General features: G+C 60.7%; 54 protein-coding genes and 1 tRNA gene (2 of these 55 cut by a window edge). 6 read left to right on the top strand and 49 right to left on the bottom strand.

Features of this window, described 5'->3' with window-relative positions; translation table 11 throughout:
• The 3 genes in view from AAAX72_RS03145 to pyrR are tightly spaced (at most 4 nt apart) and all read right to left on the bottom strand, a layout consistent with a single transcriptional unit that may run on beyond the window.
• Window positions 1-493, bottom strand: the 5' portion of a protein-coding gene (locus AAAX72_RS03145; RefSeq protein ID WP_349128985.1) for a dihydroorotase. It extends 797 nt beyond the left edge of the window; 493 of the gene's 1,290 nt are visible here — the first part of the coding sequence; the start codon lies at window positions 491-493; its stop codon lies beyond the left edge, outside the window.
• On the bottom strand, window positions 477-1,421 hold the full coding sequence (locus AAAX72_RS03140; RefSeq protein ID WP_055285144.1) for an aspartate carbamoyltransferase catalytic subunit: 945 nt from the start codon (window positions 1,419-1,421) through the stop codon (window positions 477-479). The genes AAAX72_RS03145 and AAAX72_RS03140 overlap by 17 nt, the downstream gene beginning before the upstream one ends.
• A gap of 4 nt (window positions 1,422-1,425) precedes the next feature.
• Window positions 1,426-2,010 carry a bifunctional pyr operon transcriptional regulator/uracil phosphoribosyltransferase PyrR gene (gene pyrR / locus AAAX72_RS03135; RefSeq protein ID WP_117770320.1) on the bottom strand — a complete coding sequence of 195 codons (585 nt, stop codon included), beginning with the start codon at window positions 2,008-2,010 and terminating at the stop codon, window positions 1,426-1,428.
• Between the two features lie 451 nt (window positions 2,011-2,461).
• Here pyrR and rpmB point away from each other — a divergent pair, with 451 nt between their 5' ends.
• From rpmB to AAAX72_RS03120, 3 genes are all read left to right on the top strand, one after another.
• Window positions 2,462-2,650, top strand: a complete 189-nt coding sequence (rpmB, locus tag AAAX72_RS03130; RefSeq protein WP_022094725.1) for a 50S ribosomal protein L28 — start codon at window positions 2,462-2,464, stop codon at window positions 2,648-2,650.
• A 315-nt stretch (window positions 2,651-2,965) separates the two neighbouring features.
• Window positions 2,966-5,614: a bifunctional acetaldehyde-CoA/alcohol dehydrogenase gene (gene adhE, locus AAAX72_RS03125; RefSeq protein ID WP_152068224.1), complete on the top strand. Its 2,649-nt coding sequence runs from the start codon at window positions 2,966-2,968 to the stop codon at window positions 5,612-5,614.
• An 88-nt stretch (window positions 5,615-5,702) separates the two neighbouring features.
• Window positions 5,703-6,467 (top strand): aminoglycoside phosphotransferase family protein, encoded by a 765-nt coding sequence (locus tag AAAX72_RS03120; protein ID WP_006236119.1) that lies wholly within the window; start codon window positions 5,703-5,705, stop codon window positions 6,465-6,467.
• 179 nt (window positions 6,468-6,646) lie between these two features.
• On the opposite strand, the gene AAAX72_RS03115 is transcribed toward AAAX72_RS03120, so the two are convergent.
• The 26 genes from AAAX72_RS03115 to rpsP all read right to left on the bottom strand — a co-directional run bounded on the left by AAAX72_RS03115 (window position 6,647) and on the right by rpsP (window position 33,272).
• A complete protein-coding gene (locus AAAX72_RS03115; RefSeq protein ID WP_349129039.1) occupies window positions 6,647-8,356 on the bottom strand; it encodes a proline--tRNA ligase in 1,710 nt (569 codons plus the stop codon).
• Window positions 8,357-8,368: 12 nt separating this feature from the next.
• A complete protein-coding gene (ispG, locus tag AAAX72_RS03110) occupies window positions 8,369-9,451 on the bottom strand; it encodes a flavodoxin-dependent (E)-4-hydroxy-3-methylbut-2-enyl-diphosphate synthase (protein WP_349128984.1) in 1,083 nt (360 codons plus the stop codon).
• 13 nt (window positions 9,452-9,464) lie between these two features.
• Window positions 9,465-10,826 carry a M50 family metallopeptidase gene (locus AAAX72_RS03105; protein WP_349128982.1) on the bottom strand — a complete coding sequence of 454 codons (1,362 nt, stop codon included), beginning with the start codon at window positions 10,824-10,826 and terminating at the stop codon, window positions 9,465-9,467.
• Between the two features lie 24 nt (window positions 10,827-10,850).
• Window positions 10,851-12,038: a 1-deoxy-D-xylulose-5-phosphate reductoisomerase gene (dxr, locus tag AAAX72_RS03100; protein WP_271738790.1), complete on the bottom strand. Its 1,188-nt coding sequence runs from the start codon at window positions 12,036-12,038 to the stop codon at window positions 10,851-10,853.
• Complete coding sequence (locus AAAX72_RS03095; RefSeq protein WP_271738789.1) at window positions 12,038-12,937, bottom strand: phosphatidate cytidylyltransferase; 900 nt, start codon at window positions 12,935-12,937, stop codon at window positions 12,038-12,040. Before AAAX72_RS03095 ends, dxr begins: the two co-directional genes overlap by 1 nt.
• 2 nt (window positions 12,938-12,939) lie before the next feature.
• Complete coding sequence (locus tag AAAX72_RS03090; protein ID WP_055309876.1) at window positions 12,940-13,734, bottom strand: isoprenyl transferase; 795 nt, start codon at window positions 13,732-13,734, stop codon at window positions 12,940-12,942.
• A gap of 1 nt (window position 13,735) precedes the next feature.
• Window positions 13,736-14,272, bottom strand: coding sequence for a ribosome recycling factor (frr, locus tag AAAX72_RS03085; RefSeq protein WP_006236112.1), 537 nt, complete (start codon window positions 14,270-14,272; stop codon window positions 13,736-13,738).
• A gap of 2 nt (window positions 14,273-14,274) precedes the next feature.
• On the bottom strand, window positions 14,275-14,997 hold the full coding sequence (pyrH, locus tag AAAX72_RS03080) for a UMP kinase (RefSeq protein WP_040359955.1): 723 nt from the start codon (window positions 14,995-14,997) through the stop codon (window positions 14,275-14,277).
• Between the two features lie 117 nt (window positions 14,998-15,114).
• On the bottom strand, window positions 15,115-15,984 hold the full coding sequence (tsf, locus tag AAAX72_RS03075) for a translation elongation factor Ts (protein WP_022094736.1): 870 nt from the start codon (window positions 15,982-15,984) through the stop codon (window positions 15,115-15,117).
• 45 nt (window positions 15,985-16,029) lie between these two features.
• Window positions 16,030-16,758, bottom strand: coding sequence for a 30S ribosomal protein S2 (gene rpsB, locus AAAX72_RS03070; RefSeq protein WP_006236109.1), 729 nt, complete (start codon window positions 16,756-16,758; stop codon window positions 16,030-16,032).
• 219 nt (window positions 16,759-16,977) lie between these two features.
• Window positions 16,978-17,886: a tyrosine recombinase XerC gene (locus AAAX72_RS03065; protein WP_349129038.1), complete on the bottom strand. Its 909-nt coding sequence runs from the start codon at window positions 17,884-17,886 to the stop codon at window positions 16,978-16,980.
• Window positions 17,887-17,894: 8 nt separating this feature from the next.
• Window positions 17,895-19,232 carry a methylenetetrahydrofolate--tRNA-(uracil(54)-C(5))-methyltransferase (FADH(2)-oxidizing) TrmFO gene (gene trmFO, locus AAAX72_RS03060; RefSeq protein ID WP_349128981.1) on the bottom strand — a complete coding sequence of 446 codons (1,338 nt, stop codon included), beginning with the start codon at window positions 19,230-19,232 and terminating at the stop codon, window positions 17,895-17,897.
• Between the two features lie 14 nt (window positions 19,233-19,246).
• On the bottom strand, window positions 19,247-20,179 hold the full coding sequence (locus AAAX72_RS03055; RefSeq protein ID WP_148331238.1) for a DNA-processing protein DprA: 933 nt from the start codon (window positions 20,177-20,179) through the stop codon (window positions 19,247-19,249).
• On the bottom strand, window positions 20,179-21,702 hold the full coding sequence (locus AAAX72_RS03050) for a YifB family Mg chelatase-like AAA ATPase (protein WP_035138568.1): 1,524 nt from the start codon (window positions 21,700-21,702) through the stop codon (window positions 20,179-20,181). Before AAAX72_RS03050 ends, AAAX72_RS03055 begins: the two co-directional genes overlap by 1 nt.
• Window positions 21,702-22,187, bottom strand: a complete 486-nt coding sequence (locus AAAX72_RS03045; RefSeq protein WP_152068233.1) for a YraN family protein — start codon at window positions 22,185-22,187, stop codon at window positions 21,702-21,704. The genes AAAX72_RS03050 and AAAX72_RS03045 overlap by 1 nt, the downstream gene beginning before the upstream one ends.
• Before the next feature lie 189 nt (window positions 22,188-22,376).
• Complete coding sequence (locus AAAX72_RS03040) at window positions 22,377-23,165, bottom strand: ribonuclease HII (protein ID WP_152068234.1); 789 nt, start codon at window positions 23,163-23,165, stop codon at window positions 22,377-22,379.
• 93 nt (window positions 23,166-23,258) lie between these two features.
• On the bottom strand, window positions 23,259-23,600 hold the full coding sequence (gene rplS / locus AAAX72_RS03035; RefSeq protein ID WP_006236098.1) for a 50S ribosomal protein L19: 342 nt from the start codon (window positions 23,598-23,600) through the stop codon (window positions 23,259-23,261).
• Between the two features lie 209 nt (window positions 23,601-23,809).
• Entirely contained in the window at window positions 23,810-26,560 is a 2,751-nt protein-coding gene (gene ppdK, locus AAAX72_RS03030; protein WP_349128979.1) for a pyruvate, phosphate dikinase, read from the bottom strand.
• Between the two features lie 249 nt (window positions 26,561-26,809).
• Window positions 26,810-27,676, bottom strand: a complete 867-nt coding sequence (locus AAAX72_RS03025) for a pyruvate, water dikinase regulatory protein (RefSeq protein ID WP_349128978.1) — start codon at window positions 27,674-27,676, stop codon at window positions 26,810-26,812.
• Between the two features lie 34 nt (window positions 27,677-27,710).
• On the bottom strand, window positions 27,711-29,807 hold the full coding sequence (gene glyS, locus AAAX72_RS03020; protein WP_349128976.1) for a glycine--tRNA ligase subunit beta: 2,097 nt from the start codon (window positions 29,805-29,807) through the stop codon (window positions 27,711-27,713).
• A 3-nt stretch (window positions 29,808-29,810) separates the two neighbouring features.
• Window positions 29,811-30,722, bottom strand: a complete 912-nt coding sequence (locus AAAX72_RS03015) for a glycine--tRNA ligase subunit alpha (protein ID WP_006236091.1) — start codon at window positions 30,720-30,722, stop codon at window positions 29,811-29,813.
• A gap of 59 nt (window positions 30,723-30,781) precedes the next feature.
• Window positions 30,782-31,345: a signal peptidase I gene (lepB, locus tag AAAX72_RS03010; protein ID WP_055285127.1), complete on the bottom strand. Its 564-nt coding sequence runs from the start codon at window positions 31,343-31,345 to the stop codon at window positions 30,782-30,784.
• 2 nt (window positions 31,346-31,347) lie between these two features.
• Window positions 31,348-32,106, bottom strand: a complete 759-nt coding sequence (trmD, locus tag AAAX72_RS03005) for a tRNA (guanosine(37)-N1)-methyltransferase TrmD (RefSeq protein ID WP_195568684.1) — start codon at window positions 32,104-32,106, stop codon at window positions 31,348-31,350.
• Window positions 32,107-32,116: 10 nt separating this feature from the next.
• Entirely contained in the window at window positions 32,117-32,608 is a 492-nt protein-coding gene (gene rimM, locus AAAX72_RS03000) for a ribosome maturation factor RimM (protein ID WP_349129036.1), read from the bottom strand.
• A gap of 34 nt (window positions 32,609-32,642) precedes the next feature.
• On the bottom strand, window positions 32,643-32,888 hold the full coding sequence (locus tag AAAX72_RS02995; RefSeq protein WP_171021534.1) for a KH domain-containing protein: 246 nt from the start codon (window positions 32,886-32,888) through the stop codon (window positions 32,643-32,645).
• A 42-nt stretch (window positions 32,889-32,930) separates the two neighbouring features.
• A complete protein-coding gene (gene rpsP, locus AAAX72_RS02990; RefSeq protein WP_022094749.1) occupies window positions 32,931-33,272 on the bottom strand; it encodes a 30S ribosomal protein S16 in 342 nt (113 codons plus the stop codon).
• Window positions 33,273-33,512: 240 nt separating this feature from the next.
• Here rpsP and dinB point away from each other — a divergent pair, with 240 nt between their 5' ends.
• A complete protein-coding gene (dinB, locus tag AAAX72_RS02985; protein WP_349128974.1) occupies window positions 33,513-34,727 on the top strand; it encodes a DNA polymerase IV in 1,215 nt (404 codons plus the stop codon).
• Between the two features lie 213 nt (window positions 34,728-34,940).
• On the opposite strand, the gene AAAX72_RS02980 is transcribed toward dinB, so the two are convergent.
• The 20 genes from AAAX72_RS02980 to AAAX72_RS02885 all read right to left on the bottom strand — a co-directional run bounded on the left by AAAX72_RS02980 (window position 34,941) and on the right by AAAX72_RS02885 (window position 55,797).
• Window positions 34,941-35,690, bottom strand: coding sequence for a transposase (locus AAAX72_RS02980; protein WP_349128972.1), 750 nt, complete (start codon window positions 35,688-35,690; stop codon window positions 34,941-34,943).
• Between the two features lie 226 nt (window positions 35,691-35,916).
• A complete protein-coding gene (rsfS, locus tag AAAX72_RS02975) occupies window positions 35,917-36,372 on the bottom strand; it encodes a ribosome silencing factor (protein ID WP_250787751.1) in 456 nt (151 codons plus the stop codon).
• Window positions 36,373-36,399: 27 nt separating this feature from the next.
• Entirely contained in the window at window positions 36,400-36,933 is a 534-nt protein-coding gene (gene yqeK / locus AAAX72_RS02970) for a bis(5'-nucleosyl)-tetraphosphatase (symmetrical) YqeK (RefSeq protein ID WP_192924102.1), read from the bottom strand.
• A gap of 87 nt (window positions 36,934-37,020) precedes the next feature.
• Window positions 37,021-37,698, bottom strand: coding sequence for a nicotinate-nucleotide adenylyltransferase (gene nadD / locus AAAX72_RS02965; RefSeq protein WP_055285119.1), 678 nt, complete (start codon window positions 37,696-37,698; stop codon window positions 37,021-37,023).
• 3 nt (window positions 37,699-37,701) lie between these two features.
• A complete protein-coding gene (gene obgE, locus AAAX72_RS02960) occupies window positions 37,702-39,168 on the bottom strand; it encodes a GTPase ObgE (RefSeq protein ID WP_349088252.1) in 1,467 nt (488 codons plus the stop codon).
• Window positions 39,169-39,253: 85 nt separating this feature from the next.
• Window positions 39,254-39,511, bottom strand: a complete 258-nt coding sequence (gene rpmA / locus AAAX72_RS02955; protein ID WP_006236075.1) for a 50S ribosomal protein L27 — start codon at window positions 39,509-39,511, stop codon at window positions 39,254-39,256.
• Between the two features lie 33 nt (window positions 39,512-39,544).
• Entirely contained in the window at window positions 39,545-39,919 is a 375-nt protein-coding gene (gene rplU, locus AAAX72_RS02950; RefSeq protein ID WP_035138585.1) for a 50S ribosomal protein L21, read from the bottom strand.
• A 67-nt stretch (window positions 39,920-39,986) separates the two neighbouring features.
• Window positions 39,987-40,799 (bottom strand): TIGR03936 family radical SAM-associated protein, encoded by an 813-nt coding sequence (locus AAAX72_RS02945; RefSeq protein WP_349128971.1) that lies wholly within the window; start codon window positions 40,797-40,799, stop codon window positions 39,987-39,989.
• A complete protein-coding gene (locus tag AAAX72_RS02940; RefSeq protein ID WP_349128970.1) occupies window positions 40,796-42,673 on the bottom strand; it encodes a TIGR03960 family B12-binding radical SAM protein in 1,878 nt (625 codons plus the stop codon). The genes AAAX72_RS02945 and AAAX72_RS02940 overlap by 4 nt, the downstream gene beginning before the upstream one ends.
• Window positions 42,674-42,683: 10 nt before the next feature.
• Window positions 42,684-43,613: a hypothetical protein gene (locus AAAX72_RS02935; protein ID WP_349128968.1), complete on the bottom strand. Its 930-nt coding sequence runs from the start codon at window positions 43,611-43,613 to the stop codon at window positions 42,684-42,686.
• Window positions 43,614-43,631: 18 nt separating this feature from the next.
• The gene (locus AAAX72_RS02930; RefSeq protein ID WP_022094759.1) at window positions 43,632-44,858 is read right to left on the bottom strand and encodes an FtsW/RodA/SpoVE family cell cycle protein; all 1,227 of its coding nucleotides are present in this window, start codon (window positions 44,856-44,858) and stop codon (window positions 43,632-43,634) included.
• Between the two features lie 9 nt (window positions 44,859-44,867).
• Entirely contained in the window at window positions 44,868-46,937 is a 2,070-nt protein-coding gene (gene mrdA, locus AAAX72_RS02925; protein ID WP_349128966.1) for a penicillin-binding protein 2, read from the bottom strand.
• A 13-nt stretch (window positions 46,938-46,950) separates the two neighbouring features.
• Window positions 46,951-47,517 carry a hypothetical protein gene (locus AAAX72_RS02920; RefSeq protein ID WP_117745941.1) on the bottom strand — a complete coding sequence of 189 codons (567 nt, stop codon included), beginning with the start codon at window positions 47,515-47,517 and terminating at the stop codon, window positions 46,951-46,953.
• Between the two features lie 12 nt (window positions 47,518-47,529).
• The gene (gene mreC / locus AAAX72_RS02915) at window positions 47,530-48,471 is read right to left on the bottom strand and encodes a rod shape-determining protein MreC (protein WP_349129034.1); all 942 of its coding nucleotides are present in this window, start codon (window positions 48,469-48,471) and stop codon (window positions 47,530-47,532) included.
• Window positions 48,472-48,549: 78 nt separating this feature from the next.
• Complete coding sequence (locus tag AAAX72_RS02910; RefSeq protein WP_006236061.1) at window positions 48,550-49,581, bottom strand: rod shape-determining protein; 1,032 nt, start codon at window positions 49,579-49,581, stop codon at window positions 48,550-48,552.
• Between the two features lie 127 nt (window positions 49,582-49,708).
• Window positions 49,709-51,013, bottom strand: a complete 1,305-nt coding sequence (locus AAAX72_RS02905; protein ID WP_349128964.1) for a tetratricopeptide repeat protein — start codon at window positions 51,011-51,013, stop codon at window positions 49,709-49,711.
• An 11-nt stretch (window positions 51,014-51,024) separates the two neighbouring features.
• Window positions 51,025-51,567 carry a peptidylprolyl isomerase gene (locus tag AAAX72_RS02900; protein ID WP_006236059.1) on the bottom strand — a complete coding sequence of 181 codons (543 nt, stop codon included), beginning with the start codon at window positions 51,565-51,567 and terminating at the stop codon, window positions 51,025-51,027.
• A 107-nt stretch (window positions 51,568-51,674) separates the two neighbouring features.
• Entirely contained in the window at window positions 51,675-52,817 is a 1,143-nt protein-coding gene (locus AAAX72_RS02895) for a zinc ribbon domain-containing protein (RefSeq protein WP_349128963.1), read from the bottom strand.
• Between the two features lie 103 nt (window positions 52,818-52,920).
• Window positions 52,921-55,644, bottom strand: coding sequence for an HAD-IC family P-type ATPase (locus AAAX72_RS02890; RefSeq protein ID WP_349128961.1), 2,724 nt, complete (start codon window positions 55,642-55,644; stop codon window positions 52,921-52,923).
• 76 nt (window positions 55,645-55,720) lie between these two features.
• Window positions 55,721-55,797: transfer RNA gene (locus AAAX72_RS02885), tRNA-Arg, on the bottom strand.
• Between the two features lie 202 nt (window positions 55,798-55,999).
• Here AAAX72_RS02885 and aroF point away from each other — a divergent pair.
• Both aroF and AAAX72_RS02875 read left to right on the top strand, forming a co-directional pair.
• Window positions 56,000-57,022, top strand: a complete 1,023-nt coding sequence (gene aroF, locus AAAX72_RS02880; RefSeq protein ID WP_022094767.1) for a 3-deoxy-7-phosphoheptulonate synthase — start codon at window positions 56,000-56,002, stop codon at window positions 57,020-57,022.
• 3 nt (window positions 57,023-57,025) lie between these two features.
• Window positions 57,026-57,671, top strand: partial view of a prephenate dehydrogenase/arogenate dehydrogenase family protein gene (locus tag AAAX72_RS02875; protein WP_349128960.1) — the 5' portion only. Its footprint extends 269 nt past the window's final position; only the first 646 of its 915 coding nucleotides appear in the window; the start codon lies at window positions 57,026-57,028; its stop codon lies off the right edge, out of view.

Below are 57,671 nucleotides of genomic sequence, written 5' to 3'. Positions count from 1 at the left end.
AACGACGGAGCATACCCGCGCCCTGCACGCCGCGACCGTCGTCGGTGAAGGCGACGGCGCCGTGGGCGACCATATCGCCCATCTCGGACATGGCCTCGCCCTTAAGACCGCGGGTCATGGCGCCCGACGGATAGACGCGGCAGTGACCAACCTCGGCAGCGCGGGACTTGACGAACTCCACGACGGTGCCGTTATCGGTGACGGGATCGGTGTTGGGCATGGCGCACACGCCGGTAAAGCCGCCCTTGGCAGCTGCGCGGGTGCCGCTCTCGATGTCCTCTTTGACCTCGTAGCCGGGCTCGCGAAGGTGAACGTGCATATCCACCAGGCCGGGGACGAGGTACTTGCCGGAAAGGTCGCGGACCTCGGCTCCCTCGGCAGCGAGATTCTCGCCGACCTCGGCGATCTTATCGCCGTCAATCAGGACGTCAACGACACCGTCAAGCTCGACGGACGGGTCGACGACGTGGGCATTCTTAAGAAGCAAGGCCATTATCGGCACCTCCAAGCAGCAGATACAGGATAGCCATACGCACGCAGATACCGGCGTAGACCTGCTCCAGGATGACGGAGCGTTGCGGGTGGTCGGCCATATAGGAGTCGAACTCGACGCCACGGTTGATGGGGCCCGGGTGGCAGATAATCGCGTCGGGCTTCATGAGCTTCTCGCGGTCCTTGGTCAGGCCGAAGAGTTTGTGATACTCGCGAATGGTCGGGAACGGGGCACCCTCGAGGCGCTCCTGCTGCACGCGCAGCATGTAGACGACGTCCAGCTCGGGCAGGACGGAATCGAGGTCGCTCGTCACGTGGTCGCAGCCCAGGACCTCGGGCGCCGGCGGCAGCAGCGTGCCGGGGGCGACGGCGTAGGTCTCGCAGCCCATGATCTTAAGGGCGGGAATCAGCGAGCCGCAGACACGGGAGTGTGAGATATCGCCGACGACGGCGACCTTCAGACCGTGGAAGTCACCCTTGTGCTCCCAGATGGTGTACAGGTCGAGAAGAGCCTGCGTGGGATGGTTGTGCTTGCCGTCGCCGGCGCAGATGACGCTCGCGGGCGAGTTCTGCGTGACGATGTAGGGAGCACCGGCGTGCTTATCGCGCACGACGATGCAGTCGATCTTGTAGGCGTTGAGGGTCTCGACGGTGTCGACGAGGCTCTCGCCCTTGACCGTGGAGGTCGAAGAGCCGCCAAAGTTGAGGCTGTCGGCCGAAAGACGCTTCTCGGCGAGCTCGAAGGAGCTACGGGTGCGCGTCGAGGGCTCGTTGAACATGTTGACGATGGTCTTACCCTTGAGCGTGGGGACCTTCTTGATCGCACGCTCGTTGACCTCGGAGAACGCCTTGGCGGTCTCGAGGATGAGCTTGATGTCCTCTTCGGAGTACTCGGTAATGTCGATCAGGTGCTTATGGTTGAACGCCACGGTACTACTCACCTCCCAGCGGCGCAGAACCCACGTGGGAGCCCGGCGCGACGTCGTTGATCTCGACGGCGGTGTGGCCGTCGACTTCCTTCATATATAGATGCACGTTCTCCTCATGCGACGAGGGAACGTTCTTGCCGACAAAGTCCGGCGAGATGGGGAGCTCGCGGTGGCCGCGGTCAACGAGGACTGCCAACTCAATGCGACTCGGACGGCCCAGGTCCATGACGGCGTCGAGAGCGGCGCGGATGGTACGGCCCGTATACAGGATGTCGTCCACCAGCACGACGCGCTTGCCGTCGACGCTAAAGGGAATGTTGGTGGCGTGGATCGCGGGAGCGAAATTGGTCGCATAGTCATCGCGGTAGAAGCTGATGTCGAGGCTGCCGAGCGGAACTTCGACGCCCTCGATCTCCTTGATCTCCTCGGCGAGCTTCTTTGCCAGAAGGTCGCCGCGCGTGACGATGCCGACCAGAGCGAGGTCTTCACAGCCCTCGTTGCGCTCGAGAATCTCGTGCGCGATGCGGGTCATCGCTCGATTGACGGCGGTCTCGTCCATGATGACCGCCTTGGGGGAAGTCGTGCCCATCGATCTCCTTCCTCACATGTCTTGACTGCTGACACAGTCAAAAAAATAGATGCCCGACCGCTTAAAGCGGACCAGACACCCACAGGAAGGGCTGCTCTTTGGCAGCTATGTAATTCCATGTGGGTATCTCGTACCCCTTTAATGGTCAAGGGATAGTGTAGCCAACCTCGAGCTTAATTGCGAGCATAAATACAGAGCAATCCGTAAACGGAGCCCAAAGCCCAATAAACCTATATATATTTGTGGGACGAGCTTGAAAACGCACGCACGAGCTGGCATAATCCCCTCTGCTGCACGCAAATCGGATCTACGTCCAGGGCCGTGGCGTGGGCACTATCGCCAAAAGAGGAATATCTCTGTGTAGATTGCGCACAGGGAGCGACTTCTGTGCTATAGTTCAGGCTTGTTTGTTAACGCGACATGTTCGTTTGTCGCCCAAGGAGGGTCAGTTATGTCCAAAGTTTGCGAAGTTTGCGGTAAGCACCCCGTTGCCGGTCGCTCCATCAGCCACTCTCACCGCGTCACCAACCGTAAGTTCCGCCCCAACATCCAGCGCGTCTACGTCGTCGTCGATGGTCACCGTCGCAAGATGAACGTTTGCTCCACCTGCCTCAAGTCCGGCAAGGTTGCGCGCTCCTAAATAAGGTCTTACCAACAAGTACCTCGGACTCTCCGGGCCAAAGACCTCGCGTTCACATAGAACTTAGCAAAGGCGCCCTCCCCTACGGAGGGCGCCTTTTTGTACTCATTGGGGACAGACTTACATGAGTGAAAGCACTCATGTAAGTCTGTCCCCAATGAGCGGGGCGATGCGCAGGGCAGATAGATTTAGTTGAAACGGTTCATTTGATTGAAGCGTTTTAGTTTGTCTTTTACGGGAATCTGCCCGTTCACCGAATTATTTCTTGCTATCATGCATCTTGTAGGGTAAATCTCCGATCGCAAGGAGACACAAATGGTGAAAAAGTCACCGGAAAACACTACTCCCGCCATCGTGGACAACGTGGAGGCGCTTGAGGCCAAACTCAAATCTATGCGTGAGGCCCAGGCTAAATTCGCTGAGTACACTCAGGAGCAGGTAGACAAGATCTTCTACGAGGCTGCTATGGCCGCCAACAAGGCTCGTATTCCTTTGGCCAAGCTCGCCATCGAGGAGACCGGCCGTGGCGTTCTCGAGGACAAGGTCATCAAGAACCACTACGCCGCTGAGTACATCTACAACGCTTACAAGAACACCAAGACCTGCGGTGTCATCGAGCGCGACGACGCTTACGGCATCACCAAGGTCGCCGAGCCGATCGGTATCGTTGGCGCTGTCATCCCGACCACCAACCCGACCTCCACGGCCATCTTCAAGACGCTCATCTGCCTGAAGACCCGTAACGCCATCATCATCTCCCCGCACCCGGCAGCCGCCAAGTGCACCATCGCCGCCGCCAAGCTCGTTCTCGACGCAGCTGTCAAGGCCGGTGCTCCTGAGGGCATCATCGGCTGGGTCGACAAGCCGTCCATCGAGCTGACCAACATGGTCATGCGCGACGTCGACATCATTCTCGCAACCGGTGGCCCGGGCATGGTCAAGGCTGCTTACTCCTCCGGTAAGCCCGCACTCGGCGTCGGCGCCGGCAACACCCCGGTCATCATCGACGATACCGCGGACATCAAGCTCGCCGTCAACTCCATCATCCACTCCAAGACCTTCGACAACGGCATGATCTGCGCTTCCGAGCAGTCCGTGACCGTCATCGACACCATCTATGACCAGGTCAAGGCCGAGTTCCAGAAGCGCGGCTGCTACTTCGTCAAGCAGGGTGCCGAGATGGAGGCCCTGCGTGCCGCCATGTTCAAGAACGGCGCTCTCGATCACCGCATCCCCGGCATGGCTGCCGCCAAGATCGCCGAGCTCGCCGGCATCGAGGTTCCCGCCAAGACCAAGATCCTGATCGCCGAGGTCACCTCCACCGATCCCGAGAAGGAAGAGTTCTCCCACGAGAAGCTCTCCCCGGTCCTCGCTATGTATCACGCCAGTGACTTCCAGGAGGCCGTTGACAAGGCAGAGCACCTCGTCCTCGCAGGTGGCCCGGGCCACACCGCCTCTCTCTACGTGCACCCGGCACAGAGCGAGAAGATCGCTAAGTTCCAGCACGTCATGAAGGCCTGCCGCATCGTCATCAACACCCCGTCCTCGCACGGCGGCATCGGTGACCTCTACAACTTCGGCATGAAGCCGTCTCTAACCCTGGGCTGCGGCTCCTGGGGTGGCAACTCCGTCTCCGAGAACGTTGGGGTGAAGCACTTGATCAACGTCAAGACCGTGGCAGAGCGCCGCGAGAACATGCTGTGGTTCCGCGCACCCGAGAAGGTCTACTTCAAGAAGGGCTGCACGCCCGTCGCACTCGACGAGCTCGGCACCGTAATGGGCAAGAAGCGCGCCTTCATCGTTACCGACCAGTTCCTCTTCAAGAATGGCAACACGCGTGCCATCGAGGCCAAGCTCGATGAGATGGGCATCGCTCACGACTGCTTCTACGACGTTGAGCCCGATCCCTCCCTGCAGTGCGCACGTCGCGGCGCCAAGCAGATGACGCTCTTCGAGCCGGATGTCATCATCGCCGTTGGCGGCGGTTCCGCAATGGACGCCGGCAAGATTATGTGGATGATGTACGAGCACCCCGAGGCGAACTTCGAGGACATGGCCATGGACTTCATGGACATCCGCAAGCGTATCTTCACCTTCCCCGAGATGGGCAAGAAGGCTTACTTCGTCGCCGTCCCGACCTCTTCGGGCACTGGCTCCGAGTGCACGCCGTTCGCCATCATCACCGACAAGGAGACCGGCATCAAGTGGCCGCTCGCCGACTACGCGCTGCTCCCCAACATGGCAATCGTCGACGCTGACAACTGCATGACCGCCCCGAAGGGCCTCACCGCAGCTTCCGGTATTGACGTCATGACCCACGCCATCGAGTCCTACGTCTCCATCATGGCTTCCGATTACACCAAGGGCCTCTCCGAGCGCGCCGCAAAGCTCGTCTTCGAGAACCTCCCGAGCTCCTTCACCAACGGTGCCAAGGATCCGCACGCTCGCGAGGAGATGCACAACGCATCCTGCATGGCCGGTATGGCATTCGGTAACGCCTTCCTGGGCCTCAACCACTCCATGGCCCACAAGCTCGGCGCTTTCCACCATCTGCCCCACGGCCTCGCAAACGCAGTCATCCTGACCCGCGTCATGCGTTACAACGCCGCCGAGGCTCCTGTCAAGATGGGAACCTTCTCTCAGTATCCTTACCCCAACGCGCTGCACAACTACGCCGAGATGGCTCGTTACTGCGGCATCGACGGCAAGGACGACCGTGAGGTCTTCGAGAACTTCATCACCAAGCTCACCGAGCTCTGCGACTTCATCGGTGTCAAGCACACCATCGCTGAGTACGGCGTTGACGAGAAGTACTTCCTCGACACCCTCGACGAGATGACCGAGCAGGCATTCAACGACCAGTGCACCGGCGCTAACCCCCGTTACCCGCTGATGAGCGAGATCAAGGAGCTCTACCTTGACGCCTACTACGGCCGCGAGCCTCAGGACTACGCCGTCTGCTAGTTTTAGCACGGTTTTTAACGGCGGGGGTGCACGGGTGTTTCACACACCCCCGCCGTCGCTTCTATCGCATCGTTGAAAGGATGCAACCATGCTGCTACCCGATTCCAAGACCGAGCTCGTCCGCCGTGGCAACAAGGTCGTTTACGACCTGGGCGACAAGATCGTCAAGGTCTTTAACGAGACCAAGCCCGTCTCCGACGTGTTCAACGAGGCTTTGAATCTTGCCCGCATCAATGAGTGCGGCATCCGCAGCCCCAAGGCTCTCGAGGTTTCCCAGCTCGAGAACGCCAACGGCTGGGCGCTCGTGACCGAGAAGGTTCCGGGCACTACCCTTGCCGAGAAGATGACTGCCGAGCCCCAGCGCTTTGGTGAGTACCTCGAGATGTTCGTCGACCTCCAGATCGAGATCCACGGCTACACCTCCCCGCTGCTTAACCGTCAGCGCGACAAGTTCGCCCGCATGATCGACAGCCTTGATCAGCTCAATGCCACCACGCGCTACAACCTTCAGGAGCGTCTGGACGGCATGACCAAGGAGTTCAAGGTCTGCCACGGCGACTTCAACCCCTCCAACGTCATCGTCGGCGACGACGGCCAGCTCTATGTGTGCGACTGGGCACACGCTACCCAGGGCTCCCCTGCTGCCGACGTTGCCACCACCTACCTGCTCTTTGCCCTCAACAGCAAGGACCAGGCCGAGGCCTACCTGGAGCTCTACTGCGACCGCGCCGACATGCCCATGCAGGTCGTGCGTCAGTGGACGAGCATCGTCGCCGCTTCCGAGCTCGCTCGTAAGCGCAACGTGAACGATGAGTTCCTGAAGAACTGGATCGACGTCGTCGATTATCAGTAATATCTGAGCGATTTATTTCGCATCGGAGGCACAAAGAAAACCCCGCAGCTCATATGGGCTGTGGGGTTTTTCTTTTAGCGATTGAGCACGACGGCAAGATAAAAGGGCGGCCTCGCATCTCCCCAATCTGGAGAAATGCGAGGCCGTCCCGCATATCGAACTACAAGCGAAATCGTAGATTAACGGCGTGCTGCCTTCACCAGCTCGGCAACCTTGGCGACGACCTCGTCAATCGCCACGTCCTCACGCTCGCCGGTAGCACGGTCCTTGAGCTCCACCGTGCCATTCTTGAGGCCGCGCTTGCCCAGAACGACCTGATACGGGAAGCCCATAAGGTCGTTGTCGGCAAACTTAAAGCCGGGACGCTCGTCACGGTCATCGACGACAACCTCGATACCCTCGGCGCACAGACCCTCGACGATTTGGTCGCAGACGGTAGCGCACTCCTCCTTCTTGGGGTCGAGCGGAATCACCGCGACCTCGTACGGGGCAACGGAGACCGGCCATACGATACCGTGCTCGTCGTTGTGCTGCTCCACGACCGCAGCAAGCGAGCGGGACACACCAACGCCGTAGCAGCCCATGATGAGCGGCTTCTCCTTGCCATCCTCGTCCATAAAGGTGGCGCCCATGGCCTCGGAATACTTAGTGCCCAGCTGGAAGACCTGAGAGACCTCGATACCGCGGGCAGCGGAGAGCGGCTTACCGCAGTGCGGGCAGGGATCGCCGGCAACGACGGTCACCAGGTCGGCCCACTCGTCGACGGTAAAGTCGCGCTCGGGGCAGGCGCCGGTAAAGTGATAATCGACCTCGTTGGCACCGCAGGCCCACTGCTTGGACTCACGCAGGCTCTCATCGCAGACCAGGCGAATACCCTCGGCTAGGTTAACCGGTCCGATAAAGCCCTTATGCAGACCGTAGGTCTGGAGCTCCTCATCGGTCATCATGCGATAGCCCTTGCCAAAGACGTGCTCAGCCTTGCAGTCGTTGAGCTCGTGATCGCCCGGAACGATAGCCACAACCGGCTTACCCTCGGCGTCAATGAGAGCCAGGGACTTGCGCGTGCCGTTCTCGGGGAACCCAAAGAACTTGGCAACAGCCTCGATGGTGCCCATGCCCGGAGTCTTGACCTTGGTGAGTGTGCCGTCGCCGGGGCCCTCGGTCACAACGACCTTGGTGCTTGCAGCCTCGTCATCGGCAGCAAAGCCGCAATCGTCGCAGTAGACCAGCGAAGCCTCGCCGGCGTCGGCCAGCGCCATGTACTCGACGGAGGTATCGCCGCCGATCTCACCGGAGTCGGCGACAACGGGCAGGGCCTTGATGTAGCAGCGCTCGCAGATGTTGGCGTAGGCCTGCTTCATCTTGTCGTACTCCTCCTGCAGGCTCTCCTGCGTGGCAGAGAAGCTGTAGGCGTCCTTCATGATGAACTCGCGACCGCGCATCAGGCCAAAGCGGGGACGGAACTCGTCGCGAAATTTATCCTGGATGTGATAGAGATTCACCGGCAGCTGCTTGTAGGAACGCAGCTCGTTGCGCACCAGGGCAGTCACGGTCTCCTCGTGCGTGGGACCGAGCACGAACTCGCGTCCGTGGCGGTCATCAAAGCGCACGAGCTCCTTGCCATAGGCATCGATACGGCCGGACTCACGCCACAGCTCGGCATCGACCATGATGGGCATCATGAGCTCCTGGGCGCCGGCAGCGTCCATCTCGTCGCGCACGATGTTCTCGATCTTGCGAATCGAGCGCCAAGCAAGCGGCAGATAGGAATAGAGACCGGCGGCCTCCTTGCGAATCATGCCGGCACGAAGCAGCAGGCGATGGCTCGCAAGCTCGGCGTCGGCCGGATCCTCTTTGAGCGTCGGAGCATACAGCTTAGACATATACATTGCTCGAGTCATTTATTTCTCCTCAATAAGCTTGTCGACCTCGGCCATAAGCGCGTCGACAATTTGGTCCTCAGCTACTTTACCAATGATTTGGCCGTGCGAAAAGAGCAGGCCCTGACCTCGTCCGCAGGCAACGCCCAAGTCGGCGTCAGAAGCCTCGCCTGGGCCATTGACCGCACAGCCCATCACGGCAATCGAAAGCGGTGCGGAGTAGTTCTTAAGCCGCTCAGTGACCTCCTCGGCGATAGGAATGAGGTTGACCTGGCAGCGAGCGCACGTGGGGCACGATACGATCTCGGGGCCACGGCGGCGAAGACCCAGCGACTGCAGGATACCCCAGGCGACCGGCGGCTCCTCGACCGGATCGGCCGTGAGCGAGACGCGCATGGTGTCGCCAATGCCCTCGGAAAGCAAAATTCCCAGGCCCACAGAGCTCTTAATGGTGCCCTGGAGCTTGGTTCCGGCCTCAGTCACGCCCAAATGAAGCGGAACATGGGGGATTTCGCGCGACAGGGCACGATAGGTGTCAAGCGTCGTGGACACGCTATGAGCCTTGGCGGAAAGCACAATGTTCGTAAAACCACGGTCCTCAAAGTGCTTGACGAAGCGCTCGCTCGACATCACGAGCTTTTCGGGCTGCGTGAGGTCATCGCGCTCGGCGATATCCTGCTCAAGCGAACCGGCATTGACGCCGATACGAATCGCACAGCCCGCAGCACCCGCAGCATCAATCACCGCGTCGACCTTAGCCCAATCGCCGATATTGCCGGGATTGATGCGAAGCTTGGCGGCACCAGCCTCGACGGCGCCGATGGCGAGCTTATGCTTAAAGTGAATATCGGCGACGATCGGCACCGGAGACTCGGCACAGATGGTGCGGAAACCCTCAATCGCGGCCTCGGTGGGCACGCTCACACGCACGATATCGCAGCCAGCCTGCGCCAACGCGCACACTTGCGCAAGCGTTGCCTGGGCGTCAGCGGTATCGGTGCAGGTCATGGATTGGACCACCACCGGCGCGCCGCCACCGATCTGAACACCGCCCACATGCACGGGGCGCGTCAACTCGCGAGGCAAAGGATGGGATAAAGACAATCCAAACACTCCCCTACAGGATAAATCGAAGGACGTCGGAACGAAGCATATAGACAAACAGCAGCGCAAAGAGCGCGATGCCCACATAGCTCACAATCGTCTGGACCTTGAGCGGAAGCTCGCGGCCAGCAATCTTTTGAATGATCTCAATGACCAGCTTGCCGCCATCGAGTGGTGGGATGGGCAGCAGGTTCATAAAGCCAAGCGAGAACGAAATGAGGGCGGCAAACGAAAGGAACGTGGCAGGGCCGGCAGCAGCAGCCTGTGAGGACATAACGCTAATACCCACGATCGAAGAAGACTGATCGAGAATCTCCATCGTATGCTGCGGCTGGAGCAGGCGCATCACGCCCTCCGCTGTCTGCACGACATAGGAGAACGACAGGCGAGCCGACGTGATGGGGTCTAAACGGACCACCTGTGTAGAGGCATACACACCTAGGCGCTCGTCCTCTTTGAGCGCAACCGCGGTCGAATGCTGCTTGCCGTCACGCTCGTACTCGATGGCGATATCGTCCTTACCGGCAGCCTTGCCGATGGCATCGTAAACGTCCATCCAAGAAGAGCACGATACTCCGTCAACCGAAAGGATCACGTCGCCGCCCTCGATACCCGCCTTGGCGGCAATAGACCCCTCGTCAACCTGACCGATCACGTTGGTATCCATCGGCACGGTGACACCCGCAATGGAATAGATACTCATAAGCAGCAAAAAGCCCGTCAGGATATTGACGAGAATGCCCGCGAGCAGCATAAAGGCGCGCTTGAGAAAACCCTGGCCCAAATAGGTATGCGAACGCTCTTGCGCAAGGAACTCGGCTTCGCCGCACGGCAGCTCCCACACATCGCCCTCGATAGTCGCATGCTCTCGATCGAAACGGCGGCCGTCAAAGGTGGTGTAACCCGCCGCATCTCGCGGCAGCGTCTGATACTTGGTGGGATAGTAGCTCGGCGAGGGCTTCTCCCCTTCCTCATACCAGGGTGCGATGGAACCCCAGCCCAGCAACAGGGCGCATGCCTCGAGCACATCCTCCTCGGAAAGCTCAAGCTCGACAGCAAGGTCGGCCACGGTCACGCGACCATGACGATAGATAGCCGCGAGCACGCGGTCGGCACACGAGACGTCGGTCGGATCCATACCGCAAATGGCAGCGTAGCCACCCAGCAGCAGCGGGGTCACGCCAAACTTGGTTCCAATGCGACGCGACGTGTAATGGATGTCAAAGCGGCACGGCAGGCCCAAAAAGAACTCGGTCACACGGACGCCGCAGGCACGCGCCGCCAAAAAGTGGCCGCCCTCGTGCAAAAACACGAGGACGGAAAGCATCAGCAGGCCCCAAAAGACCGATGAGAGAACGCTCAGAACAGTATCCATAAAACGAAAAAGCAATCCTTATGGTTAGGAACGAGTTGCGGCGAGCACCTGCGCAGCTTTTTCACGCGCCCACGCATCGATGTCGCGAAGCTGCTCAAACGAATCGACCGCCTGCATATCGTGAGCATCCATGCAGGATTCCACAATGCAATCGATATCGGTAAAGCTGCAGCCATCGTGCAGGAAGGCATCGACGGCGACCTCGTTGGCGGCATTGAGCACGCACGGCATGGTGCCACCTGTCTTGCCGGCACGTTCGGCCAGTGCCAGACAGCGGAAGGTATCCATGTCGGCAGCATCAAACGTGAGCTGCCCCAGATCGCGGAAATCGATACGAGGCGCCGGGGTATCCCAACGCTCGGGATACGAGAACGCGAACTGGATGGGAATACGCATGTCGGAAGCACCGAGATGCGCCATCACGGAGCCGTCGGCAAACTCGACCATAGAGTGAATCTTGGACTGACGCTGCACGACCACGTTAATAAAATCGAGGTCGCAGTTAAACAGATGCATGGCCTCAATGCGCTCTAGGCCCTTGTTCATGAGGGTGGCGGAGTCGATGGTGATCTTGGCACCCATGGCCCACGTGGGATGTGCGAGGGCATCGGCACGCGTCACGCAATTGAGCTCGTCGCGCGTACGGCCAAAGAACGGACCGCCCGAGCAAGTAAGCCAGATGCAGTGGGCCTCGCGCGGATTCTCCCCCAGATAGCACTGGTAGATGGCGGAGTGCTCGGAGTCGACCGGAATTAGCTGACCCGGTTGCGCCAACGGCATCAGCAGGTCACCGCCGACAACGAGAGACTCCTTGTTGGCAAGTGCGAGACGCTTGTTCGAGGTCAGGGCCGCATGGCTCGCTTCGAGCCCGGCAGCGCCCACAATGGCAACAAGGACACAGTCGACGTCATCGCGACGCGCGAGCTCACAAACCGCCTGCGCACCAACACCGAGCTCGGTGCCCTCGGGCAGCTCCTGCAGTACAGCGTCCGCACCGTGGGTGGTGTCGGCCACGGCAACGGCCGGGACCGAAAACTCGCGGGCGGCGGCAACGAGCTCCGAAGTGCTGGAGTTAACGGACAACGCCGTCACCTGCAGTCGATCGGCATGCTGACGGCATACATCGAGTGCCTGCGTGCCGATAGAGCCCGTACAGCCCAGAATGGCAACGCGAAGACGCCCATCGGGGCCGTACGTCGTCTGAAAGGCCATTACAGCACGCCTCCGATCATCAAAAGCAGCTGCGCGGTAATGCAGCCAAAGATAAGCGAGTCGCTACGGTCGAGCATGCCGCCATGGCCCGGGATAAGGTTGCCGGAATCCTTGACGCCCACGCCACGCTTGATGCGTGACTCAATAAGGTCGCCGATAACGCCCAGGATGGACACAACCACGCCGCACAGCAGTGCGTAGGGCAAGCTCAGCTTATAAAAATGCGTCGCCCACAAAATGAGCCAGATAAGAACCGAGCCCAAGATGCCGCCGACAAAGCCCTCCCAGCTCTTTTTGGGAGAAATCTTAGGGACCATCTTGTGCTTGCCGATACGGCTACCCACGATGTAGGCAAACGAATCGGAGACCCAAAGGGACGCGCAAACGCCCACCGAAAGCAGGGCGCCGGCAAAACCGGGCACGGCATCGCGCAGCAGCACGATAGCCGACAGCATAAAGCCAGTGTAGATGGGACCCATGAGCGTCACGGCCACATCAGAGATGCGGGTACGCGGCGACCAAACATACCAAATTCCCACAGCGAGCATCAGGGCAAAAAGCAGGGCATTCAGCAACATCGAATCGCCCAACGCCGACAGCGGAAAGAGTACGGCGGCAGCGATACCCATGCGCTCGTTAGCCATCTTGCCATCGAGCCTCGTCATACGGAAAAACTCATAGCAGCACAGACCGCTCATGACAGAAACAAAGATGGCCGTGGGCACAATACCCAAAACCAGGCACAGGATAAAGACAACGGCATAGACGATACCGGCGGCGGCACGGGTGATAAAGCCGGCAAGCCACGAACCGGTGCCATTCTTCGCTGCGGGCGCTCCTGCAGCGACAGCCTTGCGCTCAGATGTCTTGGGAGCAATTGCCTTGGGACGATCGGACACGATTAAGCCTCCTCGGTCTTGCTCAGACCACCAAACCTACGGTCACGGCCCTGATAGGCCAAAATGGCGTCGACAAGGCCCCAACGATCAAAGTCGGGCCAATAGGTATCGGTGACGTAGAATTCGGAATAAGCCACCTGCCACAGCAGATAGTTCGAAAGGCGCAGCTCACCAGAAGTGCGAATCACAAGCTCAGGATCGGGAAGGCCAGCGGTATAGAGGTGGGAAGCCACCATGTCGTCATCAATTGCGCCAGGATCGATCTTACCGGCGGCAGCGTCGAGTGCGATCTGACGGACAGCGCGGGTAATCTCGGCACGCGCGCCGTAGTTGACGGCAAGCGCCAGCGTCATGCCGGTGTGATTGGCGCACTCAGCAAGACCTCGCTCAAAGACATCGCGGGTCTTCTTAGGCAGTGCGGAAATATCGCCCAAAAAGACAACGCGAACGTTTTCGCGCTTAAGCAGCGGCAACTCATCGATAAACGTCTTGGCAAACAAATGCATCAAAACGTTGACCTCGTGCTGCGGACGATTCCAGTTTTCGGTGGAAAACGCATAGGCCGAAAGGACGTCGACACCCAAGCGCACGCATGCGGTAATGATCTCGCGCAGGGAGACGATACCCGCCTTGTGGCCCTCGGTGCGTGCAAGACCGCGCGACGTGGCCCAACGACCGTTACCGTCCATGATGCACGAGATATGGTGCGGAATGTTATTGAGGTCAAGGTCGGAAAAACCGACGCCCGCAGGGGCGTCGGCAAAGTACTCGACCAGTTTATGCTCGTCGTATTGCACCTTAGATCTCCATGACCTCGGCTTCTTTTTCCTTCAGAAGCTCCTCGACCTTGGCGACATACTCATCAGTGTGCTTCTGGACCTTGGCCTGCTCGCGACGGACATCGTCCTCGGTGAGCTCCTCATCGCGCTCGAGCTTGTTGTTGAAGTCGCGACGGATGTTACGGATAGACACCTTGGCCTGCTCGGCGTACTCGCGGCACTCCTTGACGAGCTCGCGACGGCGCTCCTCAGTGGGAGCCGGGAACGGAAGACGAACGACGGTGCCATCGGAGTTGGGGGTAATACCCAGATCGGAAGCGCCGATGGCCTTGACGATAGCATTGATGAGTGCCTTGTCCCACGGCTCGATGAGCAGCATGTGGGCCTCGGGGGTCTTGACGGCGGCAACCTGCGTGACCGGCGTGGGAACCCCGTAATAATCGACGGTGATGTCGGACAGAATGTTGGCATTGGCGCGGCCGGTACGGACCTTGGAGAAGTTATGCTTGAGGGACTCGAGCGACTTGTCCATATGGGCGGTGATGTTCTCTGCCATGCTTAATCCTCCTGATAGACGAGCGTGCCGACGGGCTCACCCGCGAGCGCGCGCTTGACGGTGTCCTCGCCATCGATGTTGAGGACCAAAATCGGCATACGGTTATCCTGGCACAGTGCCGTAGCCGTGGAATCCATAACCTGCAGGCCGCGGACGAGCACCTCGTGATAGGTAATCTTGTCAAAACGGACGGCATCGGCGCACTTGACGGGATCCTTGTCGTAGATGCCGTCAACCTTGGTGGCTTTAATCAGAATCTCGGCGCCGATCTCGCACGCACGAAGAGCCGCGGCGGTGTCGGTCGTAAAGTACGGATTGCCCGAACCGGCAGCGAAGATGACGACGTTGCCCTTGGAAAGGTGGTTGATGGCGCGACGGCGAATATAGGGCTCGCAGATCTCGTTCATCTGGATAGCGCTCATCACGCGGCAGGGAACATCGTTATGCTCGAAGGCATCCTGCAGGGCGAGCGCGTTCATAACGGTTGCCAGCATGCCCATGTAGTCGGCCTGAGCACGCTCCATGCCACCGGCAGCGCCGGCCATGCCGCGGAAAATATTGCCGCCGCCGACAACGACGCCGACCTCATGGCCAACGGCTAGCAGCTCCTTGACCTGCTTGGCAAGATGGTCGGTAACCTTGGGGTCGATGCCATATTGGCCGTCGCCCATCAGTGCTTCGCCGGAAAGCTTAAGAAGCACGCGTTTATATCGGATGTCGGACAAAGCGATCCTCCTTTAATTAGACTCTCAATATGATATCAAAGGCTCTAAGAAGAGCCATGAAAAAGCAGGCTGTGAGTAAAACCCACAGCCTGCTCATTACCAGCTACAAGAGCTTATTTACTCGCCACGGACCAGACGGTCAAAGGCAACGACGGTAATGGTGTCGCCGAGCTCCTTGGAGACCTGCTCAGCGTACTTCTTGATGGTGAGGGAGCTGTCCTTGATGAACTCCTGCTCGGTGAGCACGGACTGCTTGTAGAACTTCTCCAGACGGCCGACAGCCATCTTCTCCTGGATAGCCTCGGGCTTACCGGACTCGGCAGCCTGAGCCATGTAGATCTGCTTCTCGTGCTCGACGGTCTCGGCCGGAACCTGATCGCGGGTAGCGCAGATCGGGGCGACGGCGGCAACCTGAAGGGCAACGTCGTGAGCGAAGGTCTTGAAGGATTCAGCCTGAGCGGTCTCAGCCTTCTCGAAGGCGAACTCGACGAGGACGCCGATCTTACCACCCATGTGGATGTAAGAAGCGAGCGCGCCGTTCTCAGCCTTGCGGGCAGCGAAGCGGGAGATCTTCATGTTCTCGCCCATGATGTGAATCATCTCGGTGAGCTCGGAGGAAACGGTCTCCTCGCCCATCGGCTTCTCGAGCAGAGCGTCGACGTCAGCAGGCTCGGTGGTAGCGACAACCTCAGCGACCTTGGAAGCAAAGCCGGTGAACTTGGCGTTAGAGCCAACGAAGTCGGTCTCGCAGGAGAGCTCGAGCAGAGCGCCGGTCTTGCCATCCTCGGAGACGAACGCGGCGACAGCGCCCTCGTTGGTCTCACGGCCAGCCTTCTTGGCAGCCTTGGCAAGGCCGTTCTTACGCAGAACGTCGACAGCGGCGTCCATGTCGCCGTCAGCCTCGACGAGAGCCTTCTTGCACTCCATCATCGGGGAGTCGGTCATCTCGCGGAGCTGCTTGACCATAGCGGCGGTAATCTGGGCCATTGTGGTTCCTTTCAAAGAGATGAAAAAGAATTAACTAAGACTGATTTACTCGGCCTTGGGCTCAGCGGCCATCTCGGCCTCGGAGACCTGCTCCTTGCCGGAGCCAGCGAGGCAGGCGTCAGCCATGAGCTCGCACATAAGGGTGACAGCGGAGATAGCGTCATCGTTGCAGGGGATGCCGTACTCGACCTCGTCGGGATCGGAGTTGGTGTCGATCAGAGCGACGACGGGGATGTTCAGGCGCTGAGCCTCCTTGATGGCGTTCTCCTCGCGCTTGGTGTCGATGACGAAGAGAGCCTGGGGCAGACCCTTCATGTCGCGGGCGCCACCGAGGTTGGTCTGGAGCTTGGTGAGCTCCTTGCCGAGAACAGCCTGCTCCTTCTTGGGCAGAACAGCCATGCGGCCGTCCTCGACCATGGCCTCGAGCTCCTCCATGCGGTTGATGCGGGAGCGGATGGTGACGAAGTTGGTCAGCATACCGCCGAGCCAACGCTGGTTGATGTAAGGCATGTTGGCGCGCTCAGCAGCGTTCTTGACGGCCTCCTGAGCCTGCTTCTTGGTGCCGACGAACAGCACGTTGCCACCCTTGGCGACGTTCTTGACGAAGGTGTAGGCCTGGTCGGCGTCGAGGATGGTCTGCTTGAGGTCGAGGATGTAGATGCCGTTGCGCTCACCGAAGATGAACGGCTTCATCTTGGGGTTCCAGCGACGGGTCTGGTGACCGAAGTGGCAGCCGGCCTCGAGCAGGGTGCGGATATTAATCTTGGTAGCCATGTTAAACCTCCTGTGGTTTGCCTCCGCGCGGGGTCATCCTCCAAAACCAACCCGGACATGTGCTACCAAAGCCCGGGCACCACGGTATGAAGTAGCCGCGCGTGCGTGATAAAAACATGTTGCCGTGAAGCAACCCGATGAATGATAGCAGGAATGCATCTTCCTGCCAACCCGCAATCAAAACCACACACCTGAGTGCGGCGCGGGACGTCCCAGCCACTATTCGCCGCGGGGATGGGCTTGAGCCACGGCACGTTTGAGCCGATCGGGCGTGAGATGCGTGTAAATCTGCGTTGTAGACAGGCTCGCATGGCCCAGCAGCTCTTGAACCGAGCGCAGGTCCGCACCGCCCTCGAGCAAATCGGTCGCAAAGGTATGGCGCATCGCATGCGGGGCAATGTCGGCCGGAATGCCGGCGAGCGTCGCCAGCGTATGGAACCGCCGCCTGAGCATGGCGGCACTCATGCGATTGCCGCGCGCCGATATAAGCAGCGGATGCGGCCCGGTAGCGGGGTCACGGCGCTTTGCCTGAGCGAGCAACTCCGGCCTCCCCTCCTCAATATAGAGACGCGTCGCCTCGAGTGCGCGACGATACAGAGGGACGATACGCTCCTTGCTCCCCTTGCCCCAAAGTCGCAGCGTTCGCTCGGACCAACCAATAGACTCCACGTTGAGCGCCGCGAGCTCCGAGATTCGCGCGCCGGAGGCATAGAGCAACTCAAGCATCGCCGCATCGCGCAGTCCCGCGGGCGTCGAGGTATCAGGCGTCTTGAGCAGCGCCTCGACCTGCTTGGTCGTAAGGACGCCCGGCAGGTCACGCGGCAGCTTGGGCGATGCGATCGCCGAGACCGCATCGCCCTCGACAATCCCCTCGGCAGCCATCCAGCGATAGAGAGATCGGATAGCCGACAGGTGCGCCGCAAGCGTTCGGGGAGCCACCTGCTCACGCGAAAGCTCAGCAAGATAGCGACGAATGGTGCGCACGTCGACAGCGAAAGCATCAATATCCTCGCGCTCGCACCAGGCAGCAAAGCGCTCTAGCCTCGAGCCATAGGCCGTCACCGTGTTGGGAGAAAGACCCTCGACGCGTGCGATATAGGCGATAAACGAGTCGACGGTGTCGTACAGGTCAAAGGCTATGACCGGTCGCCTCCAAACAAGTCGGAACGCGTGGCCAAGTAGGCATCGAGGGCCTCGAGCGCACGGTCCACATAGGCCTGATATCGGTCGCGCTTGCTGCGGCGCTTACCATCCTCGAGTGGCGGCACCAGGCCAAAGTTGACATGCATAGGCTGATAGCCCACGGTGGCAGGATCGGTCGCATAGCCCACGAGCGCACCTAGGGCGCCCACACGCGGCAACTCGACGCCCGCGGCACCGATAGCCTCGGCATAGGTGTTGAGCGCCGCGAGAAGACCTGTCGCCACGGCTTCCATGTACCCCTCGGTGCCGGTGATCTGACCGGCCAGGCGCACGCCGGTACCGGGCACGGCAAAGGTGCCATCGAGCACGTGCGGAGCGTCGACAAAGGTATTGCGATGCATGACACCGTAGCGGAAGAACTCAGCGTTCTCCAAGCCCGGCACCATATGGAAGACGCGCTTCTGCTCGCCAAAGGTCAAGTTGGTCTGGAAGCCCACCAGGTTATAGGCGGTCTTCTCCTTGTTCTCGGCACGCAGCTGTATCGCCGCCCAGGGGCGACGTCCGGTACGCGGGTCGGTGAGGCCAACGGGCTTCATGGCGCCAAAGCGAATGGCGTCCTTGCCGGTGCGCGCAACTTCCTCGGCAGGCTGGCAGGCCTGGAACAGATCGCCGCCCTCAAAGTCTTTGAGCACCACGCGGTCGGCCGTGGTAAGCGCCTCGATAAAGGCCTCGTACTCCTCCTTATTGAGCGGAGCGTTGAGATAGTCGCCGCTCCCCTGCTCCTCGTAGCGCGACTGCGAGAACAGCACGTCCATATCGAGCGTGGAGGCATCGACGATCGGCGCCGCGGCATCGAAAAACGCAAGGGCGTCGCCGCCGACGAGCTTCATGACCTCTTCGCTCAGCGCCGGTGAACACAGCGGGCCCGCGGCAATGACCACGTGGCCCTCGGGAATCTGCGTGACCTCGCCGTGCACGACCTCGATATTGGGACGAGCGGCAACCTCGGCCTCGACAAGCTCGGAAAACTTGACGCGGTCGACCGCCAAGGCGCCACCGGCGGGAACAGCCGCGCGATGGGCGCAATCGAGCAGGACTGAACCCATGCGCTCAAGCTCGGCCTTCAGCAAACCAGCCGCGGAATCCGGACGGGTCGACTTAAACGAATTGGAGCAGACGAGCTCTGCCAGGTGATCGGTATGGTGGGCCGGGGAGCTCACCTGGGGGCGCATCTCGCACAGCTTTACGGCAAACCCGCGATCTGCCAGCTGGATCGCGCACTCCGAACCCGCCAGACCGCCACCGATAACTGTCACCTGATCGAACTGCATCTGCAAACACCTTTCTAATTGACACGTTTTCCATTGTGACCGAAGGGTGTCTGGGCGTGAAGGGCAAACTTGGAGGGCGCATACCTTCCATCCATCATGCGCTCGATAAGACCCTCGAGTTCAAGCGAACCCAAGAGTTTGAGTACGCCGACAGCATCGAGCGAGACGAGCGCCGCGATGTCGTCGACCTTGAGCGGAGAGGCGATGAGCGCATGCATCACGGTCTGCTGCGTTGGATCCAGGTCGGCAATGCCGGGAGCATCGGGGCGCGAGTAGCGCAGGGTTCCGTAGATGCGTGAGATAGCCATCTCGATAGATTCCTCGTCGACGATGCAGCAGGCACCGTTCGCAATGAGGTAATTCGTGCCACGCGACTCGGGCGATAGGATCGACCCCGGCACGGCAAGAAGTTCGCGCCCCAAATCCATAGCAGCCTCGGCTGTGGAAAACGTCCCAGAAGGCATACCCGCCTCGGATACAAAGAGGGCTTGCGACAGGGCCGCGATTACGCGATTGCGGCGCGGAAAGGCAAACTTGCGCGGACCCATGCCCCACGGAGAGATCGACACGACCGCGCCACCCGTATCAAGCGTGCGCGTAATCAGCCCCGCGCTCGAACGCGGGTAGACCACGTCGGCGCCCGTCCCCAGCACCACAACGTGTTTGCCGCCGGCGTTGACCGCGGCCCAACCCGAGGCCTGGTCACAACCGACCGCACCGCCCGAAACTACCGTCACTCCCGCCTCAACCGCCACCTTCGCCGCAAGCTCTGCCACGGCAAGACCATACGGCGAGGCCTTTCGCGCACCGATGATGGAGAGCGCGGGCGTCGAAAGCGCCTCGGGGTTGCCGCGCACATAGAGCGTCTGAGGTACATCAGAAAGCTCCAAAACGGTCTCGGGATACAACGCGTCACCTGGATGCAGCTCGAAGGTCCCCTCAGCCATCATTGGTCCCTCCTTCCCTGGTACATCGCCGCCTCGAGCACGTGGTCCTGCGTCACCTGCTCGCTCTCGGCGACATCTGCAATCGTGCGCGCAATGCGAACAAGGCGCACGATGCCACGCCCTGTGAGATGCGTGCGCTTCGACAGGCCGAGCACACACTTCTCCGCCGCATCATCGAGCTCAAAGGTCGAAACGACGCCGTCAATGGACCGTGTCTCGTCATCCTCGGCCTCGGCATCCGCATCGTCCATGCGGGATTCGCGCCAAGCGCGAAAGGCGCGACCGCGCACAACGTAGTCACGTAACTCGGCCGACGACATGCCCTCCGCACCCTCGATAATCACTTGAGGGTCGGGACGGGTCACATCGATCATCATGTCGATACGGTCGGCCAAAGGACCGCGCAGTTTAGACCGATAGCGCTCGACCATCGCCGCCGAGCAGCGACACGGCACCTCGCGATCGCCCAAAAAGCCGCAGGGGCAGGGATTGCTCGCAGCCAGCAGCTGAAAGCGCGACGGGAAGGTAAAAGCCCCGTCGACGCGTACGATCCTCACGTAGCCGCGCTCGATGGGCTGACGCAGCGTCTGCAGCACGCCAGTGGGAAACTCGGCAAGCTCGTCCAAAAAGAGCACGCCGCCATGAGCAAGGCTGATCTCACCCGGGTGCACCGGGCGCCCGCCGCCGATAAGGCCTGCGGTCGAAATACTGTGGTGGGGACTGCGGAAGGGGCGGTGCCCCGCCAACAAGCCATCAATGTTCTCACCCAAAACCGAATGGATGCACAGTGCCTCCTGCTGATCCTCAACGGAAAGCTCGGGCAGGATGCCGGTCATACGGCGTGCGAGCATCGTCTTGCCCGAACCAGGCGAGCCGATCATGAGCAAGCCGAGTTCTCCTGCCGCCGCAAGCGCCATGCCGCGTTTAGCGACTTCCTGCCCCAGCACGTCGGCATAGTCGAGCTCGGGCTCAAAGGTCGCCTCGACACCCTCGGAATCCAAGTAGTGCCGTGCGGCATCGCCCATGCCGTGAGCAAGCTGAGACAGATGGTCGATAAAGCCGCAATCCACGCCCGCGAGTGGCACATGCTGGTCGGACCTGCCGGCGATAAAAGACAGCCCCATGTCGCGAGCCAATAGCTGAAACGCCACCTCGCCTTTGACAGGAAGCACCGTGCCGTCCAAGCCGAGCTCGCCGGCGATAAGACAACGATCGAGGTTGTCGCGGGGAATCTGACCATCGGCCGCTAGAACCGCGATGGCGATGGGCAGATCAAAGCCGCTACCGGTCTTGCGAATATCGCCGGGCGCCAGATTGACCGTAATGCCCGAGCGCGGGATCTCAAAGCCGGCCGAGCGCATCGCACAGCGAATACGACCACGTGACTCCATCACCTCCATACTCGGGATGCCGAGCATCTGAATGCCCGGAACGCCGCCGGCAAGCGAGACCTCGACCGTGACGTGAATCGCCTCGACGCCGCGGATGCAGGCCGCGTGAACGGCAAACGTCTCGAACGCCATCACGACACCTGCCAATCGAACGCGTTGTACTGGTGCTCGATCTCGGCAATATGCCCGTCGCGGATGGTGACGCCCACGGCATCGAAGCGAATCGCCTTGAGCGGATAATGCTCCATGAGATAGCAACTTGCGATGCGGCGGTAGCGGCGTTGCTTTTGGGCGTCCACGGCCTCCTCGGGAAAGACCCGCGTGTTGCAATCCAGCGCAACGCGTCTGGTCTTGACCTCGGCCATCACCACGACATCGTCGAGCTCATCGAGCAGCACCAGATCGGCCTCGCCCTCGGTGCAACGATAACCCTGCTCCAGCAAGGTGTAGCCGCGCTCGTTAAAGTAGTCGATGGTGATCAGCTCGCCCAGCATGCCCAGCTCGCGGGGACTGAGTCCCTTGATAAACTCGGGCGTCATCGCCCCGCAGTCGAGCTCGCCGTTTTCCCAACGCTCCTTGAGCTGCTGCGTCTTGCTCTTTTTGCTTGCGGCACTCATGGGGTCTCCTTTCTCGCACACTGCATTGCCCCGATGATGAGGGCACCTTTCATGCGGGTAAGTACCGGAAGCAAACCAAAAGCTGACCAAATGCCGACAAAAAACGGGCCGTACGCAGCAATGGTGCTGCATACGGCCAGCTACCAGCAGGTTTATAAAACCCCAGAGGTCCCTGTCTCCACAATTGGCCTAGAAAAGGCGCTCAGTCTGCAGAAAGTTTCCGCAAAAGCTCACGCGATGCAGCGGACAAAGTCCATGTTTGCGAATGGCCTCGATGTGCTCGGGGCTCGCATAGCCCTTCGACTCGGCCAGATGGTACTCGGGGTACTCGGCGTCGTACTCGACCATCATCTCGTCACGCGTGACCTTGGCCATGATGGACGCTGCGGCGATGCAGGCGATCTTGGCATCGCCTTTCACCACATCGCGCTCGTTAGGAACAGCGCCCAAGGGGTTGCCATCCATGAGGACGCAGTCGGGCTCGAGCCCCGTATCGGCCACGGCGCCCGCAACGGCGGTACGGATAGCACGGGCCATGCCCATCTCATCGATATCCTTAGGCGCGATATGGCAAAAACCGATCGCCGTCGCCACCTCGGCAATCTTCACTGAGAGCAACTCGCGGCGCGCCGGCGTGAGCTTTTTGGAATCGTTGATGCCCCAGACGCGCGGCTCCATGGGAAGGCACACGGCACACACCGTCAGGGGACCGGCCACCGATCCGCGACCCACCTCGTCGACACCAACAACCACCCCATCGCCGCCAAACTCATGCATAAGCTCGTACATGTCATTGACGCGCTCGCGCTCGGCAAGTTCCTTAGCATGGCGTTTGAGGGCGCGTTCACAAGCCTTGATCACCTGCTGGCGCGGGTCCTCGCGATAATGCTCCACGAGGGCGGGGATCTCCTCAAACGTTGCGCTCGCTAGCTCTCCGGCAACCTGCGATGCCGAAACCGAGCTCGTCATATTGGCCATACCAGGCCCTCCTTGCATGCAAATCAGATAAAAAGAAGGGCCACCCGAAGGTGACCCTTACGTCCAAACGAGTGGACAGACGCTGCGATCTTCTTAGCGCTTCTCGGGGATGCGAGCAGCCTTGCCCACCTTGTCGCGGAGGTAGTACAGCTTGGCGCGACGGACGCGACCATGACGAACGACCTCGAGCTTGGCGATCTTGGGGCTGTGAAGCGGGAAGGTACGCTCAACACCGACACCGAAGGACATCTTGCGGACGGTGAAGGTCTCGCGGGCACCGGCGCCGGCCATGCGGATGACGTCGCCCTGGAAGACCTGGATGCGCTCGCGGTCGCCTTCCTTAATGCGGTAGTGAACCTTGACGTTGTCGGCGACGCGAACCTGAGGAATGTCCTCGCGGATCTGCTGACGCTCGATTGCGCGGATGTAATCCATGTGCAATTCCTTACTCTTCTAGAGGTGCCGTACCACCATGGCCGGCACGTAGTTGAACAAACGTATTCGAGTATACACGCGCGGGTTTCTGCTGCAAGAACAATTTTTTACGCAGACAAAAAGACAAAACCCGCACATGATAACCGCCCGTCTCACAAATGAGACGGGCGGCATGAGGGGGGCTACACTAGGCGTCTACGCCCAAAACGTTAGGCGGAACGCTTGGCCTCGAGCTTGGCCTGGGCGGCCGCAAGACGTGCGAGGGGTACGCGATAGGGCGAGCAGGACACGTAATCCACGTCGGCCACGTTAAACAGGCCCTTGATGGACTTGGGGTCGCCGCCGTGCTCGCCGCACACGCCAAAGTGCATGTCGGGATTGGTGGCGCGACCCTTCTCGACGGCCATGCGCACCAGCTCGAGTACCGCCGAGTCGATGGTCTCGAAGGGGTTGTTCTTCAAGATCTTCTTGTGCATGTACAGCGGGATGAACTTGGCCTCGGCGTCGTCGCGGGAGAAGCCGAAGGTCGTCTGCGTGAGGTCGTTGGTGCCAAAGCAGAAGAAGTCGGCATGATGGGCGATCTCGTCGGCAACCATGCAGGCACGCGGCAGCTCGAGCATCGTGCCCACGGGAATGTTAAGCTCGACGCCCTCCTCGGCGGATACCTCGGCGATGACACGCTCGATGACCTCGCGCGTCTGGACATGCTCGGCCGTGATGGAAACGAGCGGAACCATGATCTCGGGGCGCGGGTCGACGCCTTCCTTGATGAGGCGGGCAGCAGCCGTGGCGACGGCGCGAACCTGCATGAGCGGCAGATCGCTAAAGACGACGGACAGGCGCACACCGCGCAGGCCGAGCATCGGGTTGGACTCGACCATGCCGTCGATACGACGCAGGCGGGCGCGCAGGGCTGCAAGCTCTTCCTCGCTGGCGCCGGCGGCTTCCTTCTTGGTGATGGCGACCTCGAGCTCGCGAGGATTATCCAGGAACTCATGAAGCGGCGGATCGAGCAGGCGGACGACCACATCGCGACCGGACATGGTCTTGAACATCGCGAGGAAGTCCTCGGTCTGAACCTTGAGCAGGTCGGCCAGGGCCTGCTGCTTCACGGCCTCATCGTCAGACAGGATAAAGCTCTGGATGATGTTCTTACGGTCGCCCAGGAACATGTGCTCGGTGCGGCACAGGCCGATGGCCTCGGCGCCAAACTCGAGCGCGAGCGCGGCATCCTCGGGATTGTCGGCGTTGACGCGCACATGGTTGGCATGGCCACAGGTCTCGTCCAGACGAATCTCATCGGCCCAGGACAGGATAGTGTCCAGATCGCCGGTGAGCTCGGCCGAGACCAGATCAACGGCGCCGTCGACGACGATACCCTGGGTACCGTCGATGGAAATGACATCGCCCTCGCGCAGCACGCGGTCGATGCCCTCGATACGCACGACCTTCTCGGCGGCGTCGATGTGGAAGCGCTCAACGCCGCAGACACAGGGCGTACCCATGCCGCGGGCGATAACGGCGGCATGGCTCGTCTTGCCACCGTGGCTGGTCAGGATGCCCTCGGCGGCGACCATGCCCTTCAGGTCGTCGGGGTTGGTCTCCCAACGAACCAGAATGACCTTGTGACCCTCGGCGGAACGCGCGACAGCGTCGTCGCTCGAGAACACGACCTCGCCCACGGCGGCACCGGGGCTGGCATTAAGACCGCTGGCGAGAGCCTCGTACTTCTTGGAGGCGTCGAACTGCGGGTGAAGGAGCTGGTCGAGTTGCGCGGGATCGATGCGGCTCACGGCCTCTTCGCGGGTGATCAGGCCTTCCTCGACCATTTCGATGGCGATGCGCAGGGCGGCGGTGGCGGTGCGCTTGCCCACGCGGGTCTGGAGCATCCAGAGCTTGCCCTGCTCGATGGTAAACTCGATATCACACATATCGCGGTAATGATCCTCGAGCGTCAGGAACACGCGCTCGAGCTCCTCACCTGCGGACTCGAGGCCCGGGGTAGTCTTGAGGTCGGCGATGGGCTCGGTGTTGCGGATACCGGCGACGACGTCCTCGCCCTGGGCATTAACCAAAAAGTCACCGTAGAACTCCTTGGTGCCGTCGGCCGGATTACGCGTAAAGGCGACGCCTGTCGCAGAGGTCTCGCCCTTGTTGCCAAAGGCCATGGCCTGCACGTTGACGGCGGTGCCGAGCTCGTCGGAGATGCCGTGCTGTTTGCGATAGATGCAGGCGCGCTCGTTCATCCAGCTGCCAAAGACGGCCTGGATGGCAAGGCGCAGCTGGAGCTCCGGATCGTGTGGGAAGACGGGCTTGCCATCGGCGACCTCGAGCTCGGGATACAGGGCGGCATCGACGTTCTCGGAGAAGATGCCCTTAAAGGTCTCGACGAGTTCCTGCAGGTCCTCGGCCGAAAGCTCGGAGTCGACGCGAACGCCGGCGACCAGGCGGGCCTGGGTCAGGGCGTTCTCGAACAGGTCGGCATCGACACCCATGACGACGTTTGAGAACATCTGGATAAAGCGGCGGTAGCTATCCCAGGCAAAACGCGGGTTTTGCGTCTGGGCAATGAGACCCTGAACGGAGTCGTCGTTGAGACCCAAGTTGAGGACCGTGTCCATCATACCGGGCATGGAGAACGGAGCGCCCGAGCGAACCGACACGAGCAGCGGATCGGAGGCGTCGCCGAGCTTTTTGCCGCAACGGGCCTCGAGGTCTGCCTCGGCAGCAACGATCTCATCGAGTGCGCCCTCGGGCCACACGTTGCCGGCACCGGAGTACTCGACACAGGTCTGGCAGGTAATGGTAAAGCCACCGGGAACCGGCAGGCCGATACGGCTCATCTCGGCAAGGTTTGCGCCCTTGCCGCCAAGCACGAAGTTCATGGACTTGTCGCCCTCAGTGACACGGGTGCCCTGGGCGTCGGTTCCAAAACGGTAAACCCTCTTGCAATCGCTCACGATACTTCCCCTTCCATGCACTTACGCGCACGACCGTGGTAACGAATCGACCCGCCAGATGCGGGCCGTGAGGGAACTATACGGCGGGTTTTGAGCGGGCTTAAGCAGAGGATGCGCGGTTTGGTAAACGTGCTAAAACTGGCGGTAAACGGTAGATAAAGGTGGTTACCTTATGAAGATACCACTGTAAGAAAGTGCAGGTCAGATGCGATATTTTTGCTAAATCGCTTTATCAAAATGCTGCTACTATTAGGCTCGACGGGCGGCGCGGCGGGCACGGGCTTCTTGGATTTCCTCCAAGTGGCTAATGATCTCGGCAGCGCTTTCCTCGATGGCCTTGCCATCGGTACGCACCACAAAGCAGCCCAGGCGCTTCATGAGGGCACGGGCTTCCTCGAGCTCGCTGCGAACACTCTCAGGCTCGGCATAGGAGCCGGCGACGGCGCGCGCGTAATCATCGCCTAAGCGGCTATCGCGAATTTCAGAAATAACGTCGACGGTTGAAACCAGGCCGAACAGGCGCATCGGGTCGACCTCGTAAATTGACTTCGGCGGCTCCATGCCATGGGCCAAAGGAACATTGGCAACCTTGTAACCTTGATAGGCCAGATACATCGACAGCGGCGTCTTGGACGTACGGGATACGCCCAGCAGCACGATATCGGCACCCGACAGATCGTCGCAGCCGCGCCCGTCATCGTGCTCAACGAAATACTCCATGGCCTCGATACGATGGAAATAGCGGTCATCGGTCTTGTGAATCACGCCCGCGACGCCCTTGGGCGACACGCCAATGAGCGACGACAGCACGGCGAGCGTCGGGCCGATCAGGTCGACCGAGCGAATATGCAGCATGCCCAGGTAATCGAGCACACGAGCACGTAGCGCCGGGTCGACGATGGTATGGAACACGGCGATATCGCGATGGTCGGCATCGACGCGCGGCCCCACAAATGACTTGACCTGCTCCACAGAAGTCACCTTAGGCAGACGCAAAACACAAAAAGCCCCTTCATCAAATTGCCCGGACGCCGCAAGCACCACCTCACAAGCGGTATCACCGAGCGAGTCGGAGATAACGATAACGGTGGAACGAGCGGTGACCGGGCAATCCATGCGGGGCTCCTTTTGCGCTTACGCGCAGGCTGGCTTACTTTTTGCGGGCAAGCTCACCGATGTTGGCAATGCCGGAGAAAACGGCCTCGAAGCGGTTGAGCAGCTTAAGGCGATTATCGCGGAGCTGCTCGTCCTTGTCCATGACCATGACCTCATCGAAGAAACGGTCGATGGGCGCGCGCAGGGCGGCGAGGGCGGCAAATGCGGCCGGGTAGTCCTCGGCAGCAAGGGCGGCATCGACAGCGGTCTGAGCGGCCTCGGAGGCATCGGCAAGCGCGAGCTCGACCTCGCCCATCAGGCTGCGGTCGTACTCCACGCCCAGCTCGGGCTTGGAGATATGCGCAGCGCGAGCATAGGCGGTCGCAAGGTTGTCGAACGTCTCGGCGTCGTTCTTGCGGGCCTCGTCGAGGGCGGCGCAGCGGGCGAAGAAGACGGACGGGGCGATGATGTGCACCGCGGAGACGGCGGCAACGGTATCGGCCGGGATCTTTTCGTCGCGGGCCATGCTCACCAGGCGGCCATGGAAGAAGTCGCGAACCTGCCGGGCGACCTCGGCGGCGTCGAACTCAATGCCCTGCTCACTGTAGAGCTCGAGAGCAAAGTCGATGAGCGACGTGGGGTCGATCGGCAGGCGGTCGCGCAGGATGTTGATGATGCCGATAGCGGCACGACGCAGCGCATAGGGGTCCGAAGAGCCGGTCGGGGGCTCGCCGATGGCAAAGATACCGGCGATGGTATCGAGCTTGTCGGCACAGGCCACGATGCAGCCAGCGGTGCCCTCGGGCAGCTCGTCACCGGCAAAGCGGGGACGATAGTGATCGCGAATGGCGTGGGCGACCTCGTCGTTCTCCCCCATCGCGGTCGCGTAATAACCGCCCATCACGCCCTGCTGGCTCGTGAACTCGACGACGGCGTTGGACACCAGGTCGGCCTTGCACAGGTGCGCGGCACGGCCGGCGTCGGCTGCCAGATGAGCACCCAGGTGTGCCACGCGGGCAATAGCGAGCGCGAGCTGCTCGATGCGCTCGGACTTAGCGAGCACGCTACCGAGCTTCTCCTGGAAGGCAACCTTGGCCAGACGCTCACGGAACTCGTCGAGGGAGATCTTCAGGTCCTCCTCGTAGAAGAACTTTGCGTCGTCCAGACGGGCGCGCACGACGCGCTCGTTGCCGTCGATCACGCGCTCGGCGTTCTCGGGCTTGCTGTTGGAGACGACCACGAACTCACGCGTGAGCTTGCCCTCGCCGTCATAGATCGGGAAGTAGCGCTGGTTGGTGAGCATGGACTCGCAGATAATCTCGTGCGGGACCTTGAGGAACTCCTCATCGAAGGTACCGACGAGCACCGTCGGCCACTCGCAGAGGTTGATAACCTCCTCAAAGACCTTCTTGGGCGTATCGACATGGCAGCCGGGACGGGCAGCCTCGACCTCGGCGATACCGGCAAGGATGGCCTCACGACGACGCTCGGCAGAAAGCACGCCGGCGTCCTCAAGCACCTGCTCGTAGACGGCGGGGCTGGCAACCACATGGTCACCGGGGCCAAGCACGCGATGACCACGCGTGGTGTTGCCGCTCGTCACGTCGGCAAACGACACGGGCACAACATCCTCGCCCAAAAGGCAGCAGATCCAACGGACCGGGCGCACGAACGTCGCATGCTCGTGACCCCAGCGCTGGGAGCGGTAGTTGGGCCACTGCAGGCCGGCGATGGTCTTCTCGCACAGAGCGGTCAGAATCGGCGTAGCCGGTGCGGAGGGAATATTCTTCTCGGCGAACACATACTCACGACCGTCAGTGTCCTCGCGACGGACCAGGTCCTCGGCAGCCACACCGCACTTGCGGGCGAAGCCCTGGGCGGCCTTGGTGGCGTTACCGTCAGCGTCGAAGGCAATGTTGGCCGCGGGGCCACGCTTGACCTCGTGAACCTCGTCGGTCGCGGTGGCGACATCGGCAACGAGTGCAGCCAGGCGGCGCGGGCTCGAGATCACGCGGACCTCGCCGTGGGCCAGACCGGCCTCGTCGAGACCCTTGGCGATCATGGTGCCAAGCTGCTTGACGGCATTGTTCAGCGGTGCAGAGGGCATTTCCTCCGTACCGATCTCAAACAGGAAATCCTTAGCGTCTGCCATGGCTTACGCCACCTCGCCTTCCTGGTCGGCATTCTCGTTGACTCCGGCGACCTCGGCCATGTAGGCCTCGCAGCACGCCTTGGCGACGGCGCGGACGCGCAGGATGTAGTTGGCACGCTCGACTGCGGACAGAGCGCCGCGGGCATCGAGCAGGTTGAAAGCGTGGCTGCACTTCATGACGCAGTCATATGCCGGCAGCGGCAGCTTGCGCTCTAGACAGGAATGGCACTCGGCCTCGTAGTCGTCAAACTTCTGACGCATCATCTCGACGTTGGCAACCTCAAAGTTGTAGGCACTGAACTCGCGCTCGTTCTCGAGGAACACGTCGCCATAGGTCATGGGCGTGCCGTCGGGCAGGTAGCTCCACACCAGGTCGTAGACCGAGTTGACGCCCTGGGCGTACATGGCGATGCGTTCCAGGCCATAGGTGATCTCGACAGGAACGGGGTCGACCTCGATACCGCCCACCTGCTGGAAGTACGTAAACTGCGTGACTTCCATGCCGTTGAGCCAGACCTCCCAGCCAAGGCCCCAGGCGCCGAGCGTCGGGCTCTCCCAGTCGTCCTCGACAAAGCGGACGTCATGGTCGTTGGGGTCCAGACCGATAGCGGCAAGAGACCCCAGGTAAAGCTCCTGGGCGTTGACCGGAGAGGGCTTGATGAGCACCTGGAACTGATAGTAGTGCTGCATGCGGTTGGGGTTCTCGCCGTAGCGGCCGTCGGCGGGACGGCGGCAAGGCTGCGCATAGCAGGTGCGCCACTCGGCGGGACCGAGCGAGCGCAGCGTGGTCGCGGTATGGAAGGTACCGGCACCGACCTCGGAGTCATAGGGCTGCATAATGACGCAGCCCTGCTCGCCCCAGTACTGCTGGAGGCGCAGGATGATGTCTTGGAAGGAAAGCGATGAAGCGTTCATGCCTCTAATATCCCCTCGTCGAAACGATTACACGGTTAGGTACTGTACTATAGCGGTTTTTAGTCGATAGCGCCGATGCGGTTGAGCGGCCAGTAGCGCACGAGTGCCACGGCGATCAAATCAGAGCGATCGACGGGACCAAAGTAGCGTGAGTCGGCAGAGTTTTCGCGGTTGTCGCCCATCACCCACACGCACCCGTCGGGAACGGTGTAGGGATAGCTTACCTGAGCACCGGGCGCTTGGACCGAAAGTGGCCAGCTCATGCCCGTCGTATAGTCCTCGTCGAGCGCTTGGCCGTCAACGACCACCTTGCCATCCTGCAGGTCGACCGTCTGGCCGGCCGTGGCAATAACACGCTTGACAAGAACATCATGCTCGGAGGTGCCATCGGGGTTGTGAAACACCACGATATCGCCCTGCTTGACGGGCTGACCGAGCTCGAGGCTCACCTTTTGCGCCAGGATCTGGTCGCCAATCTCGATCGTGTCCTCCATAGAACCGGTGGGCACCACAAAGGGCTCGACCACAAAGGTACGGATCAGGAACGTGGCCACGAGCGCGATCGCGATGACCGCGATCCACTCAAAAGCGCCCCTCAACGCGGAATGTTGCGTAGGAACCATACTCACTCCTCGCTCTGCGAATACGAAGCGTCAAGAATCTCCTGCGCGTAAGCGCGCTCCTCGGGCGTGAGCCGCGCTGTCTCGATCAGATCGGGACGCCAGCAGCAGGTGCGCTCGATGGCGTTCTTGCGACGCCAGGCATCGACCTTGGCGTGATCGCCGCTCACAAGCACCGGCGGCACGCCCTCGCCGTTGAACTCGGCGGGGCGGGTGTACTGCGCGTACTCGAGCAGTCCTCCGTCCTCGGCGGTCGAGAATGACTCGTCGACGTTGCTCATTTCGTCACCAAGGGCGCCGGGAATCAGGCGTACGACGGCATCGGCAACGACCATAGCGGGAAGCTCGCCGCCCGTGAGCACGTAGTCGCCGATCGACAGACGCTCATCGGCATACGCATACGCGCGCTCGTCGACGCCCTCGTAGCGACTGCACACAAACAGCAGGCGCTCACTTTTGAGCAGGCGCTCGGCCACATGCTGCGTAAAAGGCTCGCCACAGGGGGTAAAGAACACCACAGTGGGCTTGGGACCCTCTGCGCTAATGGCCTCGATGGCCTCTGCGATAGGCTCGACCTTCATGAGCATGCCCTGCCCGCCGCCGTACGGCTCGTCATCGACGGTACGATGGCGGTCGTGCGTCCAGTCGCGCAGGTTATACGCCTTAAAATCAAAAAGGCCGGCCTTGCGGGCGCGGCCCAAAATCGACGTGGACATGACGGGCTCAAACATCTCGGGAAAGACCGAAAGGGTCTCGATCAGCATGTTGTCCTCCCTACTTGTCCATATCGATCAGGCCGTCCATAGCGTGGACGGAAATTGTTCCTGTGTCGGGAAGATCGAGCACGACCTGCTCGATCACGGGAATCAGTACCTCGCCGTACCGATCACCCTCGACAACCCAAACATCGTTAGCGGGCGTCGACATGATCTCGACGATCGTGCCGAGCGAACCGAAGCGCTCGTCGACCACCTCGCGACCCATCAGGTCGGTATAGGCAGCGTCGAGCGAATCGAGCTCAAAGTCGTCACGATTTGCCAGCACGTAGCATCCCGTGATGCCCTCGGCGGCCGTCAAGTCGTCAATGCCCTCAAACGAGACCAGATCGCCATCGCCCGTATCTGTGACGGACACGACCGTGCAAAAGCGGTCGCGCTTGAGCGCCGGCGGCGTCAGGGCGACGCGCATACCAGGCTCTAATACAGAAGGAAGCCCCCGCAGCGGCTGCGCGAGGACCTCCCCCTTCCTTCCGTGCGGCTTGACCACACGGGCGATGTTTTTGTACTGGGACCTCAAGGTCCTAGCCCAGAACCTCTACCTCGACAGCAGTGTCGAGGCGAGCGGCCAGTGCACGGGCGAGCGTGCGAATGGCCTTGATGGTACGGCCACGACGGCCGATGACCTTAGCGACGTCATCCTCGGCGACCGAAACCTCAATCGTAGAGGCGTCGTCACCATCGATGACCTCAAGGCTCACGGAATCCGGGTCGTCGACGATCTGAACAACGAGATATTCGACGAGATCGGCGATGCGATCTGAGAGCATTGCCTCACCCTCGAGCTGTGCAGCGTCAACCTCAGGCACGATTTACTCCTCGGCGCCCTCAGCGGCCTCAGCGGCAGCCTTAGCGGCCTCGGCCTCTTTGGCGAGCTGCTTCTTGGACTTCTTGACGACGGTCTCGGTCTTCTCGCCCTCGTTGGCGGCCTTGACCAGAGCGGCGACGGCGTCGGTGAGCTGAGCGCCCTTGGACTGCCAGTCGGCGATCTTCTCGAGGTCGAGGTTGATGGTCTTGGGGGCGGTCATCGGGTTGTAGCGGCCAACCTCCTCGATGATACGACCGTCACGCGGGGCGCGGGAATCGGCGACGACGACACGGTAGTACGGACGCTTCTTAGCGCCGTGACGAGCAAGGCGAATCTTGACTGCCAAAGGAAACTCCTCCAACCAAGCAGCTTTAGGCTGCAACTACAAACAAACAGTTGAACATAATACGCCATCGACGCGGGCAGGTGAAGTCCGTGAGACCAACTTCTTCGGTGTAGTCGAGGGCAAATCCATATCTTAGACAAGAATTCGGGATTTGCAAGCACATACACGCACCCCACATGAGCTGCGCGGTATACTCATGACATGGAAAGACGCGAACATACATACGGTTATGAGGATGCCATGGGCGTCACGCCGCCTCAATGGACGGGTCCGGCGGTGGGCCTCATGGACCTCGATGCGTTTTTTGCGAGCGTGGAGATGCTCGACCATCCCGAATGGCGCGGAAAACCGCTCATCGTGGGCGGAGACGCCGATTCGCGTGGCGTCGTGTCCACGTGTTCATATGAGGCACGTCGCTTTGGCGTGCACTCTGCCATGCCCTCGGCCGAGGCGCGGCGCTTGTGCCCGCAAGCCATTTGGACGCACGGGCACTTTGATCGCTACCGCGAGGTGAGCGCGCAAGTCATGGCGATTCTCGCCGACGAGACCCCGCGTGTTGAGCGCGTGTCCATCGACGAAGCCTTTATCGATATCACACCGGGTCGCTTTGCGCCCGAAGACCCGCTGCTGGTTGCGCGGCGTATAAGCGACCGCGTGGCAACGCTGGGAGTAACGTGCTCCATTGGCGTGGGCTGCAACAAGACGGTCGCAAAGATCGCAAGCGAGCGGGATAAGCCGTTTGGACTGACCATCGTGCGCCCCGGAACCGAGCAGCGCTTTTTGGCCGCGCTGCCGGTATCTGCCATGAGCGGCATCGGACGCTCGGCCGAGGAACGGCTGCGCCGCATGCGCATCTACACGCTTGGCGAGCTGTCACGCGCACCGGAATCCACCTTGGCCTCTATTTTTGGCGTCAACGGCGAACGCATGCGCCAGCGTGCGCTGGGACTCGAAATCTCCGAAGTCACGAGTCTCGATGAAGAGCGCGAGGTCAAGTCGGTCAGCAATGAACGCACCTTTGCTAAAGATTTGACTGAGCGTGAGGATATTGAGGCGGCGATTGCGCTGTTGGGAGAGTCAGTGGGACGCCGTCTGCGCCGTCAGGGGCTGACGGGTGCCACGGTAACGCTCAAGCTCAAGTATTCGTATGGAAGCGGGCGTACGGCACAGCGCCGGCTGCCTCATCCAACCGACGATGAGAACATCTTCGTGGCGGTTGCACTCGAACTGCTCGACAACATCTGGCAAGAAGGCATGCATGTTCGCTTAGCCGGCATCGGCATGAGCGACTTCGACCACCAAGGCGGCATCCAGACTGACCTGTTCTGCGAGATCGATGACCGCGGAGCCCAATCCAGCGACCGCCGCGACCTCTCCGTCGCCATCGACGCCGTCCGAGACAAATTCGGCGACACCGCCCTATCCTTCGGCCGCCAATCCCGCTTCAATAACTAGTCTTTTTTGGACGGGGGTTGCTGCCTTCCGTCCGACACGGCATTGGTAGTCAATTTGGGACGGGGCTATTTTAGCTACCCCTATATATCGGTTGAGATTCATTCGGCCTAATTCATTCACCGTCAGCCAAAGGGTAGCTAAAATAGCCCCGTCCCAAATTGACTACCCCGGATGTCCGGTTTGCCCGCCGCAACAAAACTCTGTCCCAAATAGCTACTGATCGAGCTTGACCTTCTGAATCGTGCAGTGACCGATGCCCGTGAGGCGCACGATCTGCTTTATCGAAAAGCCCTCGTTTTTGAGCGTACGGATGTAGTTGTCGCGCACGGCTTTAGGCAAAGCTTTAAGGTGGTGAGGCTCATACGGTTTAAGGAGAGCCTGTGCAAACTCCAGTGCATCTATGTCGCTCACATGAGCGCCGTCACGGAAGCAATATCGATTCGGTTCTCCCGAGGTACTGAAAGCAAAAAATCTCTGAGAATCTCCGAGCAAACCTAGCACACATTCAGTCATACAAATACCCGGGTATCCCATATATTCGCTAAAACTGCTCCAACGATATAGTGAAGCAGTCCCAATCCTGGCTTTCGCAGGATTATCGTGAATATATCTCACACAGTTGAGCAGCTGATCATCGTTAAGAATCGGCACGCTCTTAAATCGATCCTGAAAAACTGGTCCCTTCCGTCCGGTTTTCGCGTTGAAATACATCGCATATGTAGTCGTAACAGAGTGCATGCAATCGCTCAGGTGAACATGTTCATCATCTAGCAACAAGTGAATATGGTTGTCCATAAGGCACCAAGCAATGATATTGACGTCGTATTTTCGGCATTTCGAGGCAAGCAACCGAATCAAATATATCCGATCATCGGCATCCTCAAATATCAGCTGACCACCACAGCCCTTTTGGACGACATGGTAATAGCCGTAAACAGAGATTTCCCGCGCGGTCCGAGTCATACGCATCTCCTCCTCTACAGATAACAAATACGTTACCCGAGTCGGAAAGCTAAATATCACGCAATGAACCGCAACTCGCTTCTATCGGCGAACGGTAGGTAGTAGCTAAAAAAGCCCCGTCCCAAATTAGGCTACTTTGGGCAAAAAGAAAGCCGGGTAGCTGCGGAAAACCGCAACTGCCCGGCGATATGCGTGAGGGTAGCTAAACCCCGTCTCAAATGAGCTACTAGAGGAGATTGAGGGGGAGCTGGGGGGCGTCTCCCCAGAGTTTCTCGAGGCGGTAGAAGTCGCGGGCTTCGGGAGTGAAGACGTGGACGACAACCGAACCGTAGTCCATGAGCATCCAAGTCTTCTGCTCGCGGCCCTCGATGGAGAACGGATGCTCGCCGCAAGCCTCGGCGACCTTCTCCTCGATCTCGTCGACAATTGAATCGACCTGGCGGTTGTTGGCACCGGTGGCAAGCACAAAGTAGTCGCACACATCGGAAAGCTCGGTCAGGTCGAGCACCTGAACGTCCTCGCCCTTCTTGTCGTAGGCGGCCTGCGCGGCGGCGCGGGCGACATCCTCGGCGGCGACACCGCTCGCGGACAGCGAGGCGGCAGTGCGGTCGGACGTGGCGGCGAAGCTCTTGTGCTCCACGCCTTCAAGAATCTGCTCGTCGGTCATGGTCTCGTCGGCCATGGAATACCTCTTTCTAGACAGCCCGAGCTAGCGCAGCTGGGCGTAATGGTTGTAAATCGTAATAGCCGTGGGATAAAGATAGCGCCCGGACTGGATCACATAGACCAGACCCTGCGCAAAACAGGAGAAGAACAACTCATCGAGCGTCGACTCCCCCACCATCTTGCGCAGCGCATGCGCATAGTCGCCGTGGCGGTTGGGCTCGATGGCATCGGCCACAAAGACCACCATATCGAGCGGCGTCATGTCGCAGGCACCCACGGTGTGACGGTCGACAGCCTGGAAAACGGCCGGCGACAGCTCGGGAAAAAGCTGCGGAAGCTCATAGGCGGCAACAGGGCCATGCAAAAGCGGCGTCGCGGCAGAAGGAGAACCGGCAACCTTGATGCCATAGTGAAGCGCGCGGGCCACGAGCTCGTCGTCGGAGAGCACTTTGTCCCAGTCATGGATCAGGCCGGCGGCAGCGGCATCAAAGCGGTCAACGCCGTAGACCTCGGCCAGATGAAGTGCGGTCTCGGCAACACCCAGCGAATGCACATAGCGCTTGCGCTTATCCTTCATGCGAACATCAAGCAGCTCTTGAATGCGCTTGAGCAGCGCGCGCTCATCGCCCTCAAACTGATCCTCTACCGACAACGTAGACCCCCATCACTCAAAATCTTCTTGGCCCAAATCGGCATATAGCCTGCGTTTGCGAATGTAGCCGAGCACGGACTCGCTCGTAAGATAGCGCACGCTCATACCGCGGGCAACTCGCTTACGAATGTTCGTCGAGCTGATCGCCAACGCTGGAATCTGAATATAGCGCACGTCGAACGGCAGCCCCGACTCTTTGATTCGGGCACGCGCCGTATCGATATCAAAGCCCGGTCGTGTCGCCGCAATAAAGGTAGCAAGCTCAGCGATTCGTTCGGCATCATGCCAGGTCACGATATCGATAATCGCGTCGGCGCCCGTAATAAAGTAGAGCTTTACCTGCGGCGGGTAAAAGTCGCGAAGGGCATGAAGCGTATCGGCCGTATAGGTTACGCCCGGGCGGTCGATCTCGAACCGGCTCGCCAAAAAAGCCGGGTTCGCGGCGGTGGCGAGGACCGTCATGGCATAACGGTCCTCGGCAGGCGTCACCGGCTTGTCAAGCTTAAAGGCAGGAGAACCCGCCGGCATAAAGAGCACAGCGTCCAAGTCGAGCGACTCGCGCGCCTGCTCGGCGGTCACCAGGTGCCCGTAATGGATGGGATCAAAGGTGCCACCCATAATGCCGAGCCTAAACTCCTGCCCGTCCTCTAGAGGAAGCTCGGGCAGACCGATTCCACCGCGCAGCGACATGGCTTACTCGCCCTCCGGTGTCTCGGTATCGCCCGCGGCATCCGCCGCATCGACAACCTCGACTCCCTCATCCGCAGCATCGGCCACGTCAATGGCTTCAACGGCAACGTCCTCGCCAGCATCCTCGAGCTCCTCGTACTCCGAGAAGTCCTCGGCGCCCTCAAAGTCAAAGGCGCGCTGGCAAATGCGGACCTCGTCGCCCGCACGGCAACCGGCCTTCTCGAGCGCGTCGTCAACACCCATACGCGCAAACTTATGCTGCAGGTAAATGACGGCTTCCTCGTTTTCCCAGTCGGTCTGGATGACCATACGCTCAATGGCACGACCGACCACGCGGAAGGCACCGGGCTCTTCCTGAACAATGCGGAAACGCTTCTCACGCTGCAGGCGACGGCGCTCCCACTCATCGTCGCGCAGAACGACCGGCTCATCCGAGACAGCCAACTCGGCGCGCAGCTTAGCCACCTGCTCGCCCACGGCAAGCATCAGCGTGTTGAGGCCGGCGCCCGTCACGGCAGACACGGCAAAGAACATATGTCCATCGTCGAGCGCTGCGCGCTTGAGGTCGGCAATCTTGTCGGCCGTGCCCGGCGCATCGCACTTGTTGGCAACGACGATCTGCGGACGCTCCGAAAGCTCGGCGCCATACTGCTCGAGCTCGCGGTTGATGATGTGGTAATCCTCGACCGGATCGCGATCCTCAAAACCACCCGTCATGTCGACGACATGCATGATCAGGGCCGTACGCTCAATGTGGCGCAAGAACTGGTGACCCAGACCCTTGCCCTCGCTCGCGCCCTCGATGAGGCCGGGGACGTCGGCAACGACGTAAGAATATTCGCCGGCACGCACCATGCCCAGATTGGGCACGAGCGTGGTAAACGGGTAGTCAGCAATCTTGGGGCGGGCGGCACTCATGCGCGCAATGAGCGATGACTTACCCACCGAGGGAAAGCCCACGAGTGCGGCATCGGCCATAAGCTTCATCTCGAGCTCGATCCAGTGCTCCTCGGCCGGCTCGCCTAGCTGGGCAAAGGCCGGAGCGCGGCGCACCGACGTCACAAAGTGGGTATTGCCCAGACCGCCGGCGCCACCGGGCGCCACGACGACGCGCTCGCCGTCGTGCACAAGATCGGCAATCTCGAACATCGGGGTCTGCGTCTCGGGGTCGAGCTCGCGCACCACGGTGCCCATAGGGACCTTGAGAATCAGGTCCTCGCCGCTCTTACCGTTACGACGGGCACCTTGCCCGTGCGTGCCGCGCTCGGCGCGGAAGTGATGCTTAAAGCGGTAATCGATCAACGAAGACAGCTGAGCATCGGCCTGGATGACGACATTGCCGCCACGACCGCCGTCGCCGCCATCGGGGCCGCCCTTGGGGACAAATGCCTCGCGCCTAAACGACATGCATCCGGCCCCGCCGTCGCCGCCGCAAACGTTAATGCGGCTGATATCGGTGAACTGTGACAACAGAATCGCCTCCTACAAAAAAGAGGGAGACCCTTGAATCCAAAAACTCAAGTGCCTCCCACATATGTGCTCTATGAAGGGTGAATTACGCGTTCGCGAGCGGGCGTACGCTGACCCTGTGCTTGATACCCTTGTGGAACTCAACGGTACCGTCGACCAGCGCGAACAGCGTGTCGTCCTTGCCACGGCCAACGTTCTCACCCGGGTGGATGTGCGTGCCGTGCTGACGGACGAGAATCGTGCCCGTGGTTACCGTCTGGCCGGCATAGCGCTTCGTGCCAAGGCGCTGACCGCGGGAGTCACGGCCATTACGGGAGGAACCGAGTCCTTTTTTGTGTGCCATTGTGTATACCTACTCTTTCGTTACGAGTGTAATCTACTCGGCGACGGGAGCCTCGGCAACAGCCTCAGCCTCTGCCTTGACAGCCTTCTTGGCGCGGGAGGTAGCCTGAACCTTCACGATCTTCAGCTTGGTGAGCTGCTGACGGTGACCCTTCAGACGACGATAGCGCTTGCGCTTGTGGAACTTGAAGACCAGCTGCTTCTCGCCCTTGAACTGCTCAACGATCTGAGCGGTAACCTTGGCCTTGGCCAGCTTGTCGGGATCGGTGACGATCTTCTTACCATCGTTGAGGAAGATAACCGGCAGGGTGACCTTGTCGCCCTCATTGCCCTCGATCTTCTCGACGGTGATGACATCGTCGGTGGCGACCTTGTACTGCTTGCCGCCCGTGTTAACGATTGCGTACATGTTTACTTGCCCTTCATGCATCAGTTAGTGCAACAGCCGAATATAGTAGCAGGCGAAAATACCCCCGTCAACGAGTATGTGGAGCAAATCCACAAGTTCGCACAGGTATGGGGCTGACGAGTCGGCCCTCGTCGTCCTCGCATGCTTGATTCTGACGCTCGACATCGTAGGAGCAGATGGTCACGAGGTCTTGCATACCGGTGGAAACAATAGGTGCATCCACGCCCGGGGTCAAGCCCTGCAACAAAACATCAGCAGCAGAAAGCAAAATTTCCGGACGCATGGAGCCTTCGTTGTCGGCATGGGTGTCGAGCATGAGCACCAAATGGTCCGGGCGCTCCCCCGCCGTGAGCTCATAGCCCACGAGCGTGTGATCCAAATCCAAGCGCTTGCTCTTTTTGCCGCGCGCGTAGTCGATGCCATGGTCCGCGCGCAGTGTGTCGATCGCACGACGCACCTCATCGGCGCTTACGGGCGCCTCGGAATCCAAGTGCAGGTCGATGCGATACGACAGGCGCGTGAGCTGCGCCGTCAACGCCGGCGTGCGCACGTCGATGTACGCCGCCTCGATGGGCGCCAGATCGGCCGGAGACGCCGCAGCCAGGCGCCCAAACGCCTCGTCGAGCGCCACGAACTCGGTCATAAACAGGTCATACCACTCGCAGGTCGACGACGTGCCAACCGGTAGCGCCGAAGAGAAGCCCACGCGCATGTGCGGAGAGAAGCCCTGCGTGACGGCATAGGGAAGTCCCGCACGGCGCACGATGCGCTCAATGGTATGGATTACTTCGAGATGGCCCAGGTACTTAAGGCGATCGCGCTTGCCATAGCGAACACGAAGCCTAAAGAGCGAGGGGTTGTCGGTCAGGCGCTCACTCATGCGCGATCACCCATCAATACATTCTTGGCGTGGAGCGTGGGGCAGATCCCGCAGCCGGTGCACGACGTGCGGGTGCAGTCGGGAGTCGTGACACCCTCGAGCGAGCGACGGTACTCGCGCTCGAGGAAGCCGCGCGTGCAGCCGGGGCTCACATGCTCCCACGGCAGGCGCCAGTCCAACTCGTAGGGCAGGTGCACAAGCTCATTGAGGTCGATGCCGTTTTTGGCAGCAGCCTCCTTCCAGTTATCGAGCGAGAAATGCTCTACCCAGGCGTCAAAGCGGGAGCCCGAGCGCCAAGCATCGATGATGACGGGCGTCATGTCGCGACCGGCGCGGGACAGCGCGGCCTCGATGAGCGAAGTCTCGGCATCGTGGTAATGCACGCGGACGGCACGGTTGCGAACGCTCGTGACAAGCAGCTTCTGGCGACGTTTGACGTCGTCGTAGTCGAGCTGCGGGCACCACTGGAACGGCGTGGCAGCCTTGGGGATAAAGACCGAAACCGAGATCGACACCGAGATCGAGCCGCGACGAGCCTTGGGCACCACGGAACGACCGAGCTCCAGTACGTGATCGGCCAGATTGGCGATGGCCACGATGTCCTCGTCGCGCTCGCCGGGAAGGCCCATCATAAAGTAGAGCTTCATGCGGTTCCAACCGGCCTCGAAGGCCGCCTTGGCCGCACGGTCCAGGTCCTCCTCGGTCACGTTCTTGTTAATGATGTCGCGCATGCGCTGGCTGCCGGCCTCGGGCGCGAACGTCAGGCCGCCCTTCTTTTCGCCGGCGACCGACTCGGCCATATCCACGCCAAACGAATCCAGGCGCTGCGACGGAATAGACACGCGAATACCCGTATCCTCCAGGCGACGGTTGAGCCTGCCGAGCACGTCGCGAATGCAGGAGTGGTCGGTCGTGGAGAGCGAGGTCAGCGACACCTCGTCATAGCCGGTCTTTTCCAGACCCTGAATCACCGACGAGACGATCTGGTCGGCCGAGCGCTCGCGCACCGGGCGATACGTCATGCCGGCCTGGCAAAAACGACAGCCGCGGGCGCAGCCGCGCAGGATCTCGATAGACAGGCGGTCGTGGACCAGCTGCGCATAGGGCACGCACGACTGCGACAGCGGATTCGTGGCGCCGAAATCCTCGACGACGCGCTTGTAGACCACGGTCGGCGCATCCTTGCCCTCACGCGGCACGGTGTAGCCATGGGGCGAGCAGGGCTCGTCGTGACGAACCTCATAGAGCGACGGTACGTAGTTGCCGGCAATGGATGCGAGCTGCTCAACAATCTGCGCGCGCGGGACTCCTTCGTCACGCAGGCGGCGATGCAGCTGGCAGGTCTCGAGCAGCGATTCCTCGCCCTCGCCGATGAGGATAACATCGAAGAAGGCCGCGTACGGCTCGGGGTTGTACACCGAGGGGCCGCCGGCGATGATAATGGGGTCGTCCTCGGTGCGGTCGGCGGCTAACAGCGGAATGCCAGCGAGGTCGAGCGCCTCGAGGAAGTTCGTCACCGCCATCTCGTGCGGCACATGCAGACCGACGATATCGAACGAAGCGACCGGCGCGGCACCCTCGAGCGAGAGCAGCGGAATGCCCGCCTCGCGCATGGCGTCACCCATATCGGGCCACGGCACATAGCCGCGCTCGCAGGAGATGCCCTCGGCCTGGTTAAGGATGTTGTAGAGGATGGCGATACCCTGGTTGGGCAGACCGACCTCGTACACATCCGGGTAGATCAGGCAGCAACGGTAGTCGGCATCGGCCTTGGAAAGCGTGCCCCACTCGTGATCGATATAGCGGCTCGGCTTCTCGACCTTGGCGAGCAACGGCTCAATTAAATGAAAACAATCTTGGTACGGAACGCGCAACGGAAAACCCCTAAGCAGCGAGATCTGATGCGTCTTGGTAGGACGCCATAGGACGGGTAGCGCCCGCGACCGTGGTCACCAGATCGCGAACGCGGGAGAACGTGGCAGTGACCACCTCGTTGGCACGGCTGTAGTCGACATCGCGCTCGTAGAGCGAAACGAGCGCACGGCCCATGCCGTAGGTGCCCGCGGCAGCAGTGAGCGCCTTGACGACAAACCCAATATGCGGCGTCTGCTTGACGAGTGCGCGGGTGACCGCGCGGATCACAAGACCGCCGGCAAGCACGCCCGCGACCTCGTAGCCGCGCTCGGGCTTAATGCCGCGTCCAAAGACGGCAGCGAGCTCAAAGAGCATGCCCACCTGCGCCAGCGCCATAACGGGATAATCGGCGCCCGGCAAAAACACCAGTGCACCGGTCGCCATATTGGTAAGCGCGCACGAGGTGATGATACGATTGGCCGCCGCGATGCGCATGAAGGCAAAGTTCGCCGCAAAAGCCGTTTCCTTGTCGGTGCGATCGAGAATCCAGCGGGCAAGCGTCTCGAGCAGATACGTCTTATCGGTTGCCGCCACCACGCCGAGCATGGGCGTGGACTCCTCGATAAACGGCGCCTCCACAGCAGACTCGGCAAGCACGCACACGGGCGCGCCGGCGATCACGAGCTCCTGCACGGCACTCTCCAAGCGGTCGGAACCACACGAGAGCACCAGCACCACATCGGTATCGGTCTTTGGAGCAATTCGCTCCTCCCCCAGACGCTCGACGCGCACAATACCCGAGGTCGTCTGCGGCACAAAGGCGTCACGCACCGTCTCGGCCAGAAAGCGCGAGGCGGACGAATCCAGATAGACCGAGACGCGCACCGGCGTATCGGAATCCTTCTTAACGGACGCGCCCATCTTAAAAGCGCGGGTCAGCTTATCTACGGGAATTTTCATAGCAAACCCCTCCAGCGGTTACGCGGCGCCCGAACGATGCCGCCATATGGATTGTACGATACCCACCGTCAGCAGCTGAATCATCATCGAAGACGAACCGAAGCTAATAAACGGTAGCGGAATACCGGTAATCGGCATCATGCCGATGCACATGCCGATGTTTTCGAAGGTCTGGAACGCCCACATGCCAACGATGCCCACACACGAAAGACGTAAAAACAGAGACTCGCACTTAAAGGCAACGCGGATCGTCGAGAAGATGAGCAGCACGTACAAGCACAGCAGCAAAAAGGAACCGCAAAAGCCAAAGGTCTCGGACAAAAAGGCGAAGACGAAGTCGGTGTGGAACTCAGGCAGAAAGCCGCCGGCCGACTGCGTCGCATGGCCCAAACCCTTACCAAAGAAGCCACCCGAGCCAACAGCGATAAGCGACTGCTGCAGGTTGTAGGCATCGTCCGAATCGGCATTATCGGGGTCGATAAAGACCGTCAGACGGTTCATCTGATACTGCTTGATGAGCACATCGTGGCCGAGCAACGAATCAAAGACCGAATCGAGCGCCAGGACGAGGGCCACCAGGCCCACGAGCAGGGCCAGGGTCGACAGCACCCATTCGCGGCGCGCACCGCTCATACAGATGACGATGGCGCCCGAAACAAGCACGACCAGGCCCGAGCCCAGGTCGCCCATGGCAACGACGGCCAAAAACGGAATGGACAGCATGCCGCAGAGCTTGACGTAGTCGCGAACGGTATCGATGCGACCGTTATACTGCGATCCAAGCGTAGCAATAAAGAAGATGGTGATAAGCTTGGCAAGCTCAACCGGCTGGAATGTCAAGCCGATACCGGGAATCTTGATCCAGCCCGTCATGCCCAGACCGCCCGTATAGGACAGACCCGGAATCTTAGGCGAGAAGATCACGATCAGGTCGATGACGAGCAACGCCGTCGAGAAATTGGAAATACCGCGCAGGTCGGTACGCCAGACGAGCACCGCCAGCACCGCCCCGATGCCAATTCCCAGCAGATGGCGTGAGAACGAAGCATCGGCCTTAAACTGCGAAGCCGACCAGATAATGATGGCACCGTAGGCGACGAGCGCCACTGTAGCCACGAGCACACCGATATGCACCTTTTGGCGAAACGTGCCGCGCGAGGCCGAAAGTTGCTTGTTGACGCGGTCCAGGCTGCTGCGAGAGCCGGTCTTGGTTGAACGGAACAGATCCGCCGGAGAAAAATCCATCACAACCTCCTATCGAACCGAAGAATCGCCCGAGGCCGAAGAGGTATCGGGCTCGTCATAAATCACGCCGAGCACGTCGCGCACGACATGCATCGCGGTATCTGAGCCGCCGCCGCCCTGCTCCAGGACGGTAGCGATGACATACTTGGGATCATCGGCCGGCGCATAGGCGCAGAACCACGCGTATTCGTCCTCGCCGCTTTTCTCGCCCGTGCCCGACTTGCCGTATACCTGCGGCGTCAGGGTGCCAAAGTGAGCCGCCAGGGACGTCGATGCCGTGTAAATCACGTCGTGCATGCCGTTGCGGACAAGAGCCAAATCCGAATCGCTGTTGATCTTGGCCTCCAGGCGCTTCTTCTTGCCCTTGCCGTTGTACTTATAGGCATCGCCGTCGCCATCGCGCGACACGGCCGACAAAAACACGTGAGGCACGTACTGCTTGCCGCCGTTGGCAAGACCCATATAGGCGCACGCCATCTGCAGAGGCGTCACCAGGATGTCGCCCTGGCCGATGGCAATGTTGGTCATATCGCCGGCATTCCACTTGCGGTCCTCGGCAGAGGCGTCGGTGAAGTACGACTCTTTCCACTCGGCATCGGGAATACGGCCCGCGCCCTCACTCGGCAGATCGATACCGCAGGTCTTGCCTAGGCCCCAGCGACGAAAGACCTCCTGCAGGCCCTCAGGGTGCTGGTCGTTGTAGAAAAACGCCTTGCCCATGTCGTAGAAGACGGGGTCGCACGAGTTGGCGATTCCCGACTGCAGCGTCATGGTGCCGTGGCCGGAATGCAGCCAGCAGTACTTGCCCCACGACTTGCCCAGACCCGTCCAATAGCCCGTGCAGTTGGTCGTCTGCCCCGACGTGTAGGTTCCAAACTCAAGACCGGCCAGTGCCGAGAGCGGCTTGATGGTCGAAGCCGACATGTACTGTCCGCTAATGGCGCGGTTGAGCAGCGGGTGCGAACCCTTGTCATCATTGAGCTCGGTCCACACGTCATTTGAGACGCCGCCGATAAAGACGGACGGATCGAACTTGGGCTCGCTCGCCATGCCCAGGATCTCGCCATTGTTGGGATCGAGACACACCACGGCGCCGTTGCCGGCATTGCTGTAGCCAGTGGTCTTGGCAAGCTCGATAGCGCTCGCCAGTGCCGTCTCGCAGGCCTGTTGGATCTTAAGGTCGAGCGTGAGCTTAATGTCAGAGCCAGCCTTCGCGGGCACGGCGCCGGCCTGACCGGTCACGTTGCCCGAGGCATCGACCTTGACGGTCTGCTCGCCACGAATACCCTGCAGCAGGTTTTCGTAGTAGCTCTCAACGCCCGCCTGCCCCACGATATCGCCCGACTGGTACGTAATCTTGCCAGCAGAAGCATCATCGTCGCCAGAAGTTTTCTTATTCTGGGCCTCGAGCTGCTCGGAGGTAATGGTGCCGGTATAGCCCAAGATATGGCATGCCGTCTCGCCATATGGATACTGGCGCTCGGTACGCTCGGCAATCTTGACGCCCGGGAACTCGCCGGCATGCTCCTGAATATAGGCAACCGTGGAGCGACGGACGTCCGTCGCGATGGTATGCAGGCTCTGAGCGCCCTCTGTATTGTCCTGAATATTACGAAGGACCGCCACGTAAGGCATTCCAAGCACGTTGGCAAGATGGCGAACCAGAACCTCATCCTCGGCAAGGTCGCGGTAGGCCACGACAGCAAGTGAGGGACGGTTCTGGACAAGCGCCACGCCATTGCGGTCGAGGATGCGACCGCGCACAGCGGGTGTTGTAACGGTGCGAGTCTGATTACTATTGGCCTGCTTCTCGTAATAGTCCGATGAGACCATCTGCATGCCCCACAGCTTGACGGCAAGCGCCGCAAACATCGCGCCCACACCCGTGGTGAGGATGGAAAAGCGGCCCTTAAAGGCGGTCGACGCGGTATTGCCCTCGCCCTCGGTGGCGCGCGGGGCCGTTCCATGCTGCGTATCGTAGGTAAAACGGGAATCGCCACGACGCATGACGACCAGCGCGACCACGATGGCCACAACCAGCACGATACCGGCGATAATAACCGTCATCTGGGAAGACATCTACGGGCCTCCCCTATTTGAGCTTGCGGGTCTTGGGCTTAAAGCGCATACCCGTCTGGCGTCCGCCACGTGCGGAGAATCCATAGCCGGACTGCGGCACGACGCCGGACATCAAAAACGGAATGGCAACCAGACCCGTCAGGATCGAGGACGGCAGTGCATGCCCAAAGATCGCCACGACAAAGCTCGTCTCCAAACCCATAAACAGCAAGATGATGCTGTAGATCACATTAATGACGAGCGCAAAGGCGCCCACGGTGATGCCGCGCGCACTCGGGGTACCGCCCGTCTGACCGACGGCGCTGTGCACCAGGGCAAAAGAACCCACGGTCAGCAGGAGCGACATAACGCCCACCGGCACGGCAGCGGACAGGTCATAGAACAAGCCGCTGCAAAAACCGCACACGACGGCACGGGTCGGGTCGCCCGAGAACACGCTTAGGCACACCAGGATAATCATGAAGTTGACGCGACCGCCCGCAATGGAGATCTGCGGTGCCAGGCCTGCCTGCAGCAGCACGCACACGATGGCGGCGATTACAAACGTACGGGAGCTCATCCCCTGCTCGTGTAGATCCATGAACATGCCCCCCTATTCGTTCGAGCCGGAATCGGTCGTCTCGGACGTGTCGGAACTGTCATCCGAGCTCTCGTCCTTCGTCTTGGTCGCAGCATCGCGCGACGTTCCCTGCGGCGTGCTATTAGCGGCGCTCACGTCCTCATCCGAGGCCGACTGTTCGTCGGTCAGCGAGGTAATGACCAGCACTTCCTCGTTGTTCTCGGCCGTCGTCTGGGCGCGCACCACAATGGTGTAGTACACATCGTTTGCCGATTTCTCAACCGACGAGACGGTGCCGAGCGGTAGACCCTTGGGGAACACGCCACCGATGCCCGAGGTCACGATGATGTCGCCAACCTTAACATCGGAGTCGACGCTCACGTACTCAAGACGCAGCGTGCCGTCAGCCTGACCCTGCAGCATGCCCTGGGCGCGCGTGTCCTGCACCATGGCGGATACGCCCGAGTTCTCGTCGCCAATCAAGCGCACGGTCGACATTTTGGCCGATACCTCGATAATCTGGCCGATAACACCGGCAGAACTCGTCACGGGCATGTTGATGGTAAGCCCGTCGGCAGAACCCTTATCAATCGTGACGGTCGAGGTCCAGGCATCGCCCGAGGCACCAACAATACGAGCTGCGGTCGATTTAAGGTTGTAGGTCGACTGCAGGCCGACCAGCCCCTCCAGGCGCTCGGCAGTCTTTTGAGCCTCAGAAAGCTCGGCGACCTTAGAGGTCAGTTCCTCGTTTTGCTTCTTAAGCTCGTCAAGCGTGTCCTGCGACGCCGTAAGGTTAGAGAACACGTTGCCAATCGCATTGAAGGGAGCCGCCACAGCCGAGCCCACAAAGCGCACCGGCGAGGTAATCGTCGTTACGCCCGAACGCACGGCATGAATCGGTCCTGCCTCGCCCTCGCGGATGTAAAACGTGAGCAGCAACACCGAAATCAGGCTGAAAACAATCAACGGGCGCATACCCGTTGATTGTCGCTTGGTATTCAGATTTGTGGAGAAACCCGAAGATCGTGCCAAATGGAATCCACCTTTTGGAAATTAAGCATTGGTCTGGACGAAGCCGCCATCAAACGCATTGGCCTCGAGCACGCGGGCACAGCCGTTAACGACGTTATCGAGCGCCGTGGGGCTGACGTTGACCGAAACGCCGGTCTCATCGCGCAGGCGCACGTCGAGACCGCGCAGCAGCGCGCCGCCACCGGTCAGCAATATGCCATAGTACATAAGGTCCGAGGCAAGATCGGGCGGCGTGGCATCGAGTGCGTCCTTGACGGCCTTGGCCATCTCGTCGAGCGGCTTGTTGAGTGCGCGACGAATCTCCTCGCTCTCGATGCGTACGGTCTTGGGCAGACCGGTGATCACGTCGCGGCCGTTGACCTCGACGTCGAGCTCGTCCTTGAGCGGCACGGCGGAACCGACCTTGATCTTGATGTCCTCTGCCGTACGCTCGCCGATGGCCAGGTTGTAGGCATCTCGAACGTGCGTGAGGATAGCCTGATCGAACTCGTCGCCGGCAATACGGATGGACTGCGAGACGACGATGCCGCCCATAGCAATAACAGCGACCTCGGTGGTACCGCCGCCGATGTCGATGACCATGGAGCCGGTGGGCTCCTCGACGGGCAGGTCGGCGCCGATAGCGGCGGCCATGGGCTCTTCGATCAGATAGGCCTGGCGGGCGCCGGCCTGGATCGTGGCCTCAAAGACGGCACGCTTCTCGACCGACGTGACACCGGAGGGGACGCAGACGACAACGCGCGGACGCGGGGTCCACGGATAGCGCTTCTCGGACGCCTTGTCGATAAAGTAGCGGAGCATGGCCTCGGTAACATCGAAGTCGGCGATGACGCCGTCCTTCAGGGGACGAACGGCCACGATGTTGCCGGGCGTACGGCCGAGCATGCGCTTTGCCTCGATACCGACCGCCAGGATGCGCTCGTCGTTCTTGTCGATGGCGACAACAGAGGGCTCGCGAATGACGATGCCCTTGCCGCGCACGGAGACAAGCGTATTTGCGGTGCCGAGGTCGATGGCAAGATCGCCCGCATAGCTACCGAAGAACATATCCATCAAAGAAAACAACGCAACTCCTGATGTGTTGGATGATTGCTGGAAAACTACTAGCTCATCATACTAGCGCAAGCCCGGCACCTCACTTGCGGTGAAGCGCCGGGCAAAGCTAAATCCCATAAGGTCACTACTGGTTGTCAGCAGCCGAGAAATCCATATCGAGCGAGGAAACGGCCCAGCCGATATGGTTATCGGAGCGCACGAATTTGACGGTGTACTCCTGCTCGCCGCCCTTGGACAGCGATGCCTCAACCTTAGCGGTCGTCTCGGTCATGGACTGATCCATGCCCTCGACGGACACGGTGGCACCCTGCGGAATCGAGGAGATGATCATCGACTTGGCGTCCTCGGACAGGCTCGAGGCCAGGCAAGACTCGGCCTTTGCGGTGTCACCGTCGCCGGCAGCCTGGAACAGATCGGTAACGACAGACTCCTGGGACGGGAAGCCAAAGCCGCGCGTGTAGGCAAAGCCCAGACCGCCCGCGGCGATCAAAATGAGCAGAAGCAGCACGATGAAGACTTTGAGACCCGTGTGGCGATGGCGGCGACGGACCTTGGCCTGCTTACGATCCTGACGGTCCTGCTGGACCATCTCGGACTCGGACAGCGTAAAGAAGCCGGTGTCCGAGGGATCGGGCATAAACTGACCGGTCGCGCCCGTAGGATCGAGCGGATCGACGGCAGGAGCGTCCATCGCGGGCGCCGGAGCCGTGGCCATAGCCGTCTGGGCAGACAGCGCGGCAAGCGAATCGTGCACGCGGGCAAGCTCATCGGCCTGCTCGGAGGTGAGCTGGTAGATGCCATCGGCAGTAGCGGCGTTAAAGGCGTCGAGTGCGTCGGAGGGACGGCCGGCGGCAGAAAGCGCCTGACCCATGCCGGCGTTGAGCGCACGCGTGTCATCGCGGGGGCCGGCAAAGTCGATAGCCGTGCGGTAGGTCTCCACGGCATCCGCCGGACGGCCAAGCTTAATGAAGCAACGACCAAGCTCGCCGAGTGCGGCGGCAGGAGCTGGATTGGCGCCGTCGATGGCAGCCTGGCGGAAGGCAGTACCCGCGTTGGCATAGTCGCCCGACTGGAACAACGCGTTACCCAGGCCCAGATAAGCCTTGAACGGCGTGGCATAGGAAGCATCCTGCGTAGCAGCAGAGAACGCCTGGGCGGCCGTCGTGTAGTCGCCCACGGCGGCGAGCGCCTTGCCGCGGTTGGTGAGCAGCGCGCCGCGCTTGCCATAAGTGCCGTCGTTGAGGGCAGCAGCATAGGCCTCGGCGGCCTCGGCATACATGCCCAGGTGCATCAAGGCGTTGCCACGAAGGTGATCGGCCTCGCCCATAATCTCATCGGGAGTCTTTGCCGCCCCAAGCATCTGGGCTGCAGCGGAAAAATCACCCGCGCGGTAAGCGGCGCGGCCCTGCTGGATCAGCTGGCTATTCAAGGAAGTCCCCTTTACTCGTGAACGATCTCGACATGGACGATCTCGTCGCCGGCACGCAGCTGCGAAATCACATCGAGACCCTCGACCGTGGTACCAAAGACGGTGTAACCGGAATCGAGGTTATGCTGGGCGCCCAGGCAGAAGTAGAACTGCGAACCCGCGGAATCGGGGTCCATGGAGCGTGCCATGGCAAGGGCGCCATCGACATGGCTGTTACGCGGATTGGTGGCAAACTCGCCCTTGATGCAGTAGCCGGGGCCACCGGTACCGGGCATGCCGTCGGGGCCCTCAAGGCCGGCAGCGACGTCGGCGCCGGACATGTCGCGGGTATTGGGGTCGCCACCCTGAATGACAAAGCCGGGCACATAGCGATGGAACTTAAGGCCATCATAGAAACCCATCGTGGAAAGCTCGCAGAAGTTCGCGACATGAATGGGAGCGCCCTCGCCGTCAAACTTGACCTTGATGGTACCCTTCGACGTCTCGATAACGGCGCACTCGTCGCCGGCAAGCTGATACTCGGGCGTGTAGAGCTCTTTCTTAAAACCAAACATGTGGTTCCTTCCTCGTGCGTTTAAAGCATATTTGTACGAATTGTAGCAATAAGCATGCGCTTACATCAATTGCGCACGTAGGTTATGCCGACTATGGCGAACTAATTTTAGGAACGCTGCTGCGGCTTCCAGGAGCCCACGTTGGCGTCGTACTGATTCAGCGCGCTGTTGCCGCCCTGTGCGATGGGCGCCAGGATCTCGCTTTGGTGGGAACTCATCGACTCGCCATCGGGAATGGCCAGCGAGATATCCCAGCTCTGGCAGATCACATCGACGCGCTCATACATCCACTCGGCAAGCTGCTTTAAGTGGGCGATGTCGTCCGCATAGACCGTATCGTCCTGATATTTAAGGTTGTTGAGCTCATCTTGCGTCTTTTTGATCTGGTCGCGCAGGGCGTAGGCACTCTGCGACAGCTCCTGGCGGGTGGACAGTGGCGTTCGAAGATAGCCGTTGTTAAAAGAATCGATGACCTCGCCGATCTGGTCCTCGTCACCGTAGGACACGATGGTCTGATACAGACCGTCGAGCCTGGAATAGAGCTGATCATCGGTCAGCACGGTTTCTTCCTGGACCACCTCGGCAGAATCGTCCTGCTTGGTATCGTCCTCAGTCGCCTCGCCCTTTTGGCGCGTGGGGAAGGTCGTCTGCGCGGCCTGGCCAAACTGGTCGTAGAAGCCAGGCATGACACCCATGGGATCGGTCGTCACGAACCAATAGGCACCGCCGCAAACGACAGCAAGGACCGCGATGACGATGAGCGGCTTGGGGATATGACGCTTGTGCTTGTGATAGGCGTCCTCGTCGGGATGCACTTTGCGCTTGGGTTTTTGAGCATCGTCATGCAGGGAAACGGGCGTGGGAATATCGACCTTGGGGATACCGAAATCCTTATCGAAAGCCGGCAGCACGCAGGTCTCATTGGGGTCGGCGGCGTCTGAGAGCACCGCAGCGGCAGAGGCTGGCGCATGCGGCACCTCGGTATCGATCTGCTCTTGCGTTAAGCGCGGAAAGCCCGCCGTGCGGCCCGCTGCCAGGTCGGATGCGGCCGCGTCCTCGGAGAGGATACCCGGAGCGGGGCGTCCGCATTTGGGGCACGTACGATCATGCGGAGAAAGACGGGCACCGCAGCCCTCGCAGAACACGAACTCGGTGTGCTCGGGGCCATCGCCCGGACCCACATAGGCGTTGCAGTAGGGGCAAAACGAGGCGCCGTCCTCGATAGTCTTAAGGCAATGCGGGCAGATCACGGCATCCTCTTTTCGAAGCAATTCAAACAATCGAGGTTAGAGCATAACATCGCCACGGCCCCACAGGAACAAGGCACCAATTCAACATCGCCAGGGCGCGTAGCTACTTCTTCTTTTTGCTTGGCATCGAGACTTTGATGCCTTGGGCGGACTTGGTCACGCGAGAACGCTTGGCTCCGGTACTCCTCTTTTTCTTGGGCTGGGCCTGAGCCACGCCCTCGAGTGCGCGGGCCTCGGCCTCGCGAGCGGTGCGATCTTCGCGGCGCTGCGCCATGTCGGCTGCAACGCGCTTGGCAAAACGCTCGGCCGTCGAACCCGTCGAGCTCACCTTGCCGCCACCGCGACCCAGGCGGACGCGCACACCGCGGCCAAAACCAGTTGCGGCATGACGACGACGCGGCTTGAGCGAATCCATCATCGTGGCAAGCTTAAAGAACACCGAGCAGGTAAAGACCACGATGACAGCCAAGATAACCATCTGACCCATCGACAGGTTGGCAATAGACAGCAGCTCCGGGAATCCGATAACGCCCACCAAGATGCCGGCGACTACAAACACAAAGAGCACCACACGTAAGGGCGTGAGAGGCTGCGAGATGCGCCAGATCAGGCTGACGCTCGCCGCGCACAACGTAAGCAAGCACATCGTAGACAGCGTGAGCTGGCTAAAGCCAAACACGCGCGCCACAAAGATATCGAGCGCCGCAGCCAAAATGACCGCAATCGGCGCCGGCAGTGCACGCTTGAGTGCGTTGGTCAAAAACGCACCCTTCACGCGAGCATTGTTGGGCTCCAGACCCAACACAAAGCCCGGCGCGCCGATGCAGAAGAAGTTAATGAGCGTCATCTGGATGGGCTCGAAGGGGTACGGCGGCAGCGCGATGCACAGCGCCGCCAGGCCCATCGAGAACAGCGTCTTGGTCAGGAACAGCGAGGCCGAACGCTGCAGGTTGTTGATAGAGCGACGGCCCTCGGCCACCACGGCGGGCATCGAGGCAAAGTCGTTGTCGACGAGTACGATCTCGGCCACGTTGCGCGCGGCATCGGAGCCGGCCGCCATGGCCACGGAGCAGTCGGCCTCCTTGAGCGCCAGCACGTCGTTGACGCCGTCGCCCGTCATGGCCACGGTGTGCTCGCGGCGCTTGAGCGCCTGCACGAGCTCGCGCTTCTGCTGCGGGGTCACACGCCCAAAGACATGGTAGCGGTCCACTGCGGCATCGAGCTTGGCAGGCGTATCGAGCGTCGTGGCGTCCACATAAGCGTCCGCCCCCGGCACGCCCACCACGCGCGCGATCGACGACACCGTACGCGGGTCGTCGCCACTGATCACGTTGAGGGTCACGCCCTGCTCGTTAAAGTAGCCGATGGTCTCGGCCGCCGAGGTACGGATCTCGTCGCGGATGGTCACAAAGCCCACGGGCTCGGCCTCGCCCACCATATCGCCATCGGGCGTAAAGCCGTCAACGCGCGCCACCACGAGCACGCGGCAGGTATCGGCAAGCTCGGCGACACGGTTCTCGACCTGCGAAAACACACGCTCGGAAAGCACAAACTGCGCGGCGCCCATCACATAGGAGCCCTGTGCAAAAGAAGCGCCGCTCCATTTTTTAGACGACGAGAATGGAATGACCGACAGCGGCTCAGACACCTCGACCGGGCGATCGGCGTAATAGTTGAGCAGCGCCTGGCAGGTCTCGTTGGCATCGGCCGAAGTCGCACGTGCCACGTTAGCCAACGCAAAATCGAGCACTGTGGTATCGACGGGAACAGCCGCCTCGTCCGAGTCCACGCCAAAGCCAACACCCTCAACAGGCAGCGGGTAGGTGCCCTCGACCTCCATACGACCCGAGGTAATGGTACCCGTCTTGTCCAGGCACAGCACGTCGACGCGCGCGAGCGTCTCGATGCAGTAGAGCTGCTGCGCCAGCACCTTGCGGCGGGCCAGGCGCACCGTGGCGATGGCGAGCACCGACGAGGTCAGCAGCACCAGGCCTTGCGGGATCATGCCCAGCAGGGCGCCCACCGTGGACAGCAGCGCCGACGAAGGCACATGACCAGCCAACAGCTCGGAGAAGCACCACGAAAGCGCGCTATCGCCCGGGGTTCCCGCGGCATCCCACAGCTCGCTCACACTCGAGGCAAACAACGCCAAACCGAGCGGGATCATGATGATGCTCGCAAAGCGCACGATGGCGTTAAGCGCGTTCATGATCTCGGAATTGACCTTTTTGACGTACTTCGCCTCGTTATTAATTTTAGCCACGTAGTTGTCGGCGCCGACATGGATCACGCGGGCGCGCAGCAGGCCCGAGTCGATAAAGCTGCCGCTCATGAGCTCGGAACCGGGCTGTTTCTTAATAAGGTCGCTCTCGCCCGTCAGCAGGCTCTCGTTCACGAGTGCCTCGCCCGAAACCACCACGGCGTCAGCGGGAATCTGATCGCCGCGCCCCAGGCGGATGATGTCATCAAGCACGATCTGGTCCAAGTCGAGCTCCACCTCGGCACCGTCGCGCACCGCGATGGCCTTCTTGGAGGTCAGCAGCGTGAGCTTATCGACCATCTTCTTGGAACGCATGGACTGAATGACGCCAATAGCGGTATTGAGGAACACCACGAACAGGAACGTCAGATTCTTAAACGAACCGGTCAAAATGACCAGGAACGCCAAGATCACGTTGATCAAATTGAACAGCGTGCAGAGGTTCTCGATGATGAGCTCTTTGACCGACTTGGTCTTGAGTTCCATGTTGCGGTTGATCTTACCGGCGGCGATGCGCTCCTCGACCTCGGCGGTCGAGAGTCCGCGCTCGATATCCGTTACTGCCATACCACGTCCCATCACGTCGCGTCGGTATAAGAAAAACCGCCCGGACCATGCGAGGTTCGGACGGTCTTACGTTCGATGGTGCCCCATGTTGGATTCGAACCAACGACCTTCTGCTCCGGAGGCAGACGCTCTAATCCCCTGAGCTAATAGGGCGAACGACTGGCATTATACCCAAGTGCGTCATGGGCTAACAAAAGAAAAGAAAAAGCTTTGCAATTCCGTGGGAGACGAGGCGCAACGGCCCACTTTAGAAGGCAAAAGCGAGTCAGATAGTATAAACTCACATGCACCATATACACGGCTCGCGATGCGGGCCGTTTTTGCAAAAGTTATCCATCGAGGTGAGAGGCACACCATGATTGCAATTTTAAAGCAGAGCGCCAGCGACGAGGCCGTAAGCCATATCGTCAGCTGGATTGAGAAAAAGGGTCTGAAGACCGATGTCTCGCGCGGCGAGAACGAGACGATCATCGGCCTGGTGGGCGATACGACCAAGATCGACCCGTTCCTGCTCGAGTCCATGGACGTCGTCGAGCGCGTGCAGCGCGTCTCCGAGCCTTTTAAGCGTGCCAACCGTAAGTTCCACCCCGAGGACTCCGTCATCGACTGCGGTCACGGCGTCAAGATCGGCGGCGACCAGTTCCAAGTCATCGCCGGCCCCTGCTCCGTCGAGGGCGAGAACCTCATTCGCATCGCACGCCGCGTGAAGGCCGCCGGCGCCACGATGCTGCGCGGCGGTGCCTACAAGCCCCGCACCTCCCCCTACGCCTACCAGGGCATGGGCCCCGCCGGCCTCGACCTGCTGTGCGAGGCGTCTGCCGAGCTCGACATGCCGATTGTCACCGAGATCATGGACCCACGCGACGTGCAGGTCTTCCTTGACAAGAAGATTGACGTCATGCAAATCGGCGCCCGCAACGCCCAGAACTTCCCCCTGCTCAAGGAGGTCGGCAAGACCCAGACCCCGATTCTGCTCAAGCGCGGCATGTCCGGCACGATCGACGAGCTGCTCATGGCTGCCGAGTACATCATGAGCGAGGGCAACGACAACGTTATCCTGTGCGAGCGCGGCATCCGCACCTTCGAGACCCGCACCCGCAACACCTTCGACCTCAACGCCGTGCCGGTGCTGCACCACCTGTCGCACCTGCCCGTCGTCGCCGACCCCAGCCACGCCACCGGCTACACCCGCTACGTTGAGCCCATGGCGCTCGCCGCGACCGCCTGCGGCGCCAACGGCCTGGAGATCGAGGTCCACGACGAGCCGAGCCGAGCCTGGTCCGACGGCGCCCAGGCCCTCACCCCCGATCAGTTCGACGACACCATGCGCCGCATCCGAGCCATCCGCGAGGTTGTCTGCCAAGAGACCATGGAGTAGCCCATGAGTACGGTGAGAAACGCGCGCGTTAACCAGGGCGGCCCCAAGTGCGCCGGCATCGTCGGCCTTGGCCTCATCGGCGGTAGCTTTGCCCGCGGCTATGCACAGGCGGGCGTCCGCGTGCTGGCCTGGGACCCCGATGACGATGTCATGACGGCCGCCAGCATGGGCACTGTCGCCGGAGAGCTCAACGACAAGACACTCGGCGAATGCGACATCATCGTCCTGGCTTGCTACCCCGAGGCCTGCATCGAGTGGCTCGAGGCGCATGCCCAGGCGCTCGCCGACGCCACCGACACCGAGGCCATTATGGGCCCCGTGGTGATCGACACGGTGGGCGTCAAGGACATCGTGTGCGAACGCGCCTTTGAGCTTGCCCGCGAACACGGCTTTTACTTTGTGGGCGCGCACCCCATGGCGGGCACCCAGTTCTCGGGCTACGCGCACTCCCGCGCCGACCTGTTCCAGGGCGCCCCGCTCGTGCTCGTTCCGCCCGCGGTGGACGATGCCCTTAAGCTGGAGCTCTTGGGGCAGGTGCGCGAGATGGTGCGCCCCTTGGGCTTTGGCAAGTTCAGCGTGACCAGCGCCGCCGAGCACGACCGCGTCATCGCCTTCACGAGCCAACTTGCGCACGTGGTGTCCAACGCCT

The sequence above is a fragment of the Collinsella sp. CLA-ER-H8 genome, from assembly GCF_040092335.1.
Lineage (GTDB): Bacteria > Actinomycetota > Coriobacteriia > Coriobacteriales > Coriobacteriaceae > Collinsella.
This window is presented reverse-complemented; position numbering and strand designations above follow the sequence as displayed.

Coding starts and splice junctions, on each gene's coding strand:
- pyrR (WP_117770320.1), bottom strand. CDS start 2,010: ATGGGCACGACTTCCCCCAAGGCGGTCATCATGGACGAGACCGCCGTC.
- rpmB (WP_022094725.1), top strand. CDS start 2,462: ATGTCCAAAGTTTGCGAAGTTTGCGGTAAGCACCCCGTTGCCGGTCGC.
- adhE (WP_152068224.1), top strand. CDS start 2,966: ATGGTGAAAAAGTCACCGGAAAACACTACTCCCGCCATCGTGGACAAC.
- AAAX72_RS03120 (WP_006236119.1), top strand. CDS start 5,703: ATGCTGCTACCCGATTCCAAGACCGAGCTCGTCCGCCGTGGCAACAAG.
- AAAX72_RS03115 (WP_349129039.1), bottom strand. CDS start 8,356: ATGTATATGTCTAAGCTGTATGCTCCGACGCTCAAAGAGGATCCGGCC.
- AAAX72_RS03105 (WP_349128982.1), bottom strand. CDS start 10,826: ATGGATACTGTTCTGAGCGTTCTCTCATCGGTCTTTTGGGGCCTGCTG.
- dxr (WP_271738790.1), bottom strand. CDS start 12,038: ATGGCCTTTCAGACGACGTACGGCCCCGATGGGCGTCTTCGCGTTGCC.
- frr (WP_006236112.1), bottom strand. CDS start 14,272: ATGGCAGAGAACATCACCGCCCATATGGACAAGTCGCTCGAGTCCCTC.
- tsf (WP_022094736.1), bottom strand. CDS start 15,984: ATGGCCCAGATTACCGCCGCTATGGTCAAGCAGCTCCGCGAGATGACC.
- rpsB (WP_006236109.1), bottom strand. CDS start 16,758: ATGGCTACCAAGATTAATATCCGCACCCTGCTCGAGGCCGGCTGCCAC.
- trmFO (WP_349128981.1), bottom strand. CDS start 19,232: ATGCAGTTCGATCAGGTGACAGTTATCGGTGGCGGTCTGGCGGGTTCG.
- AAAX72_RS03055 (WP_148331238.1), bottom strand. CDS start 20,179: ATGGCTGAGGGGACCTTCGAGCTGCATCCAGGTGACGCGTTGTATCCC.
- AAAX72_RS03050 (WP_035138568.1), bottom strand. CDS start 21,702: ATGGCGTTCGAGACGTTTGCCGTTCACGCGGCCTGCATCCGCGGCGTC.
- AAAX72_RS03045 (WP_152068233.1), bottom strand. CDS start 22,187: ATGAGTGCCGCAAGCAAAAAGAGCAAGACGCAGCAGCTCAAGGAGCGT.
- AAAX72_RS03040 (WP_152068234.1), bottom strand. CDS start 23,165: ATGGCCAATATGACGAGCTCGGTTTCGGCATCGCAGGTTGCCGGAGAG.
- rplS (WP_006236098.1), bottom strand. CDS start 23,600: ATGGATTACATCCGCGCAATCGAGCGTCAGCAGATCCGCGAGGACATT.
- AAAX72_RS03025 (WP_349128978.1), bottom strand. CDS start 27,676: ATGGATTGCCCGGTCACCGCTCGTTCCACCGTTATCGTTATCTCCGAC.
- glyS (WP_349128976.1), bottom strand. CDS start 29,807: ATGGCAGACGCTAAGGATTTCCTGTTTGAGATCGGTACGGAGGAAATG.
- AAAX72_RS03015 (WP_006236091.1), bottom strand. CDS start 30,722: ATGAACGCTTCATCGCTTTCCTTCCAAGACATCATCCTGCGCCTCCAG.
- lepB (WP_055285127.1), bottom strand. CDS start 31,345: ATGGTTCCTACGCAACATTCCGCGTTGAGGGGCGCTTTTGAGTGGATC.
- trmD (WP_195568684.1), bottom strand. CDS start 32,106: ATGCTGATCGAGACCCTTTCGGTCTTTCCCGAGATGTTTGAGCCCGTC.
- AAAX72_RS02995 (WP_171021534.1), bottom strand. CDS start 32,888: ATGCTCTCAGATCGCATCGCCGATCTCGTCGAATATCTCGTTGTTCAG.
- dinB (WP_349128974.1), top strand. CDS start 33,513: ATGGGCGTCACGCCGCCTCAATGGACGGGTCCGGCGGTGGGCCTCATG.
- AAAX72_RS02980 (WP_349128972.1), bottom strand. CDS start 35,690: ATGACTCGGACCGCGCGGGAAATCTCTGTTTACGGCTATTACCATGTC.
- rsfS (WP_250787751.1), bottom strand. CDS start 36,372: ATGGCCGACGAGACCATGACCGACGAGCAGATTCTTGAAGGCGTGGAG.
- yqeK (WP_192924102.1), bottom strand. CDS start 36,933: ATGAAGGATAAGCGCAAGCGCTATGTGCATTCGCTGGGTGTTGCCGAG.
- nadD (WP_055285119.1), bottom strand. CDS start 37,698: ATGTCGCTGCGCGGTGGAATCGGTCTGCCCGAGCTTCCTCTAGAGGAC.
- rpmA (WP_006236075.1), bottom strand. CDS start 39,511: ATGGCACACAAAAAAGGACTCGGTTCCTCCCGTAATGGCCGTGACTCC.
- rplU (WP_035138585.1), bottom strand. CDS start 39,919: ATGTACGCAATCGTTAACACGGGCGGCAAGCAGTACAAGGTCGCCACC.
- AAAX72_RS02945 (WP_349128971.1), bottom strand. CDS start 40,799: ATGAGTGAGCGCCTGACCGACAACCCCTCGCTCTTTAGGCTTCGTGTT.
- AAAX72_RS02935 (WP_349128968.1), bottom strand. CDS start 43,613: ATGAAAATTCCCGTAGATAAGCTGACCCGCGCTTTTAAGATGGGCGCG.
- AAAX72_RS02930 (WP_022094759.1), bottom strand. CDS start 44,858: ATGGATTTTTCTCCGGCGGATCTGTTCCGTTCAACCAAGACCGGCTCT.
- mrdA (WP_349128966.1), bottom strand. CDS start 46,937: ATGTCTTCCCAGATGACGGTTATTATCGCCGGTATCGTGCTGGTTGTG.
- AAAX72_RS02920 (WP_117745941.1), bottom strand. CDS start 47,517: ATGGATCTACACGAGCAGGGGATGAGCTCCCGTACGTTTGTAATCGCC.
- mreC (WP_349129034.1), bottom strand. CDS start 48,471: ATGCGCCCGTTGATTGTTTTCAGCCTGATTTCGGTGTTGCTGCTCACG.
- AAAX72_RS02910 (WP_006236061.1), bottom strand. CDS start 49,581: ATGGATATGTTCTTCGGTAGCTATGCGGGCGATCTTGCCATCGACCTC.
- AAAX72_RS02900 (WP_006236059.1), bottom strand. CDS start 51,567: ATGTTTGGTTTTAAGAAAGAGCTCTACACGCCCGAGTATCAGCTTGCC.
- AAAX72_RS02890 (WP_349128961.1), bottom strand. CDS start 55,644: ATGGCAGTAACGGATATCGAGCGCGGACTCTCGACCGCCGAGGTCGAG.
- aroF (WP_022094767.1), top strand. CDS start 56,000: ATGATTGCAATTTTAAAGCAGAGCGCCAGCGACGAGGCCGTAAGCCAT.